This window comes from Stenotrophomonas sp. SBJS02, assembly GCF_020428325.2.
Classification (GTDB): domain Bacteria; phylum Pseudomonadota; class Gammaproteobacteria; order Xanthomonadales; family Xanthomonadaceae; genus Stenotrophomonas; species Stenotrophomonas africana.
In genome coordinates this window covers 4,775,001-4,832,671 of sequence record NZ_CP109812.1, presented here as the reverse complement: position 1 = coordinate 4,832,671, position 57,671 = coordinate 4,775,001, and the positions used below count along the sequence as shown (strand labels likewise).

Sequence of the window (57,671 nt, the reverse complement as noted above, 5' to 3'; positions counted from 1 at the left end):
CGCCGATCCCGCCGCAGCGCCGATGCTGGCGGCGCTGCAGAAGCAGCTCGACGGCTACCGCCGGATCATCGTGCTGCTGGCCGACGAGGAACAGCAGTCGGCCGCCGACCGCGGCACCTCCACGCGTGTGGGCCAGCAGCTGTTCCACGATGGTCTGGAACAGCGCACGGCCATTGCCACACAGTTCGACGCGCTGCTGCGCGGCTCCAGTCCGCAGCGCTTCGCCACCCTCGGCACCGTGCTGGACTACATCGAGTCGGCGCCGGAACTGTTCGACGCCGACCGCCTGGCCTTCCGCGAAGTGCTGCGTGACCTGCATGAGCGGGTCGGCACCGATTCGTCGCTGCCGGCGGTGAAGCTGCACCAGCGCATCGGTGAGGACCTGGAAGCGCTTGATGAGATCGAGCGCAACTACAACCAGGAACTGACCCGCATCTTCAGCCGTTTCGAGCGCACCCGCGCCATCGAACTGAAGCGTGAGAAGTGGGACGACTACATCGCCCACCTGCACAAGGACTACAGCCGCGAAGCGATCCTGCGCGACTACGGCGTGATCGAGCCGTACCCGATGTCGATGAAGGACAGCGACCGCGAGGTCTTCGGCCGCGACCTGCCGGCCAAGACCGTGGTGCTGACCTTCGACGATGGCCCGCACAAGGCCTATACCGATGAGGTGGTGGCCATCCTCAAGCGCTACGACGTGCCGGGCGTGTTCTTCGAAGTGGGCCGCAACCTCGGCAAGGTCGAGGCCGATGGCAAGGTCAGCCTCGGGCCGATGGCGAAGATCAGCCGCAACCTGATGGAAGAGGGCTATGCGGTGGGCAATCACAGCCTGACCCATGCCCAGTTGTCGCGCACCACCGGTGACGCGCTGCGCCAGCAGGTGCTGGACACCGACACCCTGCTGAAGGACGTCGACAGCAAGCGCGCGCCGCTGTTCCGTTTCCCGTACGGCGCGCGCAATGCCGAAGGCCTGCAGCTGCTCAACGAAGCCGGGCTGAAATCGATCATGTGGAACATCGACTCGATGGACTGGGCCGACCCGGTGCCGGAGTCGATCGTGCAGCGCGTGCTCGACCAGGTGAACAAGGAGCAGCGCGGCATCATTCTGTTCCACGACATCCACGACCGTGCGGTGAAGGCGCTGCCGCAGATCCTCGATCGTTTGATCGCCGATGGTTACCAGTTCGCCGGCTGGAACGGCCGTGATTTCACCGTCGCCCGTGCGCGCAAGGGCGATGCCGGTGCCGCGACCGTGACCACCGGCTACGAGAAGTCCTGGGCGATCGTGGTCGGCATCGACAACTACGCCAAGTGGCCGAAGCTGGAATACGCCAGCCATGACGCGCAGGCGGTGGCCGATACCCTGACCGGGCAGTTCGGCTTCCCGTCCTCGCAGGTGATCGTGCTGAAGAACGAGCAGGCCACCCGCAACAACATCCTGGCCGCCTTCCACGACCGCCTGGCCGATGACCGCACTGGCAAGAATGATCGCGTGTTCGTGTTCTTCGCTGGCCATGGCGCCACCCGCCAGCTCGCCTCCGGGCGTGACCTTGGCTACATCATTCCGGTCGATTCGGATCCGAAGGAATTCGCCACCGACGCGATTGCGATGACCGACATCCAGAACATCGCCGAAAGCATGCAGGCCAAGCACGTGATGTTCGTGATGGATGCCTGCTACAGCGGCCTGGGCCTGACCCGTGGCGGCCCGTCGTCGTCGTCGTTCCTGCGCGAGAACGCGCGTCGCAGCGCGCGCCAGATGCTGACTGCTGGCGGTGCCGACCAGCAGGTGGCCGATGCCGGCCCGAACGGCCACTCGGTGTTCACCTGGGTGCTGCTGCAGGCGCTGGCCGGCAAGGGCGACCTCAACGGCGATGGCCTGATCACCGGTACCGAGCTGGCCGCCTACGTGGCGCCGGCGGTGTCGGCGGTCTCGCACCAGACCCCGGCCTTCGGCAGCCTGCCCGGTTCGCAGGGGGGCGAGTTCGTGTTCCAGGTGCCGGACAGCCAGGAATTCCTCAACGCTGATACGCGCCAGCTGACCGCCGATGCGATCGCGCTGAACAGCAAGGTGGATGCCGCCAGTGAAGCCAAGGGTGCCCAGGCGCCGGTAACCGTGGCCGATCTGCAGGGCGGCAAGGCCAAGCTGGTGGTGCCCACCGCCGGCCCGGCGTCCGACCGCCAGCGCGCACAGCAGGCCAACGACCGCGGCCTGCAGCTGTACCGCGAGAAGCAGTACGATGAGGCGGCCGCGCAGTTCACCGAGGCGCTGAAGCTGCGCCCGGACTTCGCCCAGGCCGCCAACAACCTCGGTTTCGTCTATTACCGTCAGCAGCGCTACGCCGAAGCCGCACGCTGGCTGGAAAACACGCTGAAGATCGATCCGTCGCGTGCCGTGGCCTATCTCAACCTGGGCGATGCCTACTTCAACGCCGGCGACAAGGCCAAGGCGAAGCAGGCCTACAGCACCTACCTGGCGTTGCAGCCGCAGGGTAGTGGTGCCGCGCAGGCACGCGCGCAGCTGGAGAAACTCTGAACCATGAACGACGCGATCCGCACCGACACCATCGTGGCCATCGCCAGCGCGCCGGGCGCTGGCGGTGTCGGCCTGCTGCGCCTGTCCGGTCCGCGCGCAGCGGCCATCGCCAACGCGTTGGGTGCGCCTGCACTGCGCCCGCGCCATGCGCACTATGCGCGCCTGCGCGACGCCGATGGCGAAGTCATCGACGATGGCATCGTGCTGTGGTTCCCGGCGCCGAACAGCTTCACCGGCGAAGAGGTGGTGGAACTGCAGGGACACGGCAGCCCGGTGCTGCTGCAGCAACTGGTCGCGCGCTGCATTGCGCTCGGTGCGCGCCAGGCGCGACCGGGTGAGTTCAGCGAACGCGCGTTCCTCAACGGCAAGCTCGACCTGGCCCAGGCCGAGGCCATCGCCGACCTGATCGCGGCCGGCGACAGCCGCGCCGCGCGCGCTGCACGCCGTTCGCTGGACGGCGTGTTCTCGCGCCGTATCGACGCGGTGATCGAACAGCTGGTGCTGCTGCGCATCCACGTGGAAGCGGCCATCGACTTCGCCGACGAACCGCTGGATACCCTCGGTGGCGCGCAGGTGCGGCGTGGTCTGGAACAGGCGCGCAGCGACCTTGGCCTGCTGCGCCGCGACGCCGAACGCGGTCGTCGCCTGCGCGATGGCCTGCATGCGGTGCTGATCGGCCCGCCGAACGCCGGCAAGAGCTCACTGCTCAATGCATTGGCCGGTAGTGAACGCGCCATCGTCACCGACATCGCCGGCACCACCCGCGACACCTTGCGCGAGACCATCCGCCTGGATGGCCTGGAGCTGACCCTGGTCGACACCGCTGGCCTTCGCGACGGCGGTGACGCCATCGAACGCGAAGGCATGCGCCGCGCCCACGTGGAAATCGAGCGCACCGACCTGGCGCTGATCGTGCTGGATGCGCGCGATCCGGCGGCCGGCGAAGCGGCGCTGGGCGATGCCGTGGCGGCGGTGCCGCACAAGATCTACATCCACAACAAGTCGGACCTGCTGGATGCCTTGCCGGTGCTGGCTGATCCGGACCGCGTGTTCGTCTCGGCAGCCACCGGTGCTGGCCTGGAAGACCTGCATGCGCGCCTGCGTTCGATTGCCTCGGCCGGGGCAGGAGAGCAGGTGGATGGCGAGTTCTCCGCCCGCACCCGCCACGTGGATGCGATCGAGCGTGCGCAGGAACACGCGCAGCGTGCCGATGGCGAGCTGGTGCACGAACACCTGGAACTGGCCGCCGAGGAACTGCGGCTGGCGCATGACGCGCTGGGCGAGATCACCGGGCAGATGAGTGCGGATGATCTGCTGGGCAGGATTTTCTCAAGTTTCTGCATCGGGAAGTAACCCCTGGCTCTGGTAGATGCCAACCTTCGCTCTGGTAGGTGCCAACCTTGGTTGGCACAGGGCGTCCGGGGTCATGGACGCAGGCTGGCAGAGCGCCGACCAAGGTCGGCGACTACCGGATCCATGGGGTCCCCCACCTGTCACATTGCCGCCTCATACTGACGCCCATCACATACCGCTTGGGGAAGTCGCAGTGAAGTCGTGGGGTTGTGCGTTGCTGTTGTCGCTGGCCGTGGCACCATCGGTGGCCATGAGTGCTGAATCCTCCACCCCGGCCGCGCACAAGGTGTCGGTCTATGGCCATCGCGGCGCAAGCGCGCTGCTGCCCGAGCACACCCTGGCGGCTTATGCGCAGGCCATTGCCGATGGCGCTGACTACATCGAACCGGACCTGGTGATGACCAGGGACGGGGTGATGGTGGCCCGCCATGAGAACGAGATCGGTGGCACCACCGATGTCGCCTCGCATCCGGAGTTCGCCAGCCGCCGCACCAGCAAGGTCATCGACGGGCAGAAGGTCGACGGCTGGTTCACCGAAGACTTCACCCTGGCCGAGCTGAAGACCCTGTACGCGCGCGAGCGCCTGCCGGAGCTGCGCAGCACCGCCTACGACGGTCAGTTCCGCATCGCCAGCCTGGACGAGATCCTGGCCTTCCTGGTCCAGCAGGCCGGGCGCGCCAACCGCGGCATCGGCCTGGTGCCGGAGATCAAGCACCCGACCTACTTCCAGTCGATCGGCCTGCCGATGGAAGACAAGCTCCTGACCGCGCTGCGTGGCAACGCGTATACCAACGTCGGCCCGGTCACCATCCAGTCGTTCGAGACCGCGAACTTGCGCTACCTGCGCGGCAAGATCCCGCGCGGCAGCAACATCCGCCTGCTGCAGCTGCTGTGGAAGGGCGACACCCAGCCGGCCGACATCGCCAAGGCCGGTGGCACGCTGACCTACGCGCAGATGATGACCCCGGCCGGACTGAAGGACATCGCCAGCTACGCCGACAGCATCGGCCCGGAACTGCGCTCGATCATTCCGCTGGATGCCAAGGGTGCACTCGGCACGCCGACCTCGCTGGTGCGCGATGCGCATGCGGTGGGCCTGATGGTGATTCCGTACACCTTCCGCCCGGAGAACCACTTCCAGGCCAGCAACCTGCGCAAGGGCGCCGACACCGCGCGCAATGCCGAAGGTTCGATTGCCGAAATGCGTGCCTACCTGGCCACCGGCATCGATGCCTTCTTCACCGATGACCCGGCACTGGGCCGGCAGGCGGTGGACGGGATGGGCGCGGCGGGGAATGTGGCGAACTGACGGACTCTGGTAGGTGCCAACCTTGGTTGGCACACAACAACCGCGCCGACCAAGGTCGGCCACTACCGGTTCATGAAGTTGCCGGCCAGCGGCCGGCACTACCGTCACTTCAACTGCGCGGCTCGCCCGGCCGGCGGAACGGGATCACCACGTAGTCCTGGCCTTCGCGCGGCTGCCACAGCACCGGCACGCGCTGCGGTGACGGCGGCTCCAGCTCATCGTCGGCCAGCGGTTCGATGTCTTCTTCCTCGTCTTCCCAGCTGTAGCGCGGGCGCGGCGGCAGCGGGTCGGCATTGCGGAACAGCAGCGCGGCGATGATGCCGGCGAAAGCGCCGCCCATGTGCGACTGCCAGGACACGCCGTCGGCGTGCGGCAGGATGGTCATCAGCATGCCGCCGTAGAACAGCATGCCGATCAGGCCGGTGGCGATCGCCGCGCGATCGCGGCGCAGCAGGCCCAGGCTGGCCAGCAGGAACATCAGGCCGTGGGTTACGCCGCTGGCGCCCAGGTGCACGCTACCCGGATTGCCGAGCATCCACGCGCCGATGCCCGAGCCCAGCCACAGCAGGGGCAGGGCGCGCACGGTGGCTTTCGGGTAGACGCTGCCGGCAAGGGTGCCAAGGATCAGGATGGCGATGCTGTTGGCGGCGATGTGCTCGACCGAGGCATGCAGCATCGGGCCGCCGATCAGGCCAAGCAGGCCCTTGGCTTCCAGCGGTGCGACCGCCCACGGCCGCCAGTCGAAAGTGCCCTGCAGGGCGAACACCGCCACCAGCACCAGCACGGCGGCCAGGCTGACATTGAACGCCCGCAGGATGCGCGAGCGGTCATTGCGGGGGGCCGGCACGTCGCCAGCGGGCAGGGGCGCGTTGTTGTTCATACCTCAGCAATGGCGGTGGTTGGTGCGAAACCAAGGCCACCGCTGCGGGAGAGTGGGTGCGGCCGGCGGGACAATCCCGCCGGCCGGCCGTGATCAGGCCTGGCCTTCGCCTTCCTTCGGCGGGTACTTCAGGCTCAACACCACGGTGGCGGCGATGATCACCGCAACCACGCCCAGCGACACCGGGGTCGGGATCTTGAACAGGTCGATGATCATCATCTTGATGCCGATGAAGCCCAGCACCAGCGCCAGCCCGTACGGCAACAGGTGGAAGCGGTCGGCCATGCCGGCCAGCAGGAAGAACATCGCACGCAGGCCCAGCACCGCGAACACGTTGGAGGTGAGCACGATGAACGGGTCGGTGGTGATCGCGAAGATCGCCGGGATGCTGTCCACCGCGAAGATCACGTCGGTGACCGCGATCAGGATCAGCACCGCGAACAGCGGGGTGAACCAGCGCACGCCATCGCGCTTCACGCTCAGCGCATTGCCGGCGTAATCCGGCAGCAGGCGCAGGTGCTTGCGCATCCAGCGCAGCGCCGGGTTGGCCTCCAGGTCCGGCTCCTGGCCAGCGGCGAACCACATCTTCCAGCCGGTGAACAGCAGGAAGGCACCGAACACATAGAGCAGCCAATGGAACTGGGTGATCAGCACGCTTCCGGCGAAGATCATGATCGTACGCAGCACGATCGCGCCCAGGATACCGATGATCAGCACCTTCTGGCGCTGTTCCTCCGGCACCGCGAAGTAGCTCATGATCATCAGGAAGACAAAGATGTTGTCGACCGCCAGCGCCTTCTCGACCAGGTAGCCGGTCAGGAACTCGAGGCCGACCTTGTTGGCCACCACCTGGCCGGCGGTCTCATTCAGGTAGTACCAGAGGCCCGCATTGAACAGCAGGGCCAGCGCGACCCAGCCGATGGACCACCACAGGGCCTCCTTGAAGGTGACCTTGTGCGGTCCACCATGGCGCATCAACACGAGGTCGACCAGCAGGGCGATGACCACCACCGCTGCGAAGCCGCCCCACAACCACACGTTACCGATCGTCTGCATTGGGAATGTCCGTTGGAAAGATGAATGCCAGGCCGGACGGCGAGGATCTGCAACGGAGGATCGGGAGGGGGATCCAGGGACAGAGCTTCGCCAGTACGGCGAAGGTCTCGCTCGCAGTTCCAGTCGGCTGGAACTGCCGTTGCACCGGAGCCTGCGGGCTCGAAATGACGGCGACAACGTCTGGGAGCTACTCCCCTTCTGGCGCCGATTCTGCCGTCTGGCCGGGCCGCCGTCAAATGCCGGAGGGTTGGCGCTGGATCTCTGGTAGTTGCCAACTTTGGTTGGCATACCCGCCGGGGTCAGAGCCCCTTCGGAGATCCGACCCCGATGCCCGGTTTACAATAGGTGGATGAATACCCCCCTTCCGATTGTCCGCCTCAAGAATGCGTGGCGTTCCAGCCACCCGTGGATCTTCCAGAAACTGGTCGAGAAGCCGACCGTCCGGCCCAAGCCCGGTTCCATCGTCGACGTGGTCGGCATCGATGGTGAGTTCATTGGCCGCGGGTTCTACAACGGGCACTCGCGCATCGCCGTGCGCATCCTCGAAACCGACCAGAACGTGCCGGTCGATGCCGGCTGGTTCTCGCGCAAGATCGCCCAGGCGGTGTCGCTGCGCCGTGAGGTGCTCAAGCTCGACGCGGTGTCCGACGCCTGGCGCGTGGTGCACAGCGAAGGCGACGGCCTGTCCGGCCTGGTGGTCGACCGCTACGGCGACCTGGTGGTGGTCGAGTTCTTCGCCGCCGGCATGTTCCGTCACCGCGAGTGGATCTACGACGCCCTGCGCGAACAGTTCCCAGGCTGCCGTTTCCACAGCTTCGCCGATGAGCACGTGCAGAAGCAGGAAAGCTTCGACTTCCACGGCAATACCACCACCGAAGCGTCGGTGATCACCGAGTACGGCATCAAGTTCCGCGCCGACCCGGCCGGTGCGCACAAGACCGGCTTCTTCGCCGACCAGCGCGAGAACCGCGAGTGGTTGAGCCAGCAGGTGGAAGGCAAGAGCGTGCTGGACCTGTGCTGCAACACCGGCGGTTTTGCGGTATATGCGGCGGCGCGTGGTGCTTCGGAAGTGGTCGGCATCGATATCGATGAGGACGTCATCCAGATCGCCAAGGGCAATTCGCGCCTGAACAACGTGCGCCCGAAGTTCATCCAGTCCGACATCTTCCCGTGGCTGCGCGACGCCGCCAACCGCGGTGAGCAGTACGACGTGGTGATCCTGGACCCGGCGAAGATGACCCGCGACCGCGACCAGGTCATCACCGCGCTGAAGAAGTACCTGGACATGAACAAGCTGGCGCTGGGCGTGGTGAAGCCGGGCGGCCTGTTCGCCACCTTCTCGTGCACCGGCCTGGTGGCCGAGGACCAGTTCCTCGACATGCTGCGCCGCGCGGCCTATTTCTCCGGCCGCACGATCCAGATCCTGAAGGTGGCCGGCGCCGGTCCGGACCATCCGTTCATGGCCCACGTGCAGGAATCGCGTTACCTGAAGGCCGTGTTCTGCCGCGTGGTGGACTGATTCCAACCTGTAGAGTCGAGCCATGCTCGACTTGCGCGGTCCTTGATCAGATCAGTCGAGCATGGCTCGACTCTACAAATCAATGGGCCCCGGGCCTGCAGCGCCAGGGAATGGTCCATGCGCAAGGCCATTGTCCTGCCCGGTTGAGCACCGGCGGCGCGCACCTCAGGGGGGCGCGCCCGCCTGTGCCGGTGGCACCTGCAACTGCTGCAGCAGGCCGTTGATCACCCGGGCCCGGCCGCGCACGTGGTAGCCCAGCGTGGTCAGGCCGATGCCAGCGATGACCAGCAGCAGCAGCGACCAGGCGATCGCCGTGCCGATGAAGTGCAGCGCTCTCATGCGCAGCCAATGGTCATGCAGCCACGCTTGGCTGCGCACCGAATAGGGAACCTTGGCTTTGGCTTCAAAACGCGCACGGATGACGTCGGGCACCGCGATACCGATGTCCTCGCCGCGGGCGACGGCCTGGCCGACGTCGTTCAAGGGGATGCTGGGCCTTCCCAGCGAGCGCTGCGCCTGCAGGTAGCCCTGCCATTGCGGGCTGAGCGTCGTGAAACCCGGGCTGTCGATGAGCTTGCCGAGCTGGCTGCTGTCGAGCTTCCTGCCATCGCCGGCGTCAGCCCGGCTGAAGTCGGGACTGACGATTCCGCTGCCGAACAGCAGGCCGACCAGCACCGGACCACCAATCACGAACGAGAAGGTGAAGTGGCGTACGCCGCGGTTGAGCAGCACCCTGCGCAGGCCGAATCCCATCCAGAACAGCAACCCGCCAAAGAGGATCAGGTTGGCCAGCAGCAGCAGGGCAGATGTGCCGGGATCAGTGCCGTAGCCGGCCGGCACGTGTGCCGAGGGTGGACTGCCGGTCAGCCCCTGCAGGAAGATCATGGACAGCAGCGCCGTGGCCGGCAGCACCGCCAGACACGCCAGACCCAGGGTGCGTGCGAACGAACCCCGGCGATACAGCGCGCGCAGTCCGGGAACCGCTTCGACCCGCGGCTGCAGTTCCGCCGGTACCTTCAGTGGGTCGGGCCGGGACGTGATCATGCCGGTTCTCCGGAAGTGCGCAGCAGCTGCTGCAGGGCCTGTTTCAACTGGTCCTGTGCCTGCGAGGCGCGGTAGACCAACTGCGGGCTGGCGTTGTCGCTGTTGTGCAGGGCGAGGACGGTCTGGCGCCAGATCGGCAGCAGGATCTGCACCGTCTCGCTGTAGCGGTCCAGCAGTTCGATGGCGTGGTTGCGTGCCAGCTGCACCTGGATGCGGCTCATCGAATGGCTGGCCAGCAGCGCGGTCAGGTTGGCGATGCGGCGCTGCAGGCGCTCCACAGGGCGATCCAGCACCATCGGGTCATCGCTGGCAGCACTTCCCGGGGGCAGTTCCTGCAGGAACTGCACGCCCGCATCGATGTAGATCTGCAAGTGTGCGCCCTGCACGTCATGCAGCTCCAGCTGAGCGTTCAACCGATCAACGCTGCTGCGTACCGCAACCGCCTGGCGCTCGATCTCGGCCAGCACGTCACCGTTTCCCCCCAGCGCAATGCGTCGGCGCAGGCGCTGCTCGATGTCGGCACCGGTGAACCGGTCCCACCAGCCAGCGCGTTCCAGCAGTGCATTGGGGTCATGCTCGGAGAGGCGGCTGACCAGTTCAGCCAGCGCCTTGGCCAACGCGTTGGCGCTGCCGTCCTGCCAGGCCGGTTCCGCGTTGGCGCTGGCCAGTTCGGCCGGGCCATAGCGACCGATGTCGATGCGCCCGGCGAACAGGACCGGCAGCACATCGCGCTTGAGCTGTTCGACGCTCGGCGCGCCGGGAAGCGGTGGAGGAACAGGGGGCGGCATCGGGATTCCGTCTCAGGGGGCGGCGCAGCGCGGGGCTGCCAAGGCTGTTAGCGGTTGCCGCCGAGTGTAATGGAGCGTGCGCGCTGTCGTCCGGCACTACCCCCGGTCACCCTCACGGCGCTATGGTCGGCGTCTCCCAACATCGGTGGATGCCCATGCCCTCGTTGCGCCGTCTGTCCGTCGTGCTCGCCCTGGCGCTGTGTGCGCCGCTGTCGGCCCATGCCATCGAGTTCAGTGCGCAGGAACTTGCCCGCGCCAAATCCCTGCAGCAGCGCCTGGTCACTCTGGACAGCCATCTGGATACACCGGCCAATTTTGGCCGCACCGGTTTCGACATCGAGCAGCGCCACGACCGCAACGCGCTTTCGCAGGTGGACTACCCGCGCATGGTCGAAGGTGCGCTGGACGGCGGTTTCTGGGCGATCTACACCGACCAGGGCGACCGCACCGCCGCCGCCCATCTGGCCGAGCGCGACCATGGCCTGCAGCGGCTGCTGGAGATCCGCGAAATGCTGGCGGCCAATCCCGAGCGTTTCGCGCTGGCGTTGACCGCCGATGACGCGGCGCGGATCAAGGCCGCCGGCAAGCGCGTGGTCTACATCAGCATGGAAAACGCCAGCCCACTGGTGGAAGACCCCAGCCTGCTCTCGTTCTACCACCGTGCCGGCCTGCGCCTGCTCAGTACCGTGCACTTCGCCAACAACGAGTTCGCCGATTCGGCCACCGACCCCAAGGGTGCGGAGTGGAAAGGCCTGAGCCCGGCCGGCAAGGATCTGGTGCGGCAGGCGGTGAAGCTGGGCATCGTGATCGACCAGTCGCATGCCTCGGACGCGGTGTTCGATGACCTGCTGGCGATGATGCCGGTGCCGTTCGTGCTGTCGCACAGCTCGGCCAAGGCCGTGTATGACCACCCGCGCAATCTGGATGACGCGCGCCTGCGCAAGTTGGCCAAGGCCGGTGGCGTGATCCAGGTGAACGCCTACGGTGGCTACCTGATCGACACCGCAAAGACGCCCGAGCGCAAGCAGGCCGAAGAAGCGTTGAGCAAACAGCTCGGTGGCTGGGAAGGAATGAACATCGAGCAGGGCGTGCAGCTGCTGAAGGCCGAGCAGGCGTTGGACCACGAGCACCCGGTGCGCCATGCCAGCCTGGACGACTTCTTCGCCCACTTCGAGCACATCCTCAAGGTGGTCGGCCCCGAGCACGTGGGCATCGGCCTGGACTGGGATGGCGGCGGTGGCCTGAGCGATCTGCCCGATGTCAGCCAGCTGCCGAAGATCACCGCGTGGCTGCTGCGCAAGGGCTATACCGAGCAGCAAATTGCCGGCATCTGGGGCGGCAACCTGTTGCGGGTGATGCGCCAGGCGCAGGATTACGCTGCAAAGCAGGGCGGTTGAAACGACCTGCGGTAGTGCCGGCCGCTGGCCGGCATTGCCCCTATCAACAGGATGCGGGTTGCCGGCCAGCGGCCGGCACTACCGGTGATCCGGTTATTTCGCGATCAGCGCGTGGCGACGGCTGTACAGGAAGTACAGCACCAGGCCGGCCAGGTTCCACAGCAGGAAGTACAGCTGGGTGCTGTGCGGCAGGCTGAGGAACAGGTAGATGCAGCCCAGCGCGGCCAGCGGGCCGACCACGAAGGCCAGCGGGGTGCGGAAGGTACGTTCGCGGTTGGGCTCGCGCAGGCGCAGCACCACCAGGCAGATGCCCACGGCGGTGAACGCGGCCAGGGTACCGGCGTTGGCCAGCGCGGCAATCTCGTCCAGGCGCGCAACGCCGGCCAGCGCCGACACCACCACCGCGGTGAACAGCGTGGTCGCCACCGGCGTGCCGGTACGTGCATTGACCTTGGACAGGCTGCGCGGCAGCAGGCCATCGCGGCTCATCACGAAGAAGATGCGGCTCTGGCCGTACAGGAAGGCCAGCAGCACGGTCGGCAGCGCGATGATCGCGATCACGCCGATCACCATCGCCGCCGTCGGATGACCGAGCTGGCGCATGATCAGCGCCAGCGGCTCGGCGCTGTGGCCAAACACGGCGTAGCTCATCGCACCCACCGCGGCCAGCGCCACCAGCACGTAGACGATGGTGCAGCCGATCATCGAACCGATGATGCCGATCGAGAGGTCGCGGCCCGGGTTCTTGGTTTCCTCGGCGGCGGTGGAGATCGCATCGAAGCCGTAGAAAGCGAAGAAGATGATCGCCGCCGCCGCCATCACGCCGTGTTCGACGCCATCGGGGCCGATCGACTTGGCGAAGCCGTACGGCATGAACGGCTGCAGGTTGGCACTGTCGAACGCGGGCAGCGCCACGGCCACGAAGATGGCCAGCGCGATCAGCTTGAACACCACCAGGATGGCGTTGAGGGTGGCGCTTTCCTTGGTGCCGGCCATCAGCATGCCGGCCACCAGCCAGGTGATGATGATCGCCGGCAGGTTGATCATGCCGCCTTCGACGTGCGGGCCGGCCGCCAGCCAGGCCGGCAGGTGCACGTTCCAGCCGAACTGGGTGTGGATCCATTCGAGGAAGCCGACGAAGTAGCCGGACCAGCCCACCGCCACCGTACTCACCACCAGCGAGTACTCCAGGATCAGGCTCCAGCCCACCACCCAGGCAAACACTTCGCCCAGCGCGCTGTAGCTGTAGGTGTAGGCACTGCCGGCGGCCGGCATCATCGTCGACAGCTCGGCGTAGGACAGCGCCGCGCAGGCACAGACCGCACCGGCGATGGCGAAGGAGATCAGCACGGCCGGGCCGGCCAGGTTGGCACCGACGCCGATCAGCGTGTAGATGCCGGTACCGACGATGGCGCCAATACCCAGCGCGATCAGGTGCGGCCAGCTGAGCGTCGGGATCAGACGCCTGCCGGCTTCGTGGACGGTGACGGAATCTAGGGACTTGCGCCGGAACAGGGACATGCAGGCCTCGGAAGGGGTGACTAAGAACGACAAGTTCCCGAGTGTGACCGAACGCAGCGCAGCATTGCCACTGACGGGGGTCATGCAGGGCGGGGCGCGCGCTGCGCCCCAGCCATGCTGCCGGAATCGGCACAATCCGGCGGCAGCCACCGGTGTCCGTTCGTCCCGGCCGCTGCTACGACTCGATGTTGGCCATACCGCTGTCCGAATAGCGGTCACCGGCCGCGGCGTGCAGCGGGAAGGCCGCATCCAGTGCGACCAGCGTGGCCGCCTCCAGTTCCACCTGCAGCGCACCGAGGTTCTCGTCCAGCCGTGCCTGCCGCGTCGTGCCCGGGATCGGCACGATGTGCTCGCCACGCGACAGCACCCAGGCCAGCGCCAGCTGCGAGGCGGCGATGCCGCGCTCGGCGGCCAGCGCCTGCACGGTATCCACCAGTGCCAGGTTGCGCTGGAAGTTTTCGCCTTCGAAGCGGGGCGAGGTGCGCCGGTAATCGTCGGCGTCGAAGTCATCCGGGCTGCGGATGGCGCCGGTCAGGAAGCCACGGCCCAGCGGCGAATACGGCACGAAGCCGATGCCCAGTTCCGCCGTGGTGGCCAGCACTCCGTTCTGCTCCGGCTCGCGCGACCACAGCGAATACTCGCTCTGCACCGCAGTGATCGGGTGTACCGCATGGGCGCGGCGGAGGGTGGCCGCCGAGGCCTCGGACAGGCCCAGCCAGCGCACCTTGCCCTGTTCCACCAGGCGTGCCATCGCACCCACGGTGTCCTCGATCGGCACGTTCGGGTCGACGCGGTGCTGGTAGTACAGGTCGATGTGGTCCACGCCCAGCCGGCGCAGGCTGGCCTCGCAGGCGGTCTGCACATAGTCCGGGTGGCCGTTGATCTGCCGTCCCTGCGGGTCGGAAGGATCCAGGCCGATGCCGAACTTGCTGGCCAGGAACACCTGGTTGCGGCGCCCGGCAATCGCGCGGCCAACCAGCACCTCGTTGGTGTGCGGGCCATACACATCGGCGGTGTCGAGCAGAGTCACGCCACGGTCCAGCGCGTGCCGGATGACGGCAATGCCGTCATCGTCACTGCCGCGGCCGCCGTAGTAGGCGCTCATGCCCATGCAGCCGAGGCCGAGGGCGGACACGGTGGGGCCGGCGGGGCCGAGAGTACGGGTCTTCATGCGGATCTCCTTGGGGAAGGCGCCACGCCTGGAGGGGCAGCGGCGAGGGGCACAGCATCCTCCACGCCATCATGTGGATAAACTGCGTTCCACCGGACTTACCTTGAAGAATGGCTTCACAATGGATGCTTCCGCCCCCCTCACCGCTGTGGTCGCATTCGTCCACGTGGCCGAGCATGCCAGCTTTACCCGCGCCGCCGATGCCCTGGGCGTGTCCACCTCGGCGCTGTCGCAGAGCGTGCGCGCGCTGGAAGCGCGGATGGGCGTGCGGCTGCTGCAGCGGACCACACGGCGGGTCAGCCTGACCGAACACGGCGCGCGTTTCCTGCAGCGCGTGCGTGGCGGCCTGGACCAGATCGACCAGGCCTTTGCCGAACTGGACAGCGCGCGCTCGGTGCCTGCCGGGCGGCTGCGGGTGACCCTGCCGCGCATCGTCGCCGATCGCATGGTGCTGCCGCGGCTGCCCGATTTCCTTGCGCGCTACCCGCAGGTGCAGGTGGAACTGTGCGTCGACCCGGCGCTGACCGATCTGGTGGCCGAGGGCTTCGACGCCGGCATCCGCCTCGGCGAATCACTCGCACAGGGCATGATCGCGGTGCCGGTCGGGCCACCCGAGCGGCAGGTGGTGGTGGCCACGCCGGCCTATTTCGAACGCCATGGCGTGCCGCAGACACCGCATGACCTGCAGAGCCACGCCTGCATCGTGCACCGCCTGGCCAACGGCCGGCTGATGCCCTGGGAGTTCAGCCGCGAAGGCCATGACCTGGACGTGGAAGTGAACGGGCGGCTGGTGTTCAACGATGCCGGCGTCGCCCATCGCGCCGTGCTGGCGGGGCTGGGCATGGCGCAGGGCTTCGCCTCGTTGATGGCCGACGATATCGCCGCTGGGCGACTGCAGAGCGTGCTGCAGGACTGGCAGCCGCCGTTCCCCGGCTTCCACCTGTACTACCCCGCGCGCGAGCAGATGGCGCCCAAGCTGCGGGTGTTCATCGACCACCTGCGCGCGGAGATGCACGACCGGTAGATGCCAACCTTGGTTGGCATGCTTCAATCGACCACGCGTGCCGCTACGCCTCCCGGCCAATGGCAGCCATCCTCCTGCCACGCCTCGCTGTCATCGTGGAAGGTGGTGCGACGGCCATCACGGGCGCGTTCGTAGCTCAGGTCCAGCACCAGCGCGCCCTGCGTGCTCAGGTGGTAGCGGCCGTTGAGACGCCCGTCGATGCGTTCTTCCCAGACGCTGTCGAACTGGTACGGGCGGTCTTCGTCCAGCACCGTCGTTTCCTGCGACACCTGTTGCACCTGCAGGCGGCCGCGCTGCCCGGCGTACTGCACGTCGGCGCTGCCATTATCCAACCAGCGCCACAGCAGGTGAATGCCGTCGTTGCGGCCCCCGGTGAGGCAGCGATGGTCCTGCGCGCTGGCCGCTGCGGTGTCGGCCAGAAGCCCGATCAACACCAGCACCAGCACTCGCCGGATCATCCGTTCAGCCCCAACCGGATGCCGAACCCCACCAGGAACAGGCCGGCCACCCGACGCAGCGCATCGCTGATGCGCGGATGCTGGATCAACCGGCGACGGGCCAGGTTGCCCACGCCGATCAACATTGAGCAGTAACCGATGCTGACCACCAGGATGATCCCGGCCAGGGCGGCGAAGGTGGCGATGCCCTGGTGTGCCTTCGGATCGATGAACAACGGCAGGAAGGCCATGTAGAACAGGATCGCCTTCGGGTTGAGCAGGCTCACCAGGATCGCCTGCTGGAAATAGCGGCCCGGCTGCATGCGGATCGGGCCGGCGTCACCACCCTCGTGCTTCGGCGTGCGCAGCAGGCTGATGCCCACCCACACCAGGTAGGCCGCACCCAGGTACTGCACGGCGTGGAACACCAGCGGGTTGGCCTTCAGCAGCGCGGCCACGCCGGCCAGCGCCAGCCACATCAGGATCTGATCGCCGACCAGCAGGCCGGCCAGTGCGGTGTAGCCGCCACGCACGCCGCCACGGCCGGTGGCGGTCAGCAGGGTGAAGGTGCCGGGGCCGGGCAGGGCGAGAAACACCAGCACAGCGACCAGAAACGTCCACAGGTCCTGGATGCCCATCCACGGCATGGCGGCGTTCTCTATTACGGGGGGCCGCCATTGTCGGTCAGCGCCGGGATCGGCGACAGGGGGCCGGTGGACCCATCCGGCATGCCAGACAGCAGCGGTTGCAGGTGCTGGCGCAGCTGTGCATGCAGTTGTCGTACCGCGGGCGAGAACTGCTTGCGGTGCGGGCATACCAGCTGCAACGGAATGCTGCTGCCAACACCGTCCAGCAGCAGCTGCAGGCGTCCGGCCAGCACGTCCTCGCGCAGGTCCAGCCAGGACTTGTAGGTGATGCCTTCGCCGGCCACCGCCCAGCGTCGCACTACATCGGCGTCGTCGCAGACCAGCGGACCACGCACCGGAATCACGCTGCGGCGCCCTTCGACGTCGAATGACCAGCGATCGTAGGCGCGGCCACTGAGCTGGTAGACCAGGCAGTCGTGCTCGCGCAGTTCGTCCAGGCGCGTGGGCGTACCGCGCCGCTGCAGGTAGTCGGGCGAGGCCGCGAGTACGCGCCGATTGCCTTCCAGCAGGGGCAGGGCGACGTAGTTGGCGTCGTCGAAGTGGCCGATGCGGATGGCCACGTCGACCGGGTCGCGGAACACATCAGCCACTTCGTCGGACAAGCGCAGGTGCAGGCGCAGCCGCGGGTGCGCGGCGCGGAAGGCGCTCAGCCAGGGCAGCAGCAGGTTGCGGCCGAAGTCCGAAGGAGCCGAGAGCTGCAGGGTGCCGTGCAGCTCGGTGTCCTCGCCCTGCACGCGCGCCTGACCCTCGCGCAGGGTGGCCAGCACCTCCTGCGCGTACGGCAGGTAGAGCGCGCCCTCGCCGGTCAGGCGCAGGCTGCGGGTGGTGCGCACGAACAGGCGCAGGTCCAGCTCGCGTTCCAGCCGCGCCACTGCCGCGGCAACCTGCCCCGGCAGCAGGTCGGCCTCGCGGGCCGCCTGCGAGAAGCTGCCCAGCGCGGCAGTGCGGACGAACAGCTGCAGATCGTCGAAGCGGATCATTTTCATTGCCGGAGTGAAAGTGCTGCCCGATTCTGCGCCTTTCTGCGGCAGCGCGCGCGGCGCAACCTGTCGCCTCCTTCCCCACTGGACCGCTGCCATGCGCGCCATTGCCTACACCCAAGCCGGCCTGCCGATCGATGATGCCCGGGCCCTGATCGACATCGAACTGGAGCTGCCGCAGCCCGGGCCGCGTGACCTCCGCGTGGCAGTACGCGCGGTGGCGGTGAACCCGGTCGACACCAAGGTCCGCCGCGGCGTGGCCACCGATGGCCCACGCGTGCTGGGCTGGGATGCAGTCGGCATCGTCGACGCGGTGGGCAGCGAGGTGACCCTGTTCCAGCCTGGCGATGCGGTCTACTACGCCGGCGTCATTGACCGCCCGGGCAGCAATGCCGAGTACCAGCTGGTGGACGAGCGCAGCGTCGGGCGCAAGCCGGCCAGCCTTGATGATGCGGCCGCCGCCGCGTTGCCGCTGACCGCAATCACTGCCTGGGAGCTGCTGTTCGACCGCCTGCGCATTGCCGAGGGTGGCGGCGAAGGCCAGACCCTGCTGGTGATCGGCGCTGCCGGCGGTGTCGGTTCGATCCTGGTGCAGCTGGCGCGGAAGCTGACCAAGCTGACCGTGATCGGCACAGCCTCGCGTCCGGATACCCAGGACTGGGCGTACGCAATGGGCGCACACCACGTGATCGACCACAGCCTGCCGCTGGCCGAAGGCCTAGCGCGGCTGGGCATCAGCGAGGTGCAGCACGTGGCCAGCCTGACCCATTCCGACCAGCACTACACGCAGATCGTCGAGCTGCTGGCGCCGCAGGGCCAGCTGGGCCTGATCGATGATCCCGGCCAGGTCGATGTGATGGCGCTCAAGCGCAAGGCGTTGTCACTGCACTGGGAATCGATGTTCACCCGGCCGCTGTACCGCACCGCCGACATGCAGCGCCAGCATGACCTGTTGAACCGGGTGGCCGAGCTGATCGACACGGGCGTGCTGCAGACCACCCTGGGCGAGCACTTCGGACGCATCGACGCGGCCAACCTGCGCCGTGCCCATGCGCTGCTGGAGAGCCACCGCGCCAAGGGCAAGATCGTGCTGGAAGGCTGGTAGGAGCAGACGCTGTCTGTAGAGCCGAGCCCACGCTCGGCTGCCGTTCGCGCGTGGGCGTCAGCCGAGCATAGGCCCGGCTCTACAGCGCTTCATCCACGCATGGGGTGAATCTACCGTGTCGACCAAGGTCGACACCTGCCAACAGCTGCGGGAGCCACTGCTCAGGCCACGCCGTTGTCGACGTGGTCGGCGAAACCCGGCTGCTGCCGCAGGCGTTCGAACCATGCTGCGAGGTGTGGCAGCGCCGGTTTGCTGCCGGGTGTGCCGCGCCAGCGTTGGGTCGGCAGCCCCAGCACGATGTCGGCAAGGGTGAAGGTGCTGCCCGCCACATAGCCATCGGTAGCGGCCAGCTGTTCATCAAGCACACCCATCAGCCGGTTCCACTGCGCCAGGCTGGCCTCGGCGCGGGCATCGTCCAGATAGTCCGGGTGCTGCCGTACGCGCGCCATGAATACATGGCGCCAGGCACTGTTGAGATCGCTGGCCTGCCAGTCCATCCATTGCTCCACCTGCGCACGCTCATGCAGCGTGGTGGGCAGCAGATCCTCGCGACCGGCGCGCGCGGCCAGGTAGCGGCAGATGCTGTTGGATTCCCACAGCACGAAGTCGCCATCGCGCAGCACCGGCACCTGCCGGTTGGGGTTCAGCGCGGCCAGCAGCTCCGGTGGGGGTGCCGGTTCGTGGTGCAGCGGCAGATCCAGGCCGGCGCACAGCCACAGCACCTTGCGCACGTTGATGGAGGTGGGCTTTCCGTACAGAGCGAGCATGGTCCTGACGCAGCAGCTGAGACTCGGCCAGCCTACACTTGCCCCATGCAAACCGAATATCTGCTCATTGGCGGCCTTCTATTGGCCGTGCTCATCCTGCAGCTGGTCGCCCTGCTGCGCCGCCCGCCGCATGACCGCCTGGAACAGGCAGTCCGCGAGGAGGCGCGCGCCGGGCGCAGCGAGCTGCGCGAACAGCTCGATGGCTTCGCCCGCGCGCTGACCGATCTGTCCACCCGCACCGATCAGCGCCTGGATCTGCTGCGCGAAGCACTGGGCGAAGATGCCCGCAAGGCGCGCGCCGAAGCGGCCGAGAGCCAGCAGCGTGGGGCTGCCTTGATGGGGCAGCGGCTGCAGGAACTGCGCGGCCAGCTGGAGACCTTCGGGCAGCAGCAGGAAGCCCGCATCCATGCGTTTGGCCAGCAGCTGCAGGAGCTCACCGGGCGTACCGATACCCAGCTCGGCGCGCTGCGCCAGACCCTGGTGGACGATGCACGCAAGGGCCGCGAGGAGGGCGCGCAGTCGCAGCAGCGGCTGACCGAAAGCCTTGGCCTGCGCCTGCAGGAACTGACCCAGCGCAACGAGCAGCGCATCGCCGAGATGCGCACGACGCTGGAAGAACAGCTGCGCGCGCTGCAGAACGACAACGCGCAGAAGCTGGAGCAGATGCGCCACACCGTGGACGAGAAGCTGCAGTCGACGCTGGAAACGCGGCTGGGCAATTCCTTCAAGCTGGTCTCCGAGCGCCTGGAGCAGGTGCAGCGTGGCCTCGGCGAAATGCAGCAGCTGGCCACCGGCGTCGGCGACCTCAAGCGCGTGCTGACCAACGTCAAGAACCGCGGCAGCTGGGGTGAAGTGCAGCTGGAGAACATCCTCGAGCAGACGCTCACCCAGGAGCAGTACGCGCGTGCGGTGAAGGTGCGCCCGGAGAGTGGCGAGATGGTCGATATCGCCGTGCGCCTGCCGGGCCGCAGCAACGACGACACGCCGGTGTGGCTGCCGATCGACTCCAAGTTCCCGCGCGAGGACTACGAGCGCCTGCTGGACGCGCAGGAACAGGGTGACGCCGAGGGTGTGCGCCTGCAGGGCATCCAGCTTGAACGCGCGGTACGCGTGCAGGCCAAGTCGATCTGCGACAAGTACATCGTGCCGCCGCACACCACCGACTTCGCGGTGATGTTCCTGCCCACCGAGGGCCTGTATGCGGAGGTGATCCGGCGCCCGGGCCTGGTCGACCTGCTGCAGCGGGAGCACCGCGTGGTGGTGGCCGGCCCGACCACGGTCACCGCGCTGCTCAACAGCCTGCAGATGGGCTTCCGCACGCTGGCCATCGAGCAGCGTTCCAGCGAGGTGTGGAGCCTGCTGGGTGCGGTGAAGAGTGAGTTCGGCAAGTTCGCCGGCATCCTGGAAAAGGCCGAGAAGCAGATCACCACGGTGGGTCGAAGCATCGGCGAGGCCAGCCGCAAGACCCGCACCATCGAACGGCGCCTGCGTGGCGTGGAGTCGCTGGCGTCCGAACAGGCGCAGTCGCTGCTCGGCGACCTGGCTGAGGGTGACGCGGCGGGCGAGGACGAAGGCAGTGAAGGCGACCGGGACGAGACCTGAGCCACGCTGACACGCCGCCTGCATCGCCGATGCGTATGCTGGCGGCCTGTCCGCTTCGATCAGGTATCGTCATGCGCCTGCGCCGCTTCACCAGCCTTGTCGTGACCGCGCTGCTTGTCGCCTGCAGCAGCGCACCACCGGCCGCCGATACGGCGGCGGCACCTGCTGCAGCTACCAGCCCTGAAGCAGCCGAGGCGTACCGCGAAGCGCGTGACGTCGACTGCCAGGCAGCCGGCGGCACCCTGCAGCGGCTTGGCCGGCTGCAGCGCGAGCAGTGCGTGATTCCCTATGCCGACGCCGGCAAGGTCTGCAGTCGCAAGAGTGACTGCAGCGGCCAGTGCCTGGCCACGGGCGAGGTGGCTGCCGGCAGCCCCGCTACAGGTACCTGCCAACGCGATGCCAGCCAGACCTTCGGCTGCCGCCAGCGCATTGATGACGGCAAGGCGCAGGGCACGATCTGCGTTGACTGAAGATGCCCTGTAGAGCCGAGCCCATGCTCGGCGCTACAACAGCGCGCGCGGCGCTATGCTGGTCGGCCATTCCCCGCTGTTGCCGGAGCCCCCGCGTGAGCACCTCGATCCAGGACATTTCCCTCACCACCATCGACGGCCAGCCGTCCTCGCTTGCCGACTACCAGGGCAAGGTGCTGCTGCTGGTCAACGTCGCCTCCAAATGCGGCCTGACCCCGCAGTACGAAGGTCTGCAGGCGCTGTATGCGGAAAAGCACGCGCAGGGCCTGGAAGTGCTGGGCTTCCCCGCCAACAACTTCCTCGGCCAGGAGCCGGGCAGCGAGGCGGAGATCCAGCAGTTCTGCCAGCTCACCTATGACGTCAGCTTCCCGATGTTCTCCAAGATCAGCGTGGCTGGTGACGACACCCACCCGCTGTACCAGCAGCTGACCGCCGCCCAGCCGCAGTCGATCGGTGAAGGCCCGCTGCGTGAGCGCCTGGCGAGCAAGGAGATCCCGATCCACGCAGCACCGGCGGTGCTGTGGAACTTCGAGAAGTTCCTGGTTGGCCGCGACGGCAAGGTCATCGCGCGCTTTGCCCCGGACGTGGCTGCCGATGACGCGCGCCTGCGCGAAGCCATCGAGGCCGCGCTGGCGGCCTGAGGAAAGCGTGCCAACCCGGGTTGGCACCTACCGGAAAAGAAAGACCCCGCCGAGGCGGGGTTTTTCATGTGTCGCCGAAAGGACTCAGTGCGTCCACTGCGGCATCGGCATCGCATCGACCGGGATCGGCGAATTGGCGTCGTCGTGGCCACGGTCACGCTTGCTGCGCAGATCGTTCTCGATCTGGTAGTTGCGGCGCTGCATCCACGCATCGCGGACCAGCGAGTACTCGTCCACGGCGGTGTCGCGCAGGTCGTCGATCGCCAGCAGCTGTGCGCGGGTATCGACCAGCTGCAGGCCCTGCAGGCCGATGCGGACCTTGTCCTCTTCGATGCGGCGGATCGGCGACAGTGGAATGTCACCGGCCAGGCCGAACACATCGCGCACGGTACGCGGGCCGAAGAACGGCAGTTCCACGTAGCGCGAACGCCGCCAACCCCAGACGCCCAGGGTCTGGCCGAAGTCTTCGTTGCGACGCGGCACCATCGCCTTGCTGGCCGGATCGAACAGGCCACCAATACCCAGCGTGCTGTTCATCAGGAAGCGGCCCAGGCTGTCCCATGCATCGGCACCGCGGCCCTGCAGCAGCTGGTTGGTGATGGTCACCGGCGCGCGCAGGTTGCTGAAGAAGTTGCTGACGCCGGTACGCGCGAAGCGCGGCACCACGTGGGTATAGGCCGTAGCCAGCGGACGGGCGATACCGCGGTCGACCGCGTTGTTGAACGTGTGCACCTTGCGGTTGAACGGTTCCCACGGATCGTAGGCCGCCGCGCTGCCGGTGTTGCCGGCACCGCCATAGAGGGCATCGAAGTCGTCATCACCGCCGGGGGCGGTCGCCGCTGCGGCCCTGGCCGCATCGGTGTCGGCGCTGCGGGCCGGTGCCGATGGCGGCGTGGCCGGCGCAGGTGCGGCAACCACGGCCGCTGCCGGTGCGGTATCGACCGTAGCGGAATCGGCGGTGGGGGCAGGGGCCTCGGCGATGGTACTGGCCGGGACCACGGTGCTGGCTGCCGGCGCATCGCTGCGTGCGGGCTTGCCGGCACAGGCGGTCAGGGCGGTGGCCAGGACGATCAGGGGGAGAGTGCGTACGACGTTCATGTCAGCTCGCAGCAGAAGTAGCGTTGAAATCCAGGTCGGGCGACAGCCGGTAGGCCGCGCTCAGCTCGTTGTAACCCGCCGGTGCACCAGAGATCGCCAGCGGATGGCCGGCCTTGCCCGCACGTGCGGCCAGCTCGGCCAGCAGGGCCAGGCCGGCGCTGTCCACGCGCTCGACCTCGCTCAGTTCCAGGCGTGCCAGCTGGGCCGGCAGCGACTGCAGCTGTGGCCACAGCGCAATCACCGCAGCACGGTCGAGCACCCCGCGCAGGCGCAGGGTGTCGCCTTCCAGCAGCGCCAGTGCGTTACTTGCCATTGCCCGCGGGTCCGGCCTGCATGCTGCCGCTGTGCAGCTCGGTCGCCACCTGCTTGATGCCCTTCTGACGCAGCGGGGTGTCGAACTGGTTGCGGAAGGTCTGCACGTAGGAGATGCCTTCGATGTTGACGTCGAAGATCTTCCACTGGCCGTTCACGTTGCGCATCCAGTACTCGACCGGGGTCGGTTCGTTGCCGGCGCGCACCAGCTCGGTGCTCACGCGCACGCCGCGGTTGCCCGGCAGCGGGCTCTCGCCCTTCAGGCGGAAGCTCGGCTTGCCCTGGATGTTGAGCAGGGTCGAGCCGTAGCGCTGCATCAGGCTGTCGGCCATGGCATCGGCGAACAGCTTGATGTCGGCGTCGGAGGCACCGCGGGCGTGCGGGCCCAGCACCAGGCGCGCGGCATAGTCGCGGTCGAAGGTACGGGTCAGCTCGCTGTCGATGTAGCTGCGCAGGCTGGCCGGGTTGCTGGTGAACTCGCTCTTGCGCTGCTGCAGCGTGGACAGGATGCGGCTGCTGGCATCGATCACCACCTTGCCGGCCTGGCCCTGCGTCGCGGCAGCGGCGGGAGCGGCGGCCTGTGCCTGGGCGAGGAACGGAGTGGCCGCCAGCAGCGCCGAGGCGAGCAGGGCCGGGATCAGTTTCATCTTCATGGTTGCGGTTCCGTTGCAGGCGCCTGCGCGCCATCGTTGGGCTTCTGAGCAGCGCCGCCACCGGCACCGCCACTGAACATGTACTTGCCGACCAGCTGGATCAGATCCACTGCCGGCTGGGTGAAGACGATCTCGTCGCCGGCCTTCAGCACGTCCGGATCACCGCCCGGCTGCAGACCGATATAGCTCTCGCCGAGCAAACCACTGGTGAAGATGCCGGCCGAGGTGTCTGCCGGCAGGTCCTTGACCTTGCTGTCCATGCGCAGGGTCACGATCGATTCGAACTTCACCGGGTCCAGGTCGATGGAGGCGACCTGGCCGACGGTGACGCCGCCGATCTTCACCGGCGCCTGCTTGCGCAGCTGGCCGACCTGGGAGAAGCGCGCTTTCAGGTCATAGCCTTCACTGCCCCAGCTCCAGCGCTGGTTGGTCGAGGCCACGGCCAGCACCATCAGCGAGGCCAGGGCCAGCAGCAGGAAAGCGCCGACGGAGAATTCGAGTCTGGGACCGCGGATGGCCATGTGGATTACCTGATCGAGTCGTTGTGGCCGCGCGCGCCTGCGCACCGCCGGTGGAAGGGTTAGGTGAACAACATTGCCGACAGCACGAAGTTGAACATCAGTACCAGCAGCGAGGCGTTGACCACCGCACGGGTGGTCGCCACCGAAGTGCCTTCAATGGTCGGCTCGGCATGGAAACCTACGTAGGCGGCGACCAGCGCGGCAGTGCCGCCGAAGATCGCCGACTTCAGCATTGCCACGCCGAAGTCATCCCAGAAGTCCACGCTGTTGCGCAGCGCCGACCAGAACACGCCGTTGTCCAGGCCCAGCACGTGCACGGCTTCGAAGTAGCTGGCGCTGATCGCCAGCGAACAGAAGATGCCGGTCAGCAACGGCACGGTCAGCACCGCCGCCCAGAAACGTGGCGCCACCGCCTTGGCCACCGGATCGATCGCCATCAGCTCCAGCGCCTTGATCTGGTCGGTGGCACGCATCAGGCCCAGTTCGGCGGCGATCGAACTGCCGGCGCGGCCGATGAACAGCAGCGCTGTCAGCACCGGCGCCAGCTCGCGGTACAGCGACAGGCCGAGGAGGGTCGACAGCGCGTCGGCCGCACCGAAGGTGGTCAGCGTGCGGTAGCCCTGCAGGGTCAGCACCAGGCCGACGAAGGCACCGCCCACGGCGATGATCGGCAGCGAGCGCGCGCCGATCTTGTAGATTTCGCGGGTCAGCTCGGCCAGGAAGTCACGCGTGGGCAGCGAACCGCGCAGCACGGTCAGCGAGAACAGGCCGGCGCGGCCAAGCGAGCGGGTGGCTTGGACGAACGGCATCAGGCAACCCTCGCGCGTGGTGCGGCATCGAACGGAATCGGGCCATCGGGCTGGCCGTGCAGGAACTGCCGCAACAGCGGGTCCTGGCTGGACTGCAGTGCCTCGGGCGTGCCCTGGAACACGATGCCGCCATTGGCGATTGCGATCACCTGGTCGCAGATCGGCAGGGTCTCGTGCACGTGGTGGCTGACGATGATGCTGGTCAGGCCCAGGCTGTGGTTGAGGCGCTGGATCAGGCTCATGATCACGCCCGAGGCGATCGGGTCCAGCCCGGTCAGCGGCTCGTCGTAGATCATCAACGGCGGGTCCAGCGCCAGTGCACGGGCCAGCGCCACGCGGCGCGCCATGCCACCGGACAGCTCGCGCGGCCAGGCATCGGCGGCGGCCAGCAGGCCCACCGCATGCAGCTTCATCTGCACCAGGCGGCGCAGCACGGCGGTGGGCAGGCGGGTGTGCGTGCGCAGCGGCAGGGCGACGTTCTCGGCCACGGTGAGGTCAGTCAGCAGGCCGTTGCCCTGCAGCAGCACGCCCACGCTCTTGCGCATTTCCAGCAGCGCGCCGCTGTCATGCGGGATCGGCTTGCCGAACAGGGTGACTTCGCCGGCGACCGGGCGCAGTTCGCCGGTCAGCGCCGCCAGCAGCGTCGACTTGCCGCTGCCGGACGGACCGAGCACAGCGGTGATGCTGCCCTTGGGCACCTGCAGCGACACGTCGCGCAGAATCGTGCGCCCGCTCCGGTCGATGCGGACGTTGGATAACTGCACCAGACTGGAGGCGGAAGCCGACATGGGCACCATTAACGTTTTTTAGACATCGAAGGATCGGGCCCGCCGGCTGAACATAAGCAGACTGGACGGTCCAGTATTGTTGCACGGCAAGGCCTCGCGTAGGCCGGGACAATCGGCCGGAAGCCCGGAACAATCCGTACCGGCGATGGGTTGACCATTGAATACTGCCTGCCGTCCTGCACACTGTGCATGATGAGTGACCCAGGCAGCGATTTCCGCCTCTACCATTCCAACTCCCTGGACGTGCTGGCCGCGCTGCTGGCACGCAACGTGCGTGCGCCGGTTTCGGGCCAGCCGCTGCTGGCGCCGGAAGTGGTGCTGATCCCGCAGGTGGCGATGCGGCGCTGGCTGCAAGCGACACTGGCCGCGGAGTTCGGCGTCGCCGCCAACCTCGAATTCCTGACTCCAGGCGAGTTCGTGGCCCGGGCGCTGAAGGCCAACGTCAGCGGTGAGCAGGACGATCTGGACGCGGCCGGCCTGCACTGGAAGCTGTACCAGGCACTGCGCGACCCGCATCTGCTGGCGCAGCCACCGATGCGCGCGCTGCAGTCCTATCTTGCCGGCGATGACGCGTTGAAGCCGTGGGCGCTGGCCGGCGAGTTGGCCTCGGTGTTCGAGAAATACCAGGCCTGGCGGCGCGACTGGCTGCTGCGCTGGGCGGCCGGCGCCGATCCGGCCGACCCGCAGGCGATCCTGTGGCGCACCATCACCCGTGGCCACGACTACCGCGCCCGCCGCATCCAGGAGTACCTGGACCGCTTCGAAGGCGCCGGCCAGCCGCTGCCGCAGGGCTTGCCGCCGCGCATGTCTGCGTTCGCGACGCTCAACATCTCGCCCGACGTGCTGCGGGTGATGGCCACCCAGGCGCGGGTAGGCGAGCTGCATTTCTATATGCCTACCCCGGTGCAGTCGTACTGGGGCGACCTGCAGACGCTGGCCGAGCGCCTGCGCAGCGGCGCGCCCGATCCCTTCGGTGAAGCGGCCGGCGAGAACCGCCTGCTGGAAGCCTGGGGTGCGGCTGGCCGCGATTTCATGGCGGTGCTGGGCAGTTACGAGGTGGTGCACCCGTCCGGCGAGATCGCCGCCTATTCCGATCCGGAGGAGGACACCCGGCCGACGCTGGACGAAGGCGGCCTGTCCGACAGCCTGCTGCATCGCCTGCAGCGTGACCTGTTCCACCGTCGCGCATTGCCCTCGGGTGAGGTGCGCGAGGCTCTGCGCAGCGACGATCCCAGCTTGCAGGTGCATGCCTGCCATACCCGCCTGCGCGAGCTGCAGGTACTGCACGACCAGCTGCGCAGCCTGCTGCAGGACCCGCGCTTCGACCCGCCGCTGCAGGCGCGCGAGATCGCGGTGCTGGCGCCGGACATCGATCCCTATGTGCCGTACCTGGAAGCGGTGTTCGGCGGTCGTGGCGGCGAGGAGGAGCACATTCCGTATGCGCTGGCCGACAGCAGTCCACTGGCAGGCGAGCCGTTGGCCGATGTGTTCGTGCATCTGCTGGGCCTGCCAGTCTCGCGCTTTGGCTTGAACGAAGTGCTGGACCTGCTGGCCAGCGCGCCGCTGGCCGAAGCGGCCGGGCTGGAAGCGGTGGATTTCGACCGCCTGCATGGCTGGCTGCAGCAGGCCGGCGCACGTTGGGGCCTGGACGCGAAACACCGCAACCAGCACCAGGCACCGGCCGACGACGCCTACACCTGGCAGTTCGCCCTGGATCGCCTGGTACTCGGTCATGCCACCGGTAGCGAGGCCGACCTGGCCGGGGTGGCGCCGTGGATCGAACTGGAAGGCGGCGCGTTGGATGCGCTGGACCGGCTGCTGCGCCTGCTGCGCGTGCTGGCCATCTACCAGCGCCGCCTGGGCGAACTGCTGACCCCGGCGCAGTGGCGGCAACGCCTGCTGTCGCTGCTGGATGCGCTGCTGCCAACCGCGCCCACCTCGCCCAACAGCCAGCGCGCGCTGGAGCGGCTGCGCAAGCTGCTCAACCAGTTCGCCGACGATGCCGCCAAGGCCGGTTTCGAAGACGGCGTGCCGCCGGAGGTGGTGCGTTCGCACTTCGCCGGCGCGCTGGGCGAGGCCGATACACGCGCACCGCTGCTGACCGGTGGCATCAGCTTCGGCCGCATGGTGCCGATGCGCCTGCTGCCGTTCCGGGTGATCTGCGTGCTGGGCCTCAATGATGGCGATTTCCCGCGCCGCGACCCGGCGGCCGGTCTCAACCAGCTCACCGCCGAGCTGGACACGCCGCGCCGCCGTCCGGGCGACCGCTCCACCCGCGAGGATGATCGCTTCCTGTTCCTGCAGCTGTTTGCCGCCGCGCAGGAGGTGTTCTATCTCAGCTATCTCGGCGCCGATCCGCGCGATGGCAGCGTGCGCGAACCGTCGGTGCTGGTCAGCGAACTGATCGATGCCGCCGCCGCGTATCACCTCGATCCGCCTGCAGCGGTCCGTGACTTCACCGTGCGTCATGCCCTGCAGCCGTTCTCACCGGCGGCGTTCGGCGATGGTGATCCACGCCGTTTCAGCTATCGCCGCCAGTGGCATCCGGCCGCCGGTCGCCTCACCGGCCAGCGCGGTGGCCTGCAGCCGTGGTTCGATGCTTCGTTGCCGCCGCCGCTCGACGATGCGGTGGAAGACGAAGTCGCGCTCGATACCCTGCGCCGCTTCCTGTGCGACCCGGCCGGGCAGTTCCTCGCACAGTCGCTGGGCCTGCGCCTGGTCGACGACGTCGAGGAAGTCGATGACCTGGAACCGCTGGTGCTGTCCTCGCGCGGGCCGGAAAAGCGCAGCGTGCAGGCCGCGGTGGTACGTGCCACGCTCAGCGGCGATACCGAGCCGTTGTACCCGCGGCTGCGCGCGCGCGGCCTGCTGCCGTCCGGCCCATTGGGCGAGCGCCAGTTCGAGGTGGAACAATTGAAGACCCGCCCGTATGCCAGTGCGTTGCTGGGCTGGATGCAGGGCGAACCGCTGGAAAGCCGTCGCTACGAAGTGGAGATTGATGGCGTGCGCCTGCATGGCCGCGTCGCCGATCGGCATCCGGAAGGGCTGGTGCGCCTGCGTGCGGGCACGCTCAATGGCAATGCAGTGATCCGCCACGGCCTGGACTGGCTGCTGGCGAACGCTGCGGGCGATGCGCTGCCGCTTGTGCAGTTCCACGATGGCGGCGACGCCGGTCCCGGCCCGCATGTACTGCCGGCACTGAGCGTTCCCGCTGCACGTGCGGCGCTGCGTGCGCTGCTGCAGCTGCGCCAGCGTGGCCTGCGCGAGCCGCTGCGCTTTGCCCCGTACACCGGCTGGGTGCTGTACAACGCGCCGGCAGAAAAGCAGCGCAGCGAAGGCTGGAAGCAGTGGCACGGCAGCGACCGCACCTGGGGTGAATCCAGCAGCGACGCCTGGCAGCTGCTGCTGCGGGGTGCCGACCCGTTCGCTACCGATGCCAGCTACGCCGACCTGCTGCGCAACAGCCAGGTGGTCTTCAGCGCGGTGCGCGAAGGCCGCGCTCTCGGCACCGAAGCACGCCAGGAGGGCAGCGCATGAACACCGCCATCACCGAAGACGGCAGCGAATCCCTCAGCCGCGATCCCTATCTGGCGCTGCCGCTGGAGGGCATCCGGCTGATCGAAGCCAGCGCCGGCACCGGCAAGACCTTCACCCTGGCCACGTTGTTCACCCGCCTGGTGGTGGAGCAGGGCCTGCGCATCGGCCAGATCCTGGCGGTGACCTTCACCGATGCCGCCACCCAGGAACTGCGCAAGCGCATCCGCGAGCGCCTGGCGCTGGCCGCGCGCCTGGTCGACCTGGAGCCGGCCGACGGTGAAGCACCGGATGTGCGATTGACCCGCGAAGTGCTGCAGCGCCATCTGCACGGTGGCACCGAGAGCGCCGCTGCGCTGAAACGCCGCCTGCAGGTGGCCGCCGATGAGATCGACCTGGCGTCCATCTTCACCATCCACGGCTTCTGCACCCGGGTGCTGCGCGAGCATGCGCTGGAAAGCGGCCACACCTTTGATCCGCCGGAACTGCTGGCCAGCGATCGTGAACTGCTGGAGGAGCTCGCGGCCGATCTGTGGCGCGTGCATGCCAACGACCCGGCCACGCTGGAACCGCTGACCTGGCTGTGGTCCACCCCGGACGCGCTGGCCGCCGATCTGCGCGCGCTGCTCGGCACGCCGCCGCTGCATCCGTTGCCGCAGCCGGTGGCGCTGGCCGACCCACACCCGGCATTGCAGCGCGCGGCGGAAGCACTCTCGGCAAGCGTGCGCGAGCATGGCGAGCAGTTCTTCATCGACCTCTGCGATGCCGTCGACAACAAGTGGATCAACGGCGTGTCCTACAAGCTCGGCTGGCTGCACCCGCTGGGCCGGCAGTTGCTGGCCTGGGCCGAGCGCGGCGACCCGCGCGAGCTGCTGGCCAGCGAACGCCTGCCGGCACTGTTGCCGGAGGTGCTGGCCGACAAGACCAACAAGAAATTCCTGGATCGCACGCCGTCCTCGCCATTGCAGGCGCCGTTGTCGCGCTATGTCGCGCTGCTGGCCGAACGCGATGCCTGGTTGCGTGGTACCGCGCTGAATTTCCTGCACACGCTTCGCGCCGAAGCCACGCAGCGCCTGCAGGCGCTGAAGCGTACACGCCGGGTACAGACCTACGACGATCTGATCGATGGCGTAGCGCTCGCCCTGGAAGGCCCGCAGCGACTGACGCTGGTCAGGCAGCTGCGCGCGCAGTACCGCATCGCGCTGGTCGATGAGTTCCAGGATACCGACGACCGCCAGTGGGGCATCTTCCACACCGTGTTCGGTGATTCGCCGGAGGTGCGCGAGCTGGGCCTGGCGCCGGCGCTGTTCCTGATCGGTGACCCCAAGCAGGCGATCTACGGTTTCCGCGGCGGTGATATCCACACCTACCTGAAGGCCAAGCAGGTGGCGCAGCAGGCGCCGGTGCTGGACCAGAACTTCCGCTCGCGACCGTCTGTGCTGCGCGCGTTGCAGACGCTGTATGACAACGGTGGCGAAGACGCCTTCCTCGAACGCGACATCCAGTTCGAGCCGGTGCGGCCCGGTGGCGTGCGTAGCGATGCGGACTACCTGCGCGACGGCCAGGCCGCCAAGGCACTCACCCTGCGCGTGCTGCGCAGTGGCGGCGACAAGGCAATGAGCGCCGATGCCTCGCGCGATGCAGCGACCCAGGCCTGCGTGGCCGCGATTCACCAGATCCTGGTCGAGGCGCGTGCGGGCAATGCCGTGTTGCGTGGGCGCCCGGTGCAACCCGGTGATATCGCGGTGCTGGTGCGCTCGCATCGCGAGGCCACCCTGGTACAGCGCGCGCTGGCCGCGGTGGGCATTCCGGCAGTGGCAGCCGGCAAGCAGAGCCTGTTCTCCACCCCGGAAACGCGTGACCTCCGTGCGCTGCTGTTGGCACTGTTGCAACCGGCCGACGAAGGCCGCCTGCGTGCAGCGCTGGCCACGGTACTGCTCGGCCAGCGCGCAAGTGCGATCGCCGCGATGGAGCGCGAGGGCGACCTGCAACGCGGGTTCCAGGCGCAGCTGCTGCACTGGCGCGAGCGCTGGCAGCGCGGTGGGCCGTTCGCGGTGATCGCCGATGTCTGTGCCGCGCAGGGCGAACGCCTGCTGGCGCTGATTGACGGCGAGCGCCGCCTGACCAACTACCTGCAGCTGGGTGAACTGCTGCAGGAAGCTTCGGCGCAGGCGTTGGGCATGCATGGCCTGCTGGACTGGCTGCAGGGGCAGATGGCCAGCGCCGACCAGGATGACGAGCAGCAGCTGCTGCGCCTGGAATCGGATGCGCGCCGCGTGCAGATCATCACCCTGCACAAGAGCAAGGGCCTGGAGTATCCGCTGGTGTTCCTGCCGTTCGTCGGGATCGACGGCGGTGCGCCGAACACCGCCTCGCACTGTACGGTGCATGTGGGCGGCCAGCGCCAGCTGCACTGGAAGCTGGGCAAGGACGAGGCCTGGGAAGCGGCCAGCAGCCAACGTGAGCGCGAGCAGCGCGCCGAGGACGCGCGCCTGCTGTATGTGGGACTGACCCGCGCCGAGCATGCGCTGTGGATCGCCGTGGGTGATCTGGCCGGGCTCGGCAGGACACGTCTGGCGCCGCTGCTGGGTGACCTGCAGGCGCTGCGCGTGCACGCCGATGTGCACATCGATGACAGTGAGGCACCGACCGCGCTGCCGCAGTTGGCCGCCGAAGTGGAAGGTGATCTACCGGCGGTACGTGCACTGACCCGGCGCGTGCCGCACGACTGGTGGGTCTACAGCTTCACCCAGCTGGCCCATGCCGATGCTGGCGCTGGCGACGACATCGAAGCGGCGGCCACCGAACTGCCAGCACCGGCGGCTGATGAACCAGCCGGCCCGGAACTGCCGCTGGAACCGGCGCTGCCCGAACCCGCCGCTGCCGCCGAAGACAGCGCGCCGATCGATCCGCGCTTCATGGGCAGCCGTTTCGGCAACGTGCTGCACGAGGCGATGGAGAACGTCGACTTCGCCGCATGGGGTGACTGGCAGCCGGGCATGGAAGCCCCTGAGGGGCAGGCCGAGATACTGCGCAAGGCGCTGCACGACGAAGGCTATGCCGATGTCGACCTGGACGATGGCGTGGCCGTGCTGGTGCCGCTGGTCGGTCACACGCTCACCGTGCCGCTGCCCGAAGGCGGTGCGCTGCACAGCCTCGGCGAAGGTGAACGCCGCGCGGAAATCGACTTCCATTTCGCCATCGAGCCGACCACGGTGCCGGCGCTGCTGCAGGTGCTGCATGCGCATGGCGTTTCCAGTGGTCGTCGAGGCTTCGGCCAGCGCCGTCGGCTGGAAGGGCTGATGACCGGCATGATCGACCTGACCTACGTGCGCGACGGGCGCTGGTACGTGCTCGACTACAAGTCCAACCGCCTGCCGGGCTACAGCCCGGATCTGCTGGCCATTGCCATGCGCCACAGCGAGTACGACCTGCAGGCGCTGATCTACACCGTGGCCCTGCACCGCTGGCTGCGCTTCCGCCTGGGCGCGGCCTACGACTACGACCGTGACATGGGCGGCATCCGCTACCTGTTCTGCCGCGGCCTGGATGCCGCTGGCAACGGCGTGCATGTGGATCGTTTCCCGTTGGCGCTGGTCGATGCGCTGGACGCACTGTTCGCCGGTGGCGAACAGGCCCAGGCCGAACTGGCCGCGCGTGCCCGTGGAGCCAGCGCATGAGCCTGTTGAAGGAACTGCACCAGAAGGGCCAGCTGCGCACCCTCGACCATGCGTTGGCGACCAGCCTGATGCGGCTGCGCGGCGACACGCCGGAAAGCGTGGCGCTGGCGGCGGCGCTGGCCTCGCTGGCGGTGTCGCAGGGCCACGCCGCGTTCGACCCTGCGCAACCACAGCGGTTGCTGGAAGGCGTGCCCGAGTGGCCTGCCGCGCAGGACTGGTTGGCACAGTTGTGTGCATCGCCGTGGGTAGCGACGCCGGAGCACGCCGAGGCCATCGCCGAGGATGCACCGCTGGTGCTGGAAAACGGCCTGCTCTACCTGCGCCGCTACCGCGAGTACGAGCGTCAGTTGGCGGCCGGTCTGCAGCGTATCGGCGGCATCCGCTGCCGGCCCCGGACATGACGGCGTTGGCGCCGTTGTTCGCGCAGCTGTTCCCGCAGGCACTGGGCAGCGAGGATCACCAGGCACGCGCAGCGGGCGTGACCCTGCGCCATCCGCTGGCGCTGGTCACCGGCGGCCCCGGCACCGGTAAGACCACCACCATCGCCCGCCTGCTGCTGCTATTGGCAGCGCAGGCCCGTCACGCTGGCCAGCCGTTGCCCGAAGTGGCGCTGGCCGCGCCGACCGGGCGCGCCGCCGAGCGCATGGCCGAGAGCCTGCGCCTTGCCGTGCAGAGGCTGCAGGAGAACGGCGTGGACCCGGCGCTATGCGCGGCATTGCCCAGTACCGGCACCACCCTGCATCGCCTGCTCGGCGTGATCCCGGATTCGCCGCGCTTCCGCCACCACGCCGACAACCCGTTGCCGGTGGACGTGGTGGTGGTCGACGAAGCCTCGATGATCGATCTGCCGATGATGGCCAAGCTGGTCGACGCGATCGCCAGCGGCACCCGGTTGATCCTGCTTGGCGACCCCGATCAGTTGCCCTCGGTCGAGGCCGGCGACGTGCTCAGCGCGATCCTGCGCGCCAGCGGTGATGGCATCGGCACCCGCGCCGACGATGCGCAGGCACTGCAGGGTCTGCTGCTTCCGGCTACGCTGCAACCACAGGCCACACCGCGCGCCTTTGCAGGCCGTCGCGTGCAGCTGCAGCGAGGTTACCGGCAGAGCGACGCGCTGGACCTGGCACCGCTGGCCCATGCCGTGCGCGAGGGCGACAGCGGTACCGCGCTGCAGCTCCTGCGCAGTGGTGAACTGGCCGGCGTGCATTTCCACGAAGGCGAAGCCGATCCACTGCGCGGCCAGCGCGAGCACCTGCTGGGCCACTGGCGCGCGTTGGCCGACGCGGCCGATCCAGTGCTTGCCCTGCAGCAGGCCGGGCGCCTGCGCGTGCTGACCGCGCTGCGCGAGGGCCCGCAAGGTGCGCGCGGCCTCAACAGCCGCATCGAACAATTGCTGGCCGGCAACACCCCGGGCTACTTCCAGGGGCGCCTGCTGCTGGTCACCGAGAACAGCTACCGCCACCGCCTGTTCAACGGCGATATCGGCATCTGCCTGCGCGATGGCAGCGGCGCGATGGTGGCCTGGTTCCCGGGCGACACCGTCGACCAGCCGCGCGCCTTCCACCCGGCCGCACTGCCTGCGCACGAAAGCGCCTTCGCGATGACCGTGCACAAGGCACAGGGCTCGGAGTTCGATGAAGTGTGGCTGCAGCTGCCACGCCAGGACAGCCGCGTGCTGTCGCGCGAACTGGTCTACACCGGCCTGACCCGCGCCCGCCAGGTACTGCATGTGGCCGGCAGCGCAGAGGTGCTGCAGGCCGCATTGAAACGCCACGCCAGCCGGCTGGGTGGTCTGGCTTGGCGCTTGGGTGCGGAAGACGTGATCGAAGCGCCATCGACACCGATCGAAGAACCGACGGTGCAGGGCCAGCTGTTCTGACCTCAGTCCTTCCAATTCCTCCAATCACAACGCGCACCCTCATCCACGCATGGCGTGGATCTACGTGTCGACCAAGGTCGACACCTACCAAGAGCAGGCCATGCCATCCAGACAGATTGTGGAGATCTGTCGAAGGCGGGGTGGGTCCGGTTGAGGGGGCGTGAGCCACATGGATGCGGCGACCGAGCTTACAGGGACGTACTTGCAGCGTCCCCCGCAACCGGACCCACCCCGCCAACCCACGGAATGCAGGCTTTTGCCGTTGACGTTGACGTTGATTCGGCAGGTGCAGGGCGCAGCCCTGCCGCCCCCGTCATTCCGCGATCAACACCAGCCCATCCGGGAACACGATCGCGGCTTCATCGGCACTCACGTCGAAGAAGCCCACGCCGTGCTTCTCGGCCAGATCCTGCACGCGCCCGTGCGCGCGCTCGGCCACCGAGTACGCGAAGGCGCCATAGATCACCTGCTGACCGATGCTGTACTCGGTCACTTCGGCACGATCGTCATCGTCGTTGCTCAATGGGCCGTTCAACGGCGGGAATTCCTGCGCCATCTCCGCGAACCATGCCCGCAGCGCGGGGCTGCTGACCGCCGGATCGTCGTACTCGTGGCGTTCGTTCCACTGCGTTTGCTTTTCGAACCAGGCGATGAATGCCGTTGCCTCACGTGGGGCGGCACTGGCCTCGAACACCATCATGTCGTAACTCATTGAACCATCCTGCTGCCGTGGCGAAAGGCTGCCGGGCATCGCCCGGCGCCACCGATCATTATCAGGCTGATGCAGCGTCGGCGTCCGCCCACCCCGGCGCCAGCGCCTTCGCCTCCGGGAACAGCGCGAAGCGCAGGCCGATCAGGCCCATCAGCGCCTCGTCGCGGGCCTTGCAGGCGGCCACGCTGCCGACCCGTCCCAGCGAGGTATCCAGCCGCTCGCGCAACGCGTCGGCTGCCACGATCGGCTTGCGCGCAGCGATCTGCCGGCGGTAGTGCACGGCGACCTCTTCCAGGATGTGCTCGACCGCTTCGCGGCTGCGCTCGGGCAGTTCCAGCCGGGCGCGGCGCAACTGCAGGATGTTCAGGCCGATGCGCGCTTCATTGAGCATGTCCACCGAGGCGATGTCGCTGCCCTCCGGCGTTGCTGCCAGGCGCGGCGCGAGCAGGCCCAGCAGGTCCAGCATGCGTGCGGCGAAGCGCTGGCGGTCCTGCTGGCCACGGCCTTCGGCGGCTTCGGCCAGCGTGGTCCAGCCCTGCCGCACCAGCCGGCGCGCGGTCCACTCGGCGCCCACCGAACGGAACAGGCGGGTCATCACCACCGCAAAGCCAATGCCGATGAACATCGCGATGGACGAGTTGAGGAAGGTCTGGATGTTGGCGCTGTAGGTGTTCTGCAGGCTCAGCAGCGCCGCCAGGTTCACTGTCAGCGGTAGTGCGAACAGCGCGCTCTTGGGGTGATGCAGCATCAGCCCCAGCGGCAGGAACGCCACCGCCAGCACCAGCGCCAGCAGGCCGAAGTCGTGCACGGCCGGGAACACGCCGAACAGATACACGCCGGCCACCACCGAGGCGACCATCGCCCATACCAGGAACGACACCATGCTCGGTGCCGGATCGTCCTGCGCGGCGAAGAACGCGGCGGTCACCGCGGCCATCATCGCGCCGTTGCCACCGCCCTCCCAACCCAGCGCGATCCACAGCACGCAGTAGCTCATCAGTGCCACGCCGGCACTGAGCGCGGAGAACAGCGCCATGCCGTAGTCGACGTGCTTGTCGGCGGCCACGCGTTCGGTGCGGATGCGGTAGTGCGCGCGGTCCAGCGGCGCGGTGCCGTGGTCAATCGCGTGCTGCAGGGTGCGGCAGTCCTGCCACAGGTCCACCAGTTCCTCCAGGCGCAGCAGCAGGCTGGCCAGCTGCAGGTGCTGCAGGTCGCGGTCCACCTGCGGCTTCAGCGCGCTGATGCGTGCGCGCAGGCGGGCGTACTCACTGGCGTTGGTGGGCCCGTCCAGCCAGTCATGGATGTCGTCGATCAGCTCCGGCAGGCCTTCCGGCAGGGCCTGGCCATGGCTGCGCAGTGCGCTCAGGCGGTCGGCGATCGAGGACAGCACCGGCAACAGCAGCAGCATGCGCTCGCGCAGCCGCTCCATCGACACCGCCGATCCGGCATGGCGCGGATCGTCACGGCGCAGGAACTCGATCAACGCCTCGAACTGCACCAGGTCGGCGGCCAGCCGGTTGCGCGGCGCATGCGCGCGGCCACGTTCAAGGATCTGCCGGCACCACTGCGCGGCGTCCTCCATCCAGTTGCCGATGCGGGCGCGCAGCATCGGGCGTACCGAGGCCGGGAACAGCAGCGAGGCGAACAGCACCGCCACCACCGTGCCGAGGATGATCTCCTCGCTGCGTGCCACCACCGTGTCGAAGATGGTCTCCGGCGAGGTCACCGCCGGAAAGCCGATGAAGGCGGTGGTGTAGCCGGCCAGCAGGAAGGCATAGCCGCGCGGGCCACGGTTGAGCAGGGCCATGAACAGGCAGCCGGCCAGCCAGATCGACATCGCCGCGCTCAGCACCAGCGGCGTTTCCACCAGCGCCGGCAGCACCAGCAGGGTGGCCAGGCCGGCCACCAGGGTGCCAACGATGCGGTACACGCCCTTGGCCCGGGTCGGGCCCAGTAGTGGCTGGCTGACGATGTACACCGTGCCCATCGCCCAGTACGGGCGCGACAGGTTGCCGGCCATGGCGATGTACAGCGCGGCCACCGCGGCCAGGTAGGTCTTGATCGAGAACAGCCAGGCCTGGCGGTCGGTAAGCGCGTTCATGACTTACTTCGCCGCGGTCGGGGTGCCGGCCGCAGCGGCAGTGGCCTGCCAGCCGCCACCCAACACCAGGAACAGGTGGATCTGGTCGCGCGAGACCTGCGCTTCGGCAGCCGCCAGGGTGGCATCGCTGGTGGCCAGGCTGCGGTCGGCATCCAGGCTGGACAGGTACGGCGTACGGCCACCCTGGTACAGCCGGCGGTTCTGCTCGGCGGCCAGCGCGGCCTGCTCCTGCGCGATGCGCAGTGACTGCAGCCGGCGCAGGTCCTGTGCATAGCGGTCCAGCGCGGTCTGGGTCTCACGCAGCGCCTGCAGCACGGTGTGGTCGAACTCGGCCAGGGCCGCGTCGGCACCGGCCTCGGCGGCGTGGATGCGCGCGTGGGTGCCTGACGACGGCAGCGTCCACGAGATCAGCGGGCCGATCGACCATTGCTGGGTCATCGGCGTGCCGAAGTCCTCCAGCAGGCCGGCGGCACCGAGCGAGGCACCCAGGCGGATGTCCGGGTACAGCTCGGCGGTGGCCACACCAATCCGCGCGGTGGCCGAGGCCAGCTTGCGCTCGGCCTGGCGCACGTCCGGGCGGCGCTGCAGCAGCGCGCGGCCATCACCAACCGGCAACGGCTGCGCCAGGCCGGGGGCGTGCGCACAGTCGATCACGCCGGCCGGCAGCTGGCCCGGGGTCTTCCCGAGCAGGGCGGCCAGCGAGTAGGCGGCCGCCGAGCGCTGCGCATGCAGCGGCGGCAGTGCAGCCTCCAGCAGCGCCACCTGGGCGTTGGCGCGGGCCAGTTCCGGCGGCGTGCCACGGCCCGCCGCGATCAGGCGCTCGGTGACCGTGCGGCTGCGCTGCTGCAGCTGCAGCGAATGCTCGGCCACGTGCAGTTCGTGGTTGGCGTGGCAGATCTCCAGGTAGCTGTCGGCCACCTGCGCCACCACGCTGACCTGGGCCAGGTCGCGCGCAGCAGCGACCGACTGCTCGTCGGCACGCGCTGCTTCGGCGCCGCGCTTGAGCTTGCCGAACAGGTCGAACTGGTAGCTGACCGCGAACTTGCCATCGGCCAGGTTGATCACCGGCAGCTCGTGCTCCTGCAGGAACGATTCGGCCGACAGCTGCGCGCGGCTGACGCCGGCCTCGGCCTCGTACTCGAAGCCACCGGCGTCCAGCGCCTGTTCGTACACCGCCGCGGCACGACGCAGATGTGCATCGGCGGCCTTGAGCTCGACGTTGTCACGCAGCGCCTGGGTGATCAGGCCGTCCAGCACCGGGTCGTTGTACAGCGACCACCAGCGGTCGGGCAGCGCCTCGTTGGCGGCCACCTGCGGGTTCTGCGTATCGATGAAGGCTGCATTGGCCTCCGGGCGCTTGAAGGCCGAGCCTTCCGGCAGGGCGTAATCCGGGCCGACGGTCCTGCAGGCCGCCAGGCTGGCCAGCGCAACGATCAGACCGAGACGGGGCAGGGCGGTGTTCACAGGCCCGCCTGTGTCGGCGCAGTGCCGGCCTTGTCGTTGTGCGGATGGCGGCCGGTGTCCACGGTCACCGTGGCGGTGCGGCCGGCGATCAGTTCCACGCCCTGGGGTACTTCGTCGATGGCGATGCGCACCGGAATGCGCTGTGCCAGCCGCACCCAGTCGAAGGCCGGGGTCACGTTCGGCAGCAGGGTGCTGCCGTTGCTGCGGTAGCGGTCCTCGATGCCGGCGGCTATGCTCTCGACATGGCCGCGCAGCGGTGCCGATTCGCCCATCAGGCGGATGTCCACACGCTGTCCCGGGGCGACGCCGCGCAGGCGGGTTTCCTCGAAATAGCCATCGACGCGGAACGAGCCGGTATCCAGCAGTGCCAGCACCGGCTTGCCGGCCACCACGTAGTCGCCTACGCGCAGGGTGCGGTCGTTGACCCGGCCATCGGCCGGTGCGCGCACCTCGGTACGCCCCAGGTTGAGCTCGGCCAGGTCGACCGCCGCCTGTGCGGTGGCCAGCGCAGCCTGTGCGGCCTGCAGCTTGGCGCGGCGCACTTCGGCGTCCTCGGCGGCGACCAGGTCCTGCAGGCTGCGGTCACGGCCGATCTCGCGGCGCAGCTGCGCCACCGATGCCTGGCGCTCGGCCAGGCTGGCGCGGGCCTGCTCCAGCGCGATGCGGTAGCGGGCGCGGTCGACCACGAACAGCAGGTCACCCTTCTTCACCGCCTGGTTGTCGGCCACCTGCACCGTTTCCACCAGCCCGGACACGTCCGGCGCCACCTGCACCACGTCGGCGCCGACATGGGCATCGCGGGTCCACGGCTCATCCATGTAATAGACCCACAGCTGGCGCAGCACCAGCAGGGCGATGATCACGGCTGCGCTGGTGAGCAGCACCGGCAGGGTCTTCTTCACGATCTTGTTCACGATTGCATCCAACGCAGGAGGTGGAACAGCAGGCCAAGCACGATCCCGTACAGGGCCAGGTTGAACAGCGCCGGGTGCCATACGTGGCGATAGGCGCCGGCACGCTGCAGCAGCGCGTGCAGGCCGCTGTTGACCAGATAGGCCAACAACATCAACCCGAGCAGGGTCGGGACGAACACTCCGTGGAGACTGAATTCACCGGGCATCGGTAGGGGCGGGGGCGAGGTGGGGGAGGGGAGGAACAACGAAACAACAGCAACGGGTAAAAGCCGCTGGCGTGTGCACGGCAGCGGCGGTATTCGGGGGCAGCGGTCTTACGTGATGCGGTCGGCGGCCTCGGCCAGCAGGCGCCATGCCTTCAGCACGGCATGCAGTTCATCCATGGAAAGCTCGCCGAACACGTCCTGGCGCAGGCCGATCAACTGGTCTTCCAGCTCGCTGACCAGGGCATGGCCTGCGTCGGTCAGCCACAGCAGGTTGGCGCGGCGATCACTGGCGTCGCTCTCGCGGCGGACCAGGTCGCTGGCGCACAGCTTGTCCAGCAGGCGCACCAGGGAAGGACCCTCCATGCCCAGCTGCTGGGCCAGCGCCACCTGACGGATGCCACCGCCGGAGCGGCCGATCATCAGCAGGGGCATGGTGCACGCGGTGGAGATGCCGTAGCTGCCGAGCCGGCTGTCGGCCAGGCGCTGCCACTGCCGCCCTGCGTACAGCAGGCCGGAGCTGAGCTGCATCTGCAGCACGGTGCGCTCGTCGAGGGGTCGGTCCATAAGAGATAGATAGGATACTACTAATTTCATTCCTATCAATGGGTTTTTATGAATGGGTGGGTGTGTTGAGGAAAGCGTTGCGCCTGCCTGGTGTCGGGTGGGGCAGCGGGGGCCGGACGGTGCAGGACACGCCGTGAACCCATCCATGGGGGCTCGGCCGCGGCATCCCTGCCGCGGACGTCCTGCCCCGCCCGGCCCCCGCTGCCTTCCCATCACCCCGCGAGCGCGGTGGGTTGGCTCTTAGAAGCAAGAGCAGAAGCAGTGCGGACCAACGGTCCGCACCCACCAAAGCAGAAGAGACCACAGCAGCGGCGCGCTGCTTCCGAAGTCATGAACCCCCGCTTTTGCCCCCGCTTTCGGGCGGTCCGGCCGCGCCCGCAGGAAACCGTCAGGGAGGGGGAGAGGGGGCTGCGCAGGACCGTTGGCGCCATGGATGGCGCCATCGAGCCCCCAGGGATGGGTTCACGGCGTGTCCTGCGCAGCCCCCTCTCCCCCTCCAGACCGATAGCAACGAGGCGCCGCAAGAACCCCCCGATGAACCGTCCCAACAGGACGACCCACCCCCCGGTCGGGTACGATGCTCGCCCCCCGTTCGGGACGCTGTACGCAATGAGCAAGAACAACGAAAAGGCCGCCCCGCAGGGCGCCGTGACCCAGGACCAGGCCGAGGATGCCGTGCGCACCCTGCTGCGCTGGGCCGGCGAGGACCCGTCCCGTGAAGGCCTGCTGGATACCCCCCGCCGTGTCGCCGAAGCCTATGGCGACTGGTTCAGCGGTTACCGCGATGACCCGCGCGCCTACATGGAGCGGACCTTCGAGGAAGTGGCCGGCTACGACGAACTGATCGTCCTGCGCGACATCGAGTACGAAAGCCACTGCGAACACCACATGGCGCCGATCATCGGCCGCGTGCACGTCGGCTACCTGCCGGCCGGCAAGGTGGTGGGCATCAGCAAGCTGGCCCGTGTCGTCGAAGCCTATGCCCGCCGTTTCCAGGTGCAGGAAAAGATGACCGCACAGATCGCCCAGTGCATCCAGGATGTGCTGCAGCCGATCGGTGTCGGCGTGGTCGTCGAAGGCGCCCACGAATGCATGACCACCCGCGGCATCCACAAGCGCGGCGTCAGCATGGTCACCTCGAAGATGCTGGGCAGCTTCCGCGACGACGCGCGTACCCGCGCCGAGTTCCTGCGCTTCATCGAAGTGGGCGGCAAGCGCTGAGCCGCTTGCCCGCGCCCCGCCGGCCCCTGCGGGCCGGTATGCCCACGGCTGCCCGCGCGGCCGCCGTGGGCGGCTGCTCGTCCCCGCCAGCCCTCATGAATCCTTTCGCTGCATGAAGCACCGCGAACGCATCTCCCGTTACCGCCATCTGCGCGAACAGCCCCAGTGGAAGCTGCTCGCCGCCGACCACGCTCCGGAAATCATCGGCCTGCTGCAGGGGCTGCTGATGGACGGCGAGCGCACGCTGTCGTCGTCGGTGCTCAACGAGCGCCTGCAGCGTGCGTTGGACCAGCTCAACGGCGACGAACTGTCGCGCGAGCTGCCGCGTACCGCGCAGGCCTACATCGCGCACTGGCTGGCCCAGGGCTGGCTGGAACGCCGCCTGCCCGAAGGCGCCGACCAGGAGCAGTACGAGCTGTCGACCGCGGCACTGCAGGCGATCCGCTTCGCCGACGGCCTTGAGCAGGCCCGCGTGGCCGCCACCGAAAGCCGCTTGGCGCTGGTCATCGAACAGCTCTCGCAGTTGGCCGCGCAGACCGAATCCGATCCGGACGCACGCCTGTCGGCACTGCGCGACGAGCGTGACCGCATCGACGCCGAGATCGCCCGCGTCGGCGCCGGCCGCGTGATCGCGCTGGATGGCAAGCGCGCGCTGGAACGTGCGCGCCAGATCATCGGCCTGGCCGACGAGCTGACCGAGGACTTCCGCCGCGTGCGCGACGACTTCGAGCAGCTCAACCGCGATTTCCGCGAACGCATCATCGACGACGAGGGCGAACGCGGGGACGTGCTGTCGCAGCTGTTCGAAGGCGTGGACGTAATCGGCGAGAGCGATGCCGGCCGCAGCTTCCAGGCGTTCTGGCGCCTGCTCAACGACGCCGAACAGAGCGCCCAGCTCGATGCCGCGCTGGAAGCGGTGCTGGCACGTGGCTTTGCGCGACGCCTGGACCGCAACGAACGCAACTTCCTGCGCGGCTTCACCAGCACCATGCTTGAGCGCGGTGGCCAGGTGCACGACGTGCTGCAGAACTTCGCGCGCAGCCTGCGCGGTTTCGTGCAGAGCCGTGGCTATCTGGAACAGCGCCGCCTCAACCAGCTGCTGAAGCAGGCGCAGTCCGAAGCGCTGGCCCTGCGCGACGAGTTCCCCGCACAGCGTGGCATCGGCCGTGACCTGCAGCTGACCACCAGCCGCCTGCGCTCGTGGTCGCAGTGGAGGCTGCACGATCCGCGCAGCGCCCAGGTCGATGGCAACGTCGAGTACAACGACGCCGCCGCGATCAGCCTGGAAAGCGTCGGCGATCTGGTCGCTTCATCCGAAATCGACTTCCGCACCCTGCGCCGCGACCTGCATGATCTGCTCGATGCACAGCCGCGGCTCAGCATCGCCCAGGCCCTGTCGCAGCGCGAAGCACCGCAGGGTCTTGGCAGCGTCATCGGCTACCTGTCGCTGGGCACGCGCTTCGGCAACGTGATCGCCGGTGAGCAGGAGCTTGCCGAATGGCGTGGTGGCGACGGCCAGGTCCGTCGCGCCCGCATCCCGCTGGTTTGGTTCACCCAGGAGAGACGCCATGAGCTGGCATGAAGATCCCATCGACGCACCGCAGGCCGACGTGGCGGAAGACGCCTACGAAGCCGAACCGGTGGCGGCCGTGGCGCAGCCCCGCCGTGGCAACGACGTGTACTACCTCGGCGATACCGGGCGCCTGCCGCTGGACGCACGCCGCGCGCTGTGCCAGCTGCTGATCGGCCCCAGCATCGACCAGCTGCGCCACGCCAAGCTGTGGCCGGCACTGATCCGCAGCGAGGCGGCCATCCGCTCCTCGCTGGCGGACCTGTTCCTGGAACTGGTGCTCGACCGTGACAGCGGCGTGGCCTTCACCCGCCAGGCCGATACCGAAGACGTGGATGCGCCGGTGCTGCTGCGCACCTCGCCGCTGACCTTCATCGATTCGGTGCTGCTGCTGTACCTGCGCCAGCAGCTGGCCGAGGCCGATGCGCGCGGCAACCGCGCGGTGGTCGCCGACGCCGAGATGGCCGAAGCGCTGGCCATCTACGAAAAGAACCTGTCCACCGACCGCGCCGGCTTCAATCGCCGCGTCGCTTCGGCGGTGCAGAAGATGAAGGACAACCACATCCTGACCCGCCTCAGCGGCCAGGAAGACCGCCACGAAGTCTCGCCGGCGCTGAAGCTGCTGTTCTCCGCCGAAGACGTGTCCCAGCTCTCGGCGGTCTACCGCCAGCTGCGCGAAACCCCGGCCGCCGAGGCCTGAGAGACCCGACCATCGCATGGCTATCTCCAAGCACACTCCCGCCCTGTTCAACGAAGGCCTGCCGGACCCGCGCCTGCAGCAGTTCCGCATGCGCCGCCTGCAGGTGCACAACTGGGGCACCTTCAACGGCCTGACCGAAGTGCCGATCGCCGAGCGCGGCTTCCTGTTCGTCGGCCGTTCCGGCTCGGGCAAGTCGACCCTGCTCGATGCCATGTCCGCACTGCTGACGCCGCCGGCCATCGTCGACTTCAACGCCGCCGCGCGTGAAGCCGAGCGCAGTGGCCGCGACCGCAACCTGGTGTCCTACGTGCGTGGCGCGTGGGCTGACCAGCAGGACAGCGGCACCGGCGAAATCGCCACCCAGTACCTGCGCAAGGGCGCGACCTGGACCGCACTGGTGCTGGAATACCGCGCCGGCGATGGCCGCGTGGTGAGCCTGGTGCGCCTGCTGTGGATCTCCGGCAATGGCACCTCGGCCGGCGACGTGCGCAAGCACTACATGATCGCCGAGCGTCCGTTCGACATCGCCAAGGATCTTGGCGGCTTCGATCTGGACCTGCGCAAGCTCAAGCAGAAGCTGTCCGACCTGCACCACTTCGACACCTTCTCCGGCTACGCCGAGCGCTTCCGTGATCTGCTCGGCATTGATAACGAGATGGCGCTGCGTCTGCTGCACAAGACGCAGTCGGCGAAGAACCTGGGCGACCTGAACGTCTTCCTGCGCGACTTCATGCTCGACACGCCGAAGACCTTCGACGCCGCCGAGCGCCTGGTCAGCGACTTCGCCGAGCTCGATGGCGCGCACCAGGCGGTGGTCACCGCCCGTCGCCAGGTGGAGACCCTGCTGCCGGCACGCGCCTACTACAACGACCTGAAGGAAATGCACCGCCGGCGTGGCGACGACGAAGCCCTCAAGCTCGGCGTCGACAGCTTCCGTGAAAGCCGCCGCCAGGCGCTGATCGAAGCCCGCCTGCGCGAGATGGACGTGCGTGACCGTGGCCTGCTCGGCGAAGAAGCCCAGCGCCGTGCCGCACTGGACAACCACACCGAGCGCCTGGCCGAGCTGGAACTGCAGCGCCGCCAGCAGGGCGGTGAGCGCATCGAGGAACTGGAGCGCGAGCAGGGCCGTGCCGAAGCCGAGCGCGACCGCCGCAAGGCCAAGCGCGAACAGGCAAGCCAGGCCGCCCAGCAGCTGCAGGCCGAACTGCCGGACGACGCCCACGGCTTCGCCGAACTGGTCGAGCGCGCGCAGAACGAACTGCAGGATCGCCAGCGTGCCTCTTCGGCGCTGGACGATGCGATCAGCGATCGCCTGGGCGGCAAGCGCGATGACGAGCGCCGCTTCGGCGAAGTCCGTGCGGAACTCGAAGCGATGCAGCGCACGCCCTCCAACATCCCGGCGCCGATGCAGAAGCTGCGCGCGCGCCTGGCCGAGGAAACCGGCATTGCCGAGGCGGCGCTGCCGTTTGTCGGCGAGCTGATCCAGGTCCGCTCGGAAGAGCAGGGCTGGCAGGGCGCCATCGAGCGTGTGCTGGGCGGCTTCGCGTTGTCGCTGCTGGTCGATGACAAGCATTACAACGACGTCGCCGAGTGGGTGAACCGTACCCACCTGGGCATGCGCTTCACCTATTACCGTGTGCGCCGCAACGACGATGCGTTTGCCCGTGAGCCGTCGGCGAAGTCGCTGCTGCACAAGCTGGAACTGCGCGAGCACGTGTTCGAAAGCTGGCTGCGCCGCGAGCTCGGCAAGCGATTCGACTACGAATGCGTGGATGCCAAGCAGCTGCGCAACGTCGACCGCGGCATCACCCGCGAAGGCCAGGTCAAGCACCCGGGTGACCGCTTCGAGAAGGATGACCGCAGTGCGGTGGGCGACCGCCGCCGCTGGATCCTCGGCTTCAACAACCACGACAAGGTGGGCGCCTTCGAGCGTGAAGCACAGGAACTGGCCAAGCGCATCGCCAGCTGCGAGACCGACATCGCGCGCCTGCGTGGGCAGCGTGACCGCGACAACGAACGTCGCCTGGCCTGCCACGAGCTGGTCAGCATCAGCTGGAACGAGATCGACATCGCCGCCCCGCAGCAGCGCCTGACCGATATCGAGGCCACCCTGCGCGACCTGCGCGAAGGCAATGCGGACCTGGCCAAGCTGGCCAAGCAGATCGACGCGGTGCGCGCCGACATCGAGCAGGCTCGCCGCACCTATGAAGACGTCCGCGTCGAGCGCGGGCAGCTGGTCAAGGAGCGCGATCGCCTCGACCGCGCGCGACAGCAGAGTCGTGCGCTGGTGTTGCCGAGCCTGGCCCAGGAGCAGGAAGCCGGCCTTGCCGAGCGCCTGCAGGAACAGGGCCCGCTCAGCCTGGAAACGCTGGAAGCGCACATGCGCCAGGTCAGCAACGCGCTGAACGAGCAGCTGTCGTCCTCGCAGCAGGACCTCAACCGCATCGAGAACCAGCTGATCGGTTGCTTCCGCCGCTTCATCCAGCAGTGGCCGGAGGAATCGGGTGACTTCACCGTGTCGGTGGCGTCGGCCGAGGACTTCCTCGCACGCTTGGAACGACTCGAGCGCGATGGCCTGCCGCAGCACGAAGAGCGCTTCTTCGATCTGCTGCAGAACCAGAGCAAGAACAACCTGCTTGCGCTGCAGCGCCATAGTGCCGAAGCCCGCAAGTCGATCGGCCAGCGCCTGGACGAAGTGAACGCCAGCCTGGAGCAGGTGCCGTTCAACCGTGGCACGCTGCTGACCATCGAACTGAGCGACCGTCGCCTGCCGGAAGTCGGCGAGTTCCACCTGCAGCTGCGCGAGGTGCTGTCGCAGCAGCAGACCGAGCAGCGCGAGCTGGCCGAATCGCAGTTCACCGTGCTGCGCCAGCTGGTCAACCGCCTCGGCTCGCAGGAAGGCGAGGACAAGCGCTGGCGCGAGCTGGTGCTGGACGTGCGCATGCATGTGGAGTTCATCGGTGTCGAGCTGGATGCGGAAACGCGCCAGCAGGTCGAGATCTACCGCAGCGGCGCCGGCAAGTCCGGTGGCCAGCGCCAGAAGCTGGCCACCACGTGCCTGGCGGCAGCGCTGCGCTACCAGCTCGGCGGCGCCGACAGCCAGCTGCCCAGCTACGCCGCTGTCGTGCTCGACGAAGCCTTCGACAAGGCCGACAACGAGTTCACCGCGCTGGCGATGAACATCTTCGACAACTTCGGCTTCCAGATGGTAGTCGCCACCCCGCTGAAGTCGGTGATGACGCTGGAACCGTTCATCGGTGGCGCCTGCTTCGTCGAAATCAGCGGCCGCCACGATTCCGGCGTCCTGCTGATCGAGTACGACGAAGAAGGCAAGCGCCTGAAGCTGCCCGAGCGCAGCCGCCAGCAGGCCAACGAACCGGAAGAAGCAGAGGCCTGAGCGCCTCGGTCCATCTACCTGTAGAGCCGAGCCATGCTCGGCTGCTCTTCGCGATGGGAAACCGTGTGCCAACCAAGGTTGGCACCTACCGGGTCATGAGGCGCATTCACGCCCCGCGGAACGTATCCCACGCCATCCGCGCGATCAGCACCACCACCAGCCCCACGAACAGCTTGCGGATGAACGGCGTGCCGCCCTTCAGTGCCAGGCGCGTGCCCACCACCGAACCGATGATGTTGGCTGCCGCCATCGGCAGCGCGAACAGCCACAGGATGTTGCCGGTCGGTACGAAGAACGAGATCGCTGCCACGTTGGTCGCCAGGTTCACCACCTTCGATGCCGCCGAGGCGCGCAGGAAATCCAGGCCGAAGAAGCGCACGAACAGGAAGATCAGGAAGCTGCCAGTGCCCGGCCCGAAGAAGCCATCGTAGAAGCCGATCGCCGCACCGATCGCCAGCGCGATCACCAGCTCGCGGCGACCGATCTCCTGCGGCCGGTGCAGCGCGCCAAAGTCCTTCTTCCACAGCGTGTAGGCCAGCATCGCGATCAGCAGCACCAGCACCAGTGGGCGCACCGCGTCCTTGGGCAGCAGGCTTACCGCAGTGGCTCCGGCGAAGGAGAAGATGAAGGCCGTACCGGCCGCGAACAGCACCGGCTTCCACGGGAAGCGCACGTTGCGCGCATAGCGCCAGGCCGCCGCACCGGTACCGAACATCGAACTGAACTTGTTGGTACCAAACAACATCGCCGGCGTCTGCTGCGGCAGCACCGTGAACAGGCCAGGCAGCTGCACCAGGCCACCGCCACCCACGGCGGCATCCACAAGACCGGCGATGAAGGCGATCACCACCAGCCACCACAACTCAGGGGGAACCAGTTCCAGCACGGCGATCAATCAAGGTGGGGGCGCGACAGCATACGCCTGTCCTGTACCGGCGACCCGTGCCGTACGTGGATCGATCCGTGCAACCCGGCGACAATACGGATATGAGCAAGAAACCTGCCGATCCCTGTCCCTGCGGCCTGCCCGCCGACTATGCGGCCTGCTGCGGCCGCTTCCACGCCGGTGAAGCCGCGCCGGATGCCGAGCGCCTGATGCGTTCGCGCTACAGCGCCTATGCACGGGGCTTGGCCGACTACCTGCGCCAGAGCTGGCACCCGGACACGCGTCCGGCCGAGCTGTCGCTGGATGATGCGCCCGGCCAGCGCACGCATTGGCTGGGCCTGACCGTGCACGAGCACACCGTCACCGGGGCCGACAGCGCCGAGGTCCGGTTCACCGCGCGCTACCGGGTGGGCGGCGGCAGCGCGGTGAAGATGACCGAGCACAGCCGCTTCCTGCGCGTCGACGGCCGCTGGTACTACCTCGACGCTGCCTGAGCCTCAGCCAGCGCGTACTGCCAGCACGTCCTGTTCGGCATACGCGCGCACCTGGTTGCGGCCGCCGTCCTTGGCGACATACAGCGCCTGGTCGGCGGCCTTGACCACGGCCGCCGGGCGCGGACCGACCCGACTGTCGGCCAGACCGATGCTTACGGTTACCTGCACTACCTGTCCGCTACCGCCGCGCCCGCGCTGCTGGCGCCCGGCGTCATCGTCGCGGCTGCGGGTGCTGCGGTCACGCAGCTGCATGCGGGTGTCCTCGATGCTCTGCCGCAGGGCTTCCACGGCATCGACACAGGCTATTGCCGGACGGTCCAGGAACACCACCGCGAACTCCTCGCCGCCATAGCGGAACGCACGACCACCATCGCCTACCCGCGCCAGCCGCGAGGCCACCAGGCGCAGCACGTCGTCGCCGGTGTCGTGGCCGTGGGTGTCGTTGAACGATTTGAAATGGTCCACGTCCACCATCGCGATGCTGTAGGTGCCGTGTGCCCGCTGCAGGGTCTCGTTGAACGCGCGGCGCCCGGGCAGGCCGGTCAGCTCATCGCGGAAGGCCATGTGGAAGGACTCCTGCAGCATCGCGCCCAGCATCAGCAGCAGGGCCGCGCTGCTCAGTGCCGGCAGCAGCACCGGCTGCAGGAACACCCTCGGCAGCATCCACCACAGGCACAGCAGGGCCAGCAGCATCGCCGTGTGCAACGGGCGCGGATGCCGCCAGGCCTGCCCGCCCAGCGCGGCGGTTGCCAGCAGGAACAGCAGCGCTGGCAGCTGCGCCAGCGCGTTCCAGTCGACCGGGATCCACGCCCAGTGACGGTTCGACAGCAGATCGTGCATGCCGCGCGGCTGCTGCGTGGCCAGCAGCAGGAAGATCAGCAGTGCCGTGCCGCTGGCGACGGAGCGCAACAGCAGGTCGTGGCGGCGCCGCCCGCGCTCCGGCCACAACGACAGGCCGGCGAACAGCAATGGCAGCCACGCCGAGATGGCATGGAAGCGCAGCGGTGTCAGCGCGCCGACATGGCCGCTGCGCAGGTAGCCGCCGACATCCTGGTGCAGCAGCGCGAACATGACCGCCACCACCAGCAGCAGGCACAGCGAACGTACCTGGTGGTAGAGCAGGGCAAGGCCGGCGCCGAGGCAGGCCAGCAGCCAGGGCAGGATGCGCTGCGCCGGGCTGGCCACGTCTGCGGTATCCAATGCGGTCCATACCACCACGGCAACCAGCAGGGCGGGCAGCACGAACAGGTAGTGCGCAGGCTGGCGGAGCGGATGCAGGGGCAAGCAGGAATTCCAGCGCGGTGACGACGCGGCCGCAGCATTGCCGTTAGCGGCGTTCGGGGCGGCTTCTTGAATGCGGCAGGCTCATCCATGTGAACGAAGTGACGCCGAACCATGACATCGCACTCACCGTCCAGCGCCGATGCTGACCCCATGGACAGCGTATCCGCCGCCGTCGCTGCCCCGCAGCACGATCTCGCCCACCAGTTCGCACGCGTGCGCGCGCGCAGCATGCAACTGGCCTCGCCGCTCAGCGCCGAGGACGCCATGTTGCAGAGCATGGCCGACGCCAGCCCGAGCAAATGGCACCTGGCCCACACCACCTGGTTCTTCGAACGCTTCGTGCTGGCGGGCTTCGCTGCTGCATCGGCGCATGACCCGGCCTGGGATTACCTGTTCAACAGCTACTACAAGAGCATCGGGCCGGCGCACGCCCGGCCGCAGCGTGGGCTGCTGTCGCGGCCATCGCTGCAGCAGGTGCGCGACTACCGCCAGCAGGTCGATGCACAGGTGCAATCACGGCTGGCGGCAGGCGACCTTGATGAGCAGGCGCTGCAGCACCTGCAGCTGGGCCTGCAGCACGAACAGCAGCACCAGGAGCTGCTGCTCACCGACATCAAGCATGCGTTCTGGTGCAACCCGTTGCAGCCCGCCTACCGCGAGGACCTGCAGCCGGCCACCAGCGCTGCCAGTGCGCAGGGCTGGATCGAATCACCCGAGCGCATCGTCACCATCGGCGCCGCAGCCTGGCCGCAGCACACCGCCTTCGCCTACGACAACGAATCGCCAGCGCATCGCGTGCTGCTCCCCGCGCACGCACTGGCCGAGCGCCCCGTCAGCAATGCCGAGTACCGTGCCTTCATCGATGCCGGCGGCTACCGCGAGCCGCGCTGGTGGCTCAGTGAAGGCTGGGCAGTGCGTGAAGCCGAGGACTGGCGGCATCCGCTGTACTGGGATGACACCCTGCAGCGCGAGTACACCCTGGGCGGTTGGCGCGAACTGGACCCGCATGCGCCGGTCTGCCACCTCAGCTACTACGAGGCCGATGCCTTCGCCCGCTGGGCCGGCGCGCGCCTGCCCAGCGAATTCGAGTGGGAAGCCGCTGCCGCGTCGCACCCGCTGCGCGGCCATTTCGCCGATGACGATCGGCTGCACCCGCAGGCAGCGCCGGGCAGTGGAATGCGGCAGCTGTTCGGCGATGTCTGGGAATGGACCCACAGTGCGTATGGCGCCTATCCGGGCTTCCGCCCGTTCGCCGGTAACCTCGGTGAATACAACGGCAAGTTCATGTGCGGGCAATGGGTGTTGCGCGGCGGCAGCTGCGTGACGCCCCGCGGCCATGTGCGCGCCAGCTACCGCAACTTCTTCATGCCTCCGGCGCGCTGGCAGTTCTCCGGGCTGCGCCTGGCCAGGGACCTCGCATGAGTACGGTGCAGGACGCGCTGCAGGCGCTGACCGATCTCACCCCCGGGCGTCAGCAGATCCTGGCTGACGTGGTGGCCGGGTTGTCGCGCACGCCCCGGCAGCTGCCGTCCAAATATTTCTACGATGCACGTGGCTCGCGCCTGTTCGAGCAGATCACGCAGACCCCCGAGTACTACCCCACGCGCACCGAACTGGCTCTGCTGGCGCGTGTGCTGCCGGACATCGCCCGCACCGTTGGCCCGCGCCTGCACGTGGTGGAGCTGGGCAGCGGCAGCGGACGCAAGACCGCGCTGCTGCTGGCCGCCCTGCACGATCCGGTGGCCTACACGCCGATTGAAATTTCGCGTGCCGCGCTGCTGTCCAGCATCGATCATCTGGCACCGGCACTGCCCCAGGTGGAGATGCTGCCGGTCTGCGCCGACTTCACCCGTCCCGTGGCCGTACCCATGCCCGAACGCGAACCCGCGCGACGGCTGCTGTTCTTCCCCGGCTCCACGCTGGGCAACTTTGAAGGCGAAGACGCGGTCGCACTGCTGCGGGCGATGCGCCAGACAATGGGCCGCGACGGCCTGGCCCTGGTCGGCATCGACCTGCACAAGGACCCGGCGCTGATCGAGGCGGCGTACAACGATGCGCAGGGCGTCACCGCCGCATTCACTCTCAATCTGCTGGCGCGCCTCAACCGTGAGATCGGCAGCGACTTCGACCTCGACGGCTTCCGCCACCGTGCTCGTTACAGCATCGCGCGGCTGCGCATCGAAACCGATCTGGTCAGCCGCTGGGCGCAGGATGTGCATCTGGAGGGACGCACCTTCCACTTTGCCGCCGACGAACCGATTCGCGTGGAGTACAGCCACAAGTACACCGACGACAGCTTCGAGGCCTTGCTGCAGGAGGCAGGACTGCAGGTCACGCAGCGCTGGAATGCCGACAGTCCCGCCTACGGCCTGCGCCTGCTGCGTGCCACCTAGGGCGGACGGCCAGCCGGTGCCCCTTCAGGTTCAGCAGCACCGCTACCCCTAAGATGGCCGCGCAACGGCAACACGGAGGACGCCATGCCCATTCTGACCACGCTCGGCCTGGCGGCCGCTCTCGCCGCGCCCCCCGTGCTGCCTGCAGCATCCGATGCCAGCGTCGATCCGGCCTTCAGCCGCTGCCTGGCGGGCCTGCAGGCCACGGCCGCCAGCCAGGGCATCAGCGCCGACCGCTTCAATGAGATCACCGCCGGCCTGACCCCGGACCCCAGCGTGCTCGGCCTGCTCGATGCGCAGCCGGAATTCACCACGCCGATCTGGGACTACCTGGCCGCGCTGGTCGATCGCCAGCGAGTGGCTGATGGTCGCGCCATGCTGCAGCAGCATCGCGATCTGCTCGATCGGGTGTCGGCGCAGTACGGCGTCGACCCGGCCACCATCGTCGCGGTCTGGGGCGTGGAGAGCGACTACGGCCGCGTGTTCGGCAAGCGTCCGTTGCTGCAGTCACTGGCCACGCTGTCCTGCGCCGGCCGTCGCCAACCCTTCTTCCGCGGTGAACTGCTGGCCCTGCTCAAGCTGATCGACCGCGGCGACCTGCAGGCACAGGGGCTCACCGGCTCCTGGGCCGGTGCCTTCGGGCATACGCAGTTCATGCCCAGCACCTATGCACGCATCGCCGTGGACGGTGATGGCGATGGCCGCCGCGATCTGGTCGGCAGCATTCCCGATGCGCTGGCCTCCACCGCCAACTACCTCAAGCGCGCCGGCTGGCGCAGCGGAGAGCCGTGGGGCATGGAAGTCCGCGTTCCTGCGGGCTTCAACGCCAGCCAGGCCGGCCGCACCCAGCGTCGCGCCCTGGCCGACTGGCGTGCGCAGGGTGTGACCGCGCTGGATGGCAGCGCGTTGGCTCCGGCCAACCTGCCGGCGGATGCGCGCGCTGCCCTGCTGCTGCCGGCCGGCAACAAGGGTCCGGCATTGCTGGTGTTCCGCAACTACGATGCGATCTACAGCTACAACGCCGCGGAAAGCTATGCGCTGGCGATCGCGACGCTGGCTGACCAATTGCGTGGCGGCAACGGGTTGGCCACTGCCTGGCCGACCGACGACCCGGGCCTGGGCCGCGATGAGCGCCGCCAGCTGCAGACCCTGCTCCTGGCCCGTGGCCACGACATCGGTGCCGCCGACGGCATGATCGGTACCGCCACGCGTCGCGCGATCCAGACCGAGCAGCAGCGCCTGGGCTGGAGCGAGGTGGACGGCCGCGCAGGCCAGCGCATCCTGCGCACGCTGCAGGAAGAGGCGGCCGCCACCGCGCCCGCCGGGCAGAAGGCCTTGCCGGCGGCACGTTGACCGCGACATCATCGCCGCGGTCTTCAAGGAGCGTCATCGCATGCAGTCGAATCCGGACATCAGCGCCGGCCTGTATCACGGCCTGGAGGCCTGGCAGGTGCGAACCGCCAACGCCACGGCGGTCGTCAGTGTGTTTGGTGGCCAGCTGCTGTCGTTCATTCCCGATGGGCAGCCCGATCTGCTGTGGCTTTCGCCCACGCGCGCCGAGCTGCCCACGCCCATCCGCGGTGGCGTGCCAGTGTGCTGGCCGTGGTTCGGCCGCCAGGGCCAGAGTGCCGATGTACCGGCGCATGGCCTGGTACGTACCGCGCGCTGGGAGCTTCTGCAGGCCAGCCAGAGCGATGACGGTGAAGTCGAGCTGCAGTTGGCGCCTGCGCCCTGCGCCGATCCCGACCTGCGCCTGCAGATGCAGCTGCGCATCGGCCGCCGGCTGCGCCAGCAGCTGGTCACCGAGAACACCGGAACCTCGCCGGTGACCTTCACCCAGGCCCTGCACAGCTATTTCCGGGTGGGCGATGCCAACCAGGTCGAGGTCGAGGGCCTTGATGGCCTGCAGTACCTGGACAAGTACGAGGACTATGCGCAGCCGCGCCTGCAACAGGGGCCGTGGTCATTGCGCGATCCGCGTGATCCCGGTCGCAGCGATCGCATCTATACCGGTGCCGGCGGCCATTACGTGCTGCGTGACCCCGTACTGCAGCGGCGGATCGAGATCCGCAGCGAAGGCAGCCAGACGCTGGTGGCCTGGAATCCCGGCGCCGAGGCCGCAGCCAGGATGTCCGATGTCGGCGATGGCTGGCACGATTACGTCTGCCTGGAAGTGGCCAACGCCGGCCCGGAGCAGATTACGCTTGCGCCAGGTGCGCGCCATCAGCTGGTGCAGACCCTGGCCAGTGCCGCGCTGTAGGCGCTGGCAGCGATTTCAGTTTGTCGATGCAGGTAGCAAGGACGGAAAACATGCAGGAAGCACAGTGGTGGTACGCCAATGGCAGGCAGAGCAGTGGGCCGGTGGATCTGGCCGGCCTTCGCCAGCTGCAGCGGGAAGGGACGGTTACGGCGCGCACGCTGCTCTGGTGCGAAGGCATGCCCTCATGGCGGCCGTTGGCGGAACTGGAGCAGGCGTCCACGCCCATCGAGGTAGCTCCGGCCCCGGATATCGACGCAGCCCCTGCGGTTGAGGGCATTGCGGCGAGCGTCGGCGATCCGTCCGATCCCTATCGTGCGCCGGTCGCTGTACCGGATAGGGCCGTGGCTGCCGGGCTGGAAGGCGAAATGGCCTTGTACGCCAGCGTGGTCGGCGGCAACTTCCCGATCTATCGCCAGCGCTGGCGGCTGGATCAGGGCATTGCCACGGGCAGTGGCACCTGGCACTGGCCGGCCTTCCTGCTCGGCCTGATCTGGATGATGTACCGCAGGATGTACCGCCTGGCGGCGATGTGGGCCGGCCTGCTGCTGCTGATCAGCGTGGTGGAGACCCTGCTGGGTGTGCCGGATGGCCTGTCGCTGGTCATCACCTTCGCGCTCAGCATCACCACCGGCATCTTTGGCAACAGCTGGTACCTGGCACACTGCCAGCGCCTGATCGCCCAGGCCCGTGCCGTCACCGGCGGCGATGACGCACGGCTGCGCAGCGAGCTGACCGCACGCGGCGGCACCAGCGTGATCGCCACGCTGGTCGCCATCGTCATCGCGGTGGTGCTGAGCATCGTGGGTGCCGCATTGGCGGGGTAGGGCAGGTCAACGGCCCTGATGGGGTCGCAGCACCAGCAGGCACAGCGCACCGGCCACCAGGCCCCAGAACGCTGAGCCGATGCCAGCCAGTGAGACGCCCGAGGCGGTGACCAGGAAGGTGACCAGTGCCGCCTCGCGGTCCCGCTCTACCGCCAGCGCACTGGCCAGGCTGTTGGCGATGGTGCCGAACAGCGCGATACCGGCCACGCAGGCCACCAGCTCCTTCGGGAAGGCGGCGAACAGTGCGGCCACGGTGGCACCGAACAGTCCGATGACGATGTAGAAGGCACCTGCCGCCATGGCGGCGGTATAGCGTCGTGCCGGGTTCTCATGCGCATCGCGGCCCATGCAGATCGCCGCGGTGATTGCTGCCAGGTTCAGCGCGTACGCACCGAACGGTGCCAGCAGCGTATTGACCACACCGATCCAGCCGATCAGCGGCGACACCGGGGCGTCGTAGCCGGATGCCCGCATCACCGCCACGCCCGGAATGTTCTGCGAGGCCATGGTGACCACGAACAGGGGCAGGGCGATGCCGGCCACCGCAGTCCAGGACAAGGATGGGGTCACCCATTGCGGTACCGCCAGCTGCAGCTGCACCTGCTGTGCGTGCAGCAGGCCACGGCTGGCCGCGACCGCGATGCCGACCAGCAGGGTGGCGATGACCGCATAGCGCGGGAACAGGCGGCGTCCGGCCAGCCAGGTGGCGAACATTGCCAGTGCCAGTACCAGTTGGGTGTTCATGGCCACGAACACGTCCAGACCGAAGCGCAGCAGCACCCCGGCCAGCATGCCGGCGGCCAGCGCCATCGGCACCCGCTGCATCAACCGGGCGAAGATGCCGGAGAAGCCTGCCAGCATGCCCAGCACCGCGGCGAGCAGGAATGCACCGGTGGCTTCAGCAAGCGAGGCGCCACCGGCACCGACCACCAGCATCGCCGCGCCCGGTGTCGACCATGCGGTCACCACCGGCACGCGATAGCGCAGCGACAGCCCGATGCAGGTCACACCCATGCCCAGTCCCAGTGCCCACATCCATGAGGCGATCTGTGCCTGGTTGGCACCGACGGCTTGTGCAGCCTGGAACACGATGACGGCCGAACTGGCGAAGCCGACCAGCACAGTAATGAAGCCGGCAACGAGGGCCGGTACTGAAA

At 68.1% G+C, this 57,671-nt stretch carries 46 protein-coding genes and 2 pseudogenes (2 of these 48 cut by a window edge); 23 read left to right on the top strand and 25 right to left on the bottom strand.

The window, feature by feature from the left end; translation table 11 throughout:
* From FQS62_RS22210 to FQS62_RS22200, 3 genes are all read left to right on the top strand, one after another.
* Positions 1-2,539: the 3' portion of a polysaccharide deacetylase family protein gene (locus FQS62_RS22210; RefSeq protein WP_208044155.1), read on the top strand. 134 nt of this gene lie to the left of the window's left edge; 2,539 of the gene's 2,673 nt are visible here — the last part of the coding sequence; its start codon lies beyond the left edge, outside the window; its stop codon occupies positions 2,537-2,539.
* Positions 2,540-2,542: 3 nt separating this feature from the next.
* Positions 2,543-3,892: a tRNA uridine-5-carboxymethylaminomethyl(34) synthesis GTPase MnmE gene (mnmE, locus tag FQS62_RS22205; RefSeq protein ID WP_208044154.1), complete on the top strand. Its 1,350-nt coding sequence runs from the start codon at positions 2,543-2,545 to the stop codon at positions 3,890-3,892.
* Between the two features lie 193 nt (positions 3,893-4,085).
* Complete coding sequence (locus tag FQS62_RS22200) at positions 4,086-5,201, top strand: glycerophosphodiester phosphodiesterase (protein WP_208044153.1); 1,116 nt, start codon at positions 4,086-4,088, stop codon at positions 5,199-5,201.
* 109 nt (positions 5,202-5,310) lie between these two features.
* Here FQS62_RS22200 and FQS62_RS22195 read toward each other — a convergent pair whose 3' ends face one another.
* On the bottom strand, positions 5,311-6,081 hold the full coding sequence (locus tag FQS62_RS22195) for a rhomboid family intramembrane serine protease (protein WP_049447415.1): 771 nt from the start codon (positions 6,079-6,081) through the stop codon (positions 5,311-5,313).
* A gap of 93 nt (positions 6,082-6,174) precedes the next feature.
* Positions 6,175-7,137: a TerC family protein gene (locus FQS62_RS22190; RefSeq protein WP_049447414.1), complete on the bottom strand. Its 963-nt coding sequence runs from the start codon at positions 7,135-7,137 to the stop codon at positions 6,175-6,177.
* A gap of 349 nt (positions 7,138-7,486) precedes the next feature.
* Here FQS62_RS22190 and FQS62_RS22185 point away from each other — a divergent pair, with 349 nt between their 5' ends.
* Complete coding sequence (locus FQS62_RS22185) at positions 7,487-8,656, top strand: class I SAM-dependent rRNA methyltransferase (RefSeq protein WP_005411721.1); 1,170 nt, start codon at positions 7,487-7,489, stop codon at positions 8,654-8,656.
* A 165-nt stretch (positions 8,657-8,821) separates the two neighbouring features.
* Here FQS62_RS22185 and FQS62_RS22180 read toward each other — a convergent pair whose 3' ends face one another.
* Positions 8,822-9,700, bottom strand: a complete 879-nt coding sequence (locus FQS62_RS22180; protein ID WP_208044152.1) for a hypothetical protein — start codon at positions 9,698-9,700, stop codon at positions 8,822-8,824.
* A complete protein-coding gene (locus FQS62_RS22175; RefSeq protein WP_088480471.1) occupies positions 9,697-10,488 on the bottom strand; it encodes a protein klaA in 792 nt (263 codons plus the stop codon). Before FQS62_RS22175 ends, FQS62_RS22180 begins: the two co-directional genes overlap by 4 nt.
* 155 nt (positions 10,489-10,643) lie before the next feature.
* Between FQS62_RS22175 and FQS62_RS22170 the strand changes: the two genes are divergently transcribed.
* On the top strand, positions 10,644-11,885 hold the full coding sequence (locus FQS62_RS22170; protein WP_088480470.1) for a dipeptidase: 1,242 nt from the start codon (positions 10,644-10,646) through the stop codon (positions 11,883-11,885).
* Between the two features lie 93 nt (positions 11,886-11,978).
* Here the strand turns inward: FQS62_RS22170 and FQS62_RS22165 are convergent, their stop codons facing one another.
* Together FQS62_RS22165 and FQS62_RS22160 are read right to left on the bottom strand one after the other, a co-directional pair.
* Entirely contained in the window at positions 11,979-13,406 is a 1,428-nt protein-coding gene (locus FQS62_RS22165; RefSeq protein WP_049447410.1) for an amino acid permease, read from the bottom strand.
* A gap of 175 nt (positions 13,407-13,581) precedes the next feature.
* Positions 13,582-14,577: an aldo/keto reductase gene (locus FQS62_RS22160; RefSeq protein WP_208044122.1), complete on the bottom strand. Its 996-nt coding sequence runs from the start codon at positions 14,575-14,577 to the stop codon at positions 13,582-13,584.
* A gap of 121 nt (positions 14,578-14,698) precedes the next feature.
* On the opposite strand from FQS62_RS22160, the gene FQS62_RS22155 reads away from it, so the two are divergent.
* Positions 14,699-15,601 carry a LysR family transcriptional regulator gene (locus FQS62_RS22155; RefSeq protein WP_057501608.1) on the top strand — a complete coding sequence of 301 codons (903 nt, stop codon included), beginning with the start codon at positions 14,699-14,701 and terminating at the stop codon, positions 15,599-15,601.
* A 23-nt stretch (positions 15,602-15,624) separates the two neighbouring features.
* Here the strand turns inward: FQS62_RS22155 and FQS62_RS22150 are convergent, their stop codons facing one another.
* Genes FQS62_RS22150 through FQS62_RS22140 form a run of 3 tightly spaced genes read right to left on the bottom strand, consistent with a single transcriptional unit; the run spans position 15,625 to position 17,671 of the window.
* Positions 15,625-16,059 (bottom strand): hypothetical protein, encoded by a 435-nt coding sequence (locus tag FQS62_RS22150; RefSeq protein ID WP_088480467.1) that lies wholly within the window; start codon positions 16,057-16,059, stop codon positions 15,625-15,627.
* On the bottom strand, positions 16,056-16,685 hold the full coding sequence (gene leuE / locus FQS62_RS22145) for a leucine efflux protein LeuE (protein WP_010487461.1): 630 nt from the start codon (positions 16,683-16,685) through the stop codon (positions 16,056-16,058). The genes FQS62_RS22150 and leuE overlap by 4 nt, the downstream gene beginning before the upstream one ends.
* A 14-nt stretch (positions 16,686-16,699) precedes the next feature.
* A complete protein-coding gene (locus tag FQS62_RS22140) occupies positions 16,700-17,671 on the bottom strand; it encodes a LysR family transcriptional regulator (RefSeq protein ID WP_208044123.1) in 972 nt (323 codons plus the stop codon).
* A gap of 91 nt (positions 17,672-17,762) precedes the next feature.
* Here FQS62_RS22140 and FQS62_RS22135 point away from each other — a divergent pair, with 91 nt between their 5' ends.
* Positions 17,763-18,770, top strand: a complete 1,008-nt coding sequence (locus tag FQS62_RS22135; RefSeq protein WP_049447405.1) for a zinc-binding alcohol dehydrogenase family protein — start codon at positions 17,763-17,765, stop codon at positions 18,768-18,770.
* 161 nt (positions 18,771-18,931) lie between these two features.
* On the opposite strand, the gene FQS62_RS22130 is transcribed toward FQS62_RS22135, so the two are convergent.
* Positions 18,932-19,537 carry a glutathione S-transferase family protein gene (locus tag FQS62_RS22130; protein WP_208044124.1) on the bottom strand — a complete coding sequence of 202 codons (606 nt, stop codon included), beginning with the start codon at positions 19,535-19,537 and terminating at the stop codon, positions 18,932-18,934.
* 45 nt (positions 19,538-19,582) lie between these two features.
* Between FQS62_RS22130 and rmuC the strand changes: the two genes are divergently transcribed.
* The 3 genes from rmuC to FQS62_RS22115 all read left to right on the top strand — a co-directional run bounded on the left by rmuC (position 19,583) and on the right by FQS62_RS22115 (position 22,250).
* A complete protein-coding gene (gene rmuC / locus FQS62_RS22125) occupies positions 19,583-21,139 on the top strand; it encodes a DNA recombination protein RmuC (RefSeq protein ID WP_208044125.1) in 1,557 nt (518 codons plus the stop codon).
* A gap of 71 nt (positions 21,140-21,210) precedes the next feature.
* Positions 21,211-21,609, top strand: a complete 399-nt coding sequence (locus tag FQS62_RS22120; protein WP_208044126.1) for a hypothetical protein — start codon at positions 21,211-21,213, stop codon at positions 21,607-21,609.
* Between the two features lie 95 nt (positions 21,610-21,704).
* Positions 21,705-22,250, top strand: coding sequence for a glutathione peroxidase (locus FQS62_RS22115; RefSeq protein ID WP_005411710.1), 546 nt, complete (start codon positions 21,705-21,707; stop codon positions 22,248-22,250).
* 84 nt (positions 22,251-22,334) lie between these two features.
* Here FQS62_RS22115 and FQS62_RS22110 read toward each other — a convergent pair whose 3' ends face one another.
* The 6 genes and pseudogenes from FQS62_RS22110 to FQS62_RS22085 form a co-directional block, all read right to left on the bottom strand.
* Positions 22,335-23,348, bottom strand: a complete 1,014-nt coding sequence (locus tag FQS62_RS22110) for an MlaA family lipoprotein (protein WP_208044127.1) — start codon at positions 23,346-23,348, stop codon at positions 22,335-22,337.
* Position 23,349: 1 nt separating this feature from the next.
* Positions 23,350-23,661, bottom strand: a complete 312-nt coding sequence (locus FQS62_RS22105; protein WP_208044128.1) for an STAS domain-containing protein — start codon at positions 23,659-23,661, stop codon at positions 23,350-23,352.
* Complete coding sequence (locus tag FQS62_RS22100; protein WP_088028135.1) at positions 23,651-24,313, bottom strand: MlaC/ttg2D family ABC transporter substrate-binding protein; 663 nt, start codon at positions 24,311-24,313, stop codon at positions 23,651-23,653. Before FQS62_RS22100 ends, FQS62_RS22105 begins: the two co-directional genes overlap by 11 nt.
* Positions 24,314-24,369: 56 nt before the next feature.
* Positions 24,370-24,834 (bottom strand): annotated as a pseudogene (mlaD, locus tag FQS62_RS22095) (outer membrane lipid asymmetry maintenance protein MlaD); the annotation flags it as partial.
* Between the two features lie 59 nt (positions 24,835-24,893).
* The gene (locus tag FQS62_RS22090) at positions 24,894-25,643 is read right to left on the bottom strand and encodes an MlaE family lipid ABC transporter permease subunit (protein ID WP_005414955.1); all 750 of its coding nucleotides are present in this window, start codon (positions 25,641-25,643) and stop codon (positions 24,894-24,896) included.
* Positions 25,643-26,431, bottom strand: a complete 789-nt coding sequence (locus tag FQS62_RS22085; RefSeq protein ID WP_041864700.1) for an ABC transporter ATP-binding protein — start codon at positions 26,429-26,431, stop codon at positions 25,643-25,645. Before FQS62_RS22085 ends, FQS62_RS22090 begins: the two co-directional genes overlap by 1 nt.
* A gap of 189 nt (positions 26,432-26,620) precedes the next feature.
* On the opposite strand from FQS62_RS22085, the gene recC reads away from it, so the two are divergent.
* From recC to recD, 3 genes and pseudogenes are all read left to right on the top strand, one after another.
* Positions 26,621-29,968, top strand: a complete 3,348-nt coding sequence (gene recC / locus FQS62_RS22080; RefSeq protein ID WP_208044129.1) for an exodeoxyribonuclease V subunit gamma — start codon at positions 26,621-26,623, stop codon at positions 29,966-29,968.
* Positions 29,965-33,645, top strand: coding sequence for an exodeoxyribonuclease V subunit beta (recB, locus tag FQS62_RS22075; RefSeq protein ID WP_208044130.1), 3,681 nt, complete (start codon positions 29,965-29,967; stop codon positions 33,643-33,645). The genes recC and recB overlap by 4 nt, the downstream gene beginning before the upstream one ends.
* A pseudogene (gene recD, locus FQS62_RS22070) lies at positions 33,642-35,524 on the top strand (exodeoxyribonuclease V subunit alpha). Before recB ends, recD begins: the two are co-directional and overlap by 4 nt.
* A 313-nt stretch (positions 35,525-35,837) precedes the next feature.
* On the opposite strand, the gene FQS62_RS22065 reads toward recD, so the two are convergent.
* The 6 genes from FQS62_RS22065 to FQS62_RS22040 form a co-directional block, all read right to left on the bottom strand.
* A complete protein-coding gene (locus FQS62_RS22065) occupies positions 35,838-36,236 on the bottom strand; it encodes a hypothetical protein (RefSeq protein WP_088480460.1) in 399 nt (132 codons plus the stop codon).
* A gap of 61 nt (positions 36,237-36,297) precedes the next feature.
* Complete coding sequence (locus FQS62_RS22060) at positions 36,298-38,337, bottom strand: FUSC family protein (protein WP_107380763.1); 2,040 nt, start codon at positions 38,335-38,337, stop codon at positions 36,298-36,300.
* Between the two features lie 3 nt (positions 38,338-38,340).
* Complete coding sequence (locus FQS62_RS22055) at positions 38,341-39,801, bottom strand: efflux transporter outer membrane subunit (protein WP_208044132.1); 1,461 nt, start codon at positions 39,799-39,801, stop codon at positions 38,341-38,343.
* Positions 39,798-40,715, bottom strand: coding sequence for an efflux RND transporter periplasmic adaptor subunit (locus FQS62_RS22050; protein ID WP_208044133.1), 918 nt, complete (start codon positions 40,713-40,715; stop codon positions 39,798-39,800). Before FQS62_RS22050 ends, FQS62_RS22055 begins: the two co-directional genes overlap by 4 nt.
* The gene (locus FQS62_RS22045; protein ID WP_010487502.1) at positions 40,712-40,921 is read right to left on the bottom strand and encodes a DUF1656 domain-containing protein; all 210 of its coding nucleotides are present in this window, start codon (positions 40,919-40,921) and stop codon (positions 40,712-40,714) included. The genes FQS62_RS22050 and FQS62_RS22045 overlap by 4 nt, the downstream gene beginning before the upstream one ends.
* Positions 40,922-41,029: 108 nt before the next feature.
* Entirely contained in the window at positions 41,030-41,485 is a 456-nt protein-coding gene (locus FQS62_RS22040; RefSeq protein WP_012481667.1) for a MarR family winged helix-turn-helix transcriptional regulator, read from the bottom strand.
* A gap of 609 nt (positions 41,486-42,094) precedes the next feature.
* Here FQS62_RS22040 and folE point away from each other — a divergent pair.
* The 4 genes from folE (at position 42,095) to FQS62_RS22020 (ending at position 48,373) form a co-directional block, all read left to right on the top strand.
* Positions 42,095-42,706, top strand: a complete 612-nt coding sequence (folE, locus tag FQS62_RS22035) for a GTP cyclohydrolase I FolE (RefSeq protein WP_099590169.1) — start codon at positions 42,095-42,097, stop codon at positions 42,704-42,706.
* A gap of 112 nt (positions 42,707-42,818) precedes the next feature.
* Complete coding sequence (locus FQS62_RS22030; protein ID WP_049447085.1) at positions 42,819-44,288, top strand: DUF3375 domain-containing protein; 1,470 nt, start codon at positions 42,819-42,821, stop codon at positions 44,286-44,288.
* Positions 44,275-44,976, top strand: coding sequence for a DUF4194 domain-containing protein (locus tag FQS62_RS22025; RefSeq protein WP_005421303.1), 702 nt, complete (start codon positions 44,275-44,277; stop codon positions 44,974-44,976). The genes FQS62_RS22030 and FQS62_RS22025 overlap by 14 nt, the downstream gene beginning before the upstream one ends.
* Before the next feature lie 16 nt (positions 44,977-44,992).
* A complete protein-coding gene (locus FQS62_RS22020) occupies positions 44,993-48,373 on the top strand; it encodes an ATP-binding protein (RefSeq protein ID WP_049447083.1) in 3,381 nt (1,126 codons plus the stop codon).
* Between the two features lie 106 nt (positions 48,374-48,479).
* Here the strand turns inward: FQS62_RS22020 and FQS62_RS22015 are convergent, their stop codons facing one another.
* Positions 48,480-49,259: a sulfite exporter TauE/SafE family protein gene (locus FQS62_RS22015; RefSeq protein WP_014039007.1), complete on the bottom strand. Its 780-nt coding sequence runs from the start codon at positions 49,257-49,259 to the stop codon at positions 48,480-48,482.
* Between the two features lie 101 nt (positions 49,260-49,360).
* Here FQS62_RS22015 and FQS62_RS22010 point away from each other — a divergent pair, with 101 nt between their 5' ends.
* Complete coding sequence (locus FQS62_RS22010) at positions 49,361-49,753, top strand: YchJ family protein (RefSeq protein WP_049447081.1); 393 nt, start codon at positions 49,361-49,363, stop codon at positions 49,751-49,753.
* Between the two features lie 3 nt (positions 49,754-49,756).
* Here FQS62_RS22010 and FQS62_RS22005 read toward each other — a convergent pair whose 3' ends face one another.
* On the bottom strand, positions 49,757-51,037 hold the full coding sequence (locus tag FQS62_RS22005) for a GGDEF domain-containing protein (RefSeq protein WP_088481122.1): 1,281 nt from the start codon (positions 51,035-51,037) through the stop codon (positions 49,757-49,759).
* A gap of 150 nt (positions 51,038-51,187) precedes the next feature.
* On the opposite strand from FQS62_RS22005, the gene egtB reads away from it, so the two are divergent.
* From egtB to FQS62_RS21980, 5 genes are all read left to right on the top strand, one after another.
* The gene (egtB, locus tag FQS62_RS22000; RefSeq protein WP_164159169.1) at positions 51,188-52,459 is read left to right on the top strand and encodes an ergothioneine biosynthesis protein EgtB; all 1,272 of its coding nucleotides are present in this window, start codon (positions 51,188-51,190) and stop codon (positions 52,457-52,459) included.
* Positions 52,456-53,430 carry an L-histidine N(alpha)-methyltransferase gene (egtD, locus tag FQS62_RS21995; protein ID WP_208043256.1) on the top strand — a complete coding sequence of 325 codons (975 nt, stop codon included), beginning with the start codon at positions 52,456-52,458 and terminating at the stop codon, positions 53,428-53,430. Before egtB ends, egtD begins: the two co-directional genes overlap by 4 nt.
* 84 nt (positions 53,431-53,514) lie before the next feature.
* On the top strand, positions 53,515-54,783 hold the full coding sequence (locus tag FQS62_RS21990) for a lytic murein transglycosylase (protein WP_088481125.1): 1,269 nt from the start codon (positions 53,515-53,517) through the stop codon (positions 54,781-54,783).
* 40 nt (positions 54,784-54,823) lie between these two features.
* Positions 54,824-55,690: a D-hexose-6-phosphate mutarotase gene (locus FQS62_RS21985; protein WP_208043258.1), complete on the top strand. Its 867-nt coding sequence runs from the start codon at positions 54,824-54,826 to the stop codon at positions 55,688-55,690.
* 50 nt (positions 55,691-55,740) lie between these two features.
* A complete protein-coding gene (locus FQS62_RS21980; protein WP_208043260.1) occupies positions 55,741-56,514 on the top strand; it encodes a DUF2628 domain-containing protein in 774 nt (257 codons plus the stop codon).
* Between the two features lie 6 nt (positions 56,515-56,520).
* Here FQS62_RS21980 and FQS62_RS21975 read toward each other — a convergent pair whose 3' ends face one another.
* A protein-coding gene (locus FQS62_RS21975; protein ID WP_208043261.1) for a benzoate/H(+) symporter BenE family transporter crosses the window boundary here: on the bottom strand, positions 56,521-57,671 show its 3' portion. It continues 37 nt past the right edge of the window; only the last 1,151 of its 1,188 coding nucleotides appear in the window; its start codon lies off the right edge, out of view; it ends in the stop codon at positions 56,521-56,523.

Bases quoted from the DNA above. Each gene is read 5' to 3' on its own strand.
- mnmE (WP_208044154.1), top strand. From the start codon at position 2,543: ATGAACGACGCGATCCGCACCGACACCATCGTGGCCATCGCCAGCGCG.
- FQS62_RS22195 (WP_049447415.1), bottom strand. From the start codon at position 6,081: ATGAACAACAACGCGCCCCTGCCCGCTGGCGACGTGCCGGCCCCCCGC.
- FQS62_RS22190 (WP_049447414.1), bottom strand. From the start codon at position 7,137: ATGCAGACGATCGGTAACGTGTGGTTGTGGGGCGGCTTCGCAGCGGTG.
- FQS62_RS22185 (WP_005411721.1), top strand. From the start codon at position 7,487: ATGAATACCCCCCTTCCGATTGTCCGCCTCAAGAATGCGTGGCGTTCC.
- FQS62_RS22180 (WP_208044152.1), bottom strand. From the start codon at position 9,700: ATGATCACGTCCCGGCCCGACCCACTGAAGGTACCGGCGGAACTGCAG.
- FQS62_RS22175 (WP_088480471.1), bottom strand. From the start codon at position 10,488: ATGCCGCCCCCTGTTCCTCCACCGCTTCCCGGCGCGCCGAGCGTCGAA.
- FQS62_RS22170 (WP_088480470.1), top strand. From the start codon at position 10,644: ATGCCCTCGTTGCGCCGTCTGTCCGTCGTGCTCGCCCTGGCGCTGTGT.
- FQS62_RS22165 (WP_049447410.1), bottom strand. From the start codon at position 13,406: ATGTCCCTGTTCCGGCGCAAGTCCCTAGATTCCGTCACCGTCCACGAA.
- FQS62_RS22160 (WP_208044122.1), bottom strand. From the start codon at position 14,577: ATGAAGACCCGTACTCTCGGCCCCGCCGGCCCCACCGTGTCCGCCCTC.
- FQS62_RS22155 (WP_057501608.1), top strand. From the start codon at position 14,699: ATGGATGCTTCCGCCCCCCTCACCGCTGTGGTCGCATTCGTCCACGTG.
- FQS62_RS22150 (WP_088480467.1), bottom strand. From the start codon at position 16,059: ATGATCCGGCGAGTGCTGGTGCTGGTGTTGATCGGGCTTCTGGCCGAC.
- leuE (WP_010487461.1), bottom strand. From the start codon at position 16,685: ATGCCGTGGATGGGCATCCAGGACCTGTGGACGTTTCTGGTCGCTGTG.
- FQS62_RS22140 (WP_208044123.1), bottom strand. From the start codon at position 17,671: ATGAAAATGATCCGCTTCGACGATCTGCAGCTGTTCGTCCGCACTGCC.
- FQS62_RS22135 (WP_049447405.1), top strand. From the start codon at position 17,763: ATGCGCGCCATTGCCTACACCCAAGCCGGCCTGCCGATCGATGATGCC.
- FQS62_RS22130 (WP_208044124.1), bottom strand. From the start codon at position 19,537: ATGCTCGCTCTGTACGGAAAGCCCACCTCCATCAACGTGCGCAAGGTG.
- rmuC (WP_208044125.1), top strand. From the start codon at position 19,583: ATGCAAACCGAATATCTGCTCATTGGCGGCCTTCTATTGGCCGTGCTC.
- FQS62_RS22120 (WP_208044126.1), top strand. From the start codon at position 21,211: ATGCGCCTGCGCCGCTTCACCAGCCTTGTCGTGACCGCGCTGCTTGTC.
- FQS62_RS22110 (WP_208044127.1), bottom strand. From the start codon at position 23,348: ATGAACGTCGTACGCACTCTCCCCCTGATCGTCCTGGCCACCGCCCTG.
- FQS62_RS22105 (WP_208044128.1), bottom strand. From the start codon at position 23,661: ATGGCAAGTAACGCACTGGCGCTGCTGGAAGGCGACACCCTGCGCCTG.
- FQS62_RS22100 (WP_088028135.1), bottom strand. From the start codon at position 24,313: ATGAAGATGAAACTGATCCCGGCCCTGCTCGCCTCGGCGCTGCTGGCG.
- FQS62_RS22090 (WP_005414955.1), bottom strand. From the start codon at position 25,643: ATGCCGTTCGTCCAAGCCACCCGCTCGCTTGGCCGCGCCGGCCTGTTC.
- FQS62_RS22085 (WP_041864700.1), bottom strand. From the start codon at position 26,431: ATGTCGGCTTCCGCCTCCAGTCTGGTGCAGTTATCCAACGTCCGCATC.
- recC (WP_208044129.1), top strand. From the start codon at position 26,621: ATGATGAGTGACCCAGGCAGCGATTTCCGCCTCTACCATTCCAACTCC.
- recB (WP_208044130.1), top strand. From the start codon at position 29,965: ATGAACACCGCCATCACCGAAGACGGCAGCGAATCCCTCAGCCGCGAT.
- FQS62_RS22065 (WP_088480460.1), bottom strand. From the start codon at position 36,236: ATGAGTTACGACATGATGGTGTTCGAGGCCAGTGCCGCCCCACGTGAG.
- FQS62_RS22060 (WP_107380763.1), bottom strand. From the start codon at position 38,337: ATGAACGCGCTTACCGACCGCCAGGCCTGGCTGTTCTCGATCAAGACC.
- FQS62_RS22045 (WP_010487502.1), bottom strand. From the start codon at position 40,921: ATGCCCGGTGAATTCAGTCTCCACGGAGTGTTCGTCCCGACCCTGCTC.
- FQS62_RS22040 (WP_012481667.1), bottom strand. From the start codon at position 41,485: ATGGACCGACCCCTCGACGAGCGCACCGTGCTGCAGATGCAGCTCAGC.
- folE (WP_099590169.1), top strand. From the start codon at position 42,095: ATGAGCAAGAACAACGAAAAGGCCGCCCCGCAGGGCGCCGTGACCCAG.
- FQS62_RS22030 (WP_049447085.1), top strand. From the start codon at position 42,819: ATGAAGCACCGCGAACGCATCTCCCGTTACCGCCATCTGCGCGAACAG.
- FQS62_RS22025 (WP_005421303.1), top strand. From the start codon at position 44,275: ATGAGCTGGCATGAAGATCCCATCGACGCACCGCAGGCCGACGTGGCG.
- FQS62_RS22020 (WP_049447083.1), top strand. From the start codon at position 44,993: ATGGCTATCTCCAAGCACACTCCCGCCCTGTTCAACGAAGGCCTGCCG.
- FQS62_RS22010 (WP_049447081.1), top strand. From the start codon at position 49,361: ATGAGCAAGAAACCTGCCGATCCCTGTCCCTGCGGCCTGCCCGCCGAC.
- egtB (WP_164159169.1), top strand. From the start codon at position 51,188: ATGGACAGCGTATCCGCCGCCGTCGCTGCCCCGCAGCACGATCTCGCC.
- egtD (WP_208043256.1), top strand. From the start codon at position 52,456: ATGAGTACGGTGCAGGACGCGCTGCAGGCGCTGACCGATCTCACCCCC.
- FQS62_RS21990 (WP_088481125.1), top strand. From the start codon at position 53,515: ATGCCCATTCTGACCACGCTCGGCCTGGCGGCCGCTCTCGCCGCGCCC.
- FQS62_RS21985 (WP_208043258.1), top strand. From the start codon at position 54,824: ATGCAGTCGAATCCGGACATCAGCGCCGGCCTGTATCACGGCCTGGAG.
- FQS62_RS21980 (WP_208043260.1), top strand. From the start codon at position 55,741: ATGCAGGAAGCACAGTGGTGGTACGCCAATGGCAGGCAGAGCAGTGGG.